Origin of the sequence: Oceanimonas sp. CAM02, from assembly GCF_032842915.1 — a bacterium.
Classification (GTDB): domain Bacteria; phylum Pseudomonadota; class Gammaproteobacteria; order Enterobacterales; family Aeromonadaceae; genus Oceanimonas; species Oceanimonas smirnovii.
This window is the reverse complement of the sequence record NZ_JAWJBK010000029.1, coordinates 1-55,785: the sequence shown is the minus strand read 5'-3', so window position 1 is coordinate 55,785 and position 55,785 is coordinate 1. Positions and strand designations below refer to the sequence as shown.

Below are 55,785 nucleotides of genomic sequence, written 5' to 3'. Positions count from 1 at the left end.
AATTGCTGCCATTATTCGGGGCCCTGCTATGCGGGGCCCTTGGCGTTTTAGCCTTCAGTCCTTTTGATATCTGGCCTCTGGCGCTGGTATCACTGACGGGCCTGTTTGCCTTCACTCATCACTGCGCCCCGGGCGCTGCTGCCCGCCGTGGCTTTGCCTGGAGCCTGGGCTTGTACCTGCCCGGCCTGTGGTGGATCCATAACAGCATGACACTGTTCGGCGGCCTGCCGCTGCCGGTGGCCTTTGTGCTGGTGGCCCTGCTGGCGGCCTATCTGTCGGCCTATACCGGCCTGGCGCTGTGGCTGGCCCATCGCTTTGTGGCCTCGCCCCGGGCGCGGTTACTGTGGGTGCTGCCGGTATTGCTGATAGGCGCCGACTGGCTGCGGGGCTGGGTACTGACCGGCTTTCCCTGGCTGTGGGCGGGCTACTCTCAGCTCGACGGCCCGGTGGCAGGGCTGGCCCCCATACTGGGAGTGCAGGGCATCAGCTGGTTGCTGACCTTTTCTGCCGCTGTGCTCTGGTGGGCAGGGGCAAACCGGCGCTGGCGTGCACTGGCCTTTACCGGTGTGCTCTGGGGGCTGGGGGTGGCCAGTCAGCAGCTGCAATGGGTGTCTCCCACACAACCGCTTAGAGTGGCTCTGGTGCAGGGCAATATAGAGCAATCCCTGAAGTGGATTCCGGGCCAGCTGGAGCTGAGCCTGCAACGTTATCTGGATCTGACCCGCCCGGCATTAAATGCCGATGTGGTGATCTGGCCCGAGTCAGCTCTGCCTGCCTCGGAGCAGCAACTGGCTCCCTGGCTGGAGCAGGTCGACAAACTGATGTTTGAACGGGGACAATCGCTGATCACCGGCCTGGTGTCCCGCCCCAACGACGACCATGTTTATAATGCCGTACTGGGCCTTGGCAGCGGTGATTATCAGCCCGGTCAGAGTAACCGCTATTACAAACAACAACTGGTGCCCATTGGTGAGTTTGTGCCCTTTGGTAATCTGCTGCGCCCGCTGGCTCCCTTTTTCAACCTGCCCATGTCGTCTTTTTCCCGGGGCACAAACGAGCAGGCGGATCTGAAGGCCGCCGGCAGGGACATGAGTGTGGCTATCTGCTATGAAGTGGCCTTTCCCGGCCTGGTACGCGATAACCTGAAGCCGGAAACCGACTTTCTGCTGACGGTATCGAACGACACCTGGTTTGGCCGCTCCATCGGCCCCTGGCAACATCAGCAAATTGCCCGCATGCGTGCCCTTGAGCTGGGCCGGCCCATGATCCGTGCTACCAATAATGGCGTCACGCTGGTGACCGATGAAAAAGGCCGCATGACCGCCAGTCTGCCTCAGTTTGAAAAAGGGGTGCTGACCGCCGACGTCATTGGTATGACTGGGCTGACACCCTACGCCCGATTTGGCAGCCTGCCGCTGCTGGGCATATTGGCATTCAGCCTGCTGATTGGCCTGCGTTGCCGCCAGCCGGCCAACAACCGGCTGGTCATGGCAGAGCGACAATTATTTAAATAATCAATGTTCTGGTAACGCCCTCAGGGCGTTAACGGATGGCGAATGAAGGTGTGGTGATTGCACTCCAGGCAGGTAGTCAGCACCTCGGGGTGAGTCACCTCGTGGCGGTGGGCGCACAGGGTGCAGTCATACAGACCCGGCCCCACCACTTCCCCGGCCTGATATTCACCGTGATGAGCCAAGTCTTCGCGCAGCTCCTGCCATTCCAGCTGGCTTCTGTCGGTAATGTCAGCCAGCCAGCTCCATACCGTCTCACTGATGCGACGATAAAACAGGCTGTCGCGAAAGCCGCCTTTCTCTTCGCCAAAAGCGGCCAGATCCCGTTTTACATATTCAGCGATGAGCGCAAGCTCGTCTTTGGTCAGATCGCTGGCCGCTTCCATATAGGCCTGGGTTTTTTCCACCGCCTCTTTCAAGGTGGTGGTTTCAGCCATTTCCCACTGACGCTGCAGCTCTTCCACAAAGGCGTCATACCCTTTTTTCTGCTTATCGTCTTGTTCGCTCATGACGTTATCCTCACAGTCAGTGCCGGGGCCGGTATTGTTGCCGGCTACCCCCTAAGGTATTCTATGCCGATTTATCGCTGGTGTTACCACTCATTTACGGAACCGGACGTCATAATGCAAGAGCAATATAACCCCCAGAATATCGAACCCCAGGTGCAACGCCATTGGGACGAGCAGCAGACCTTCAAGGCCACCGAACAAGCCGGCAAAGACAAATTTTATTGCCTTTCGATGTTCCCCTATCCTTCAGGTCGGCTACATATGGGGCACGTCCGTAACTACACCATAGGCGACGTTATCTCCCGCTATCAACGGTTGCAGGGCAAAAATGTGCTGCAGCCCATCGGCTGGGATGCCTTTGGTCTGCCCGCCGAAAACGCTGCCATCAACAACAAGACAGCGCCGGCCCCCTGGACCTACGAAAATATCGACTACATGAAAAACCAGCTCAAGCGACTGGGTTTTGGTTACGACTGGAACCGTGAGCTGGCCACCTGCACGCCGGAATATTACCGCTGGGAGCAGTGGTTCTTTACCAAGCTGTATGAAAAAGGCCTGGTATATAAAAAGACCTCTTCAGTGAACTGGTGCCCCAACGACGAAACCGTGCTCGCCAACGAGCAGGTCAACGACGGCTGCTGCTGGCGCTGCGACACGCCGGTAGAGCAAAAGGAAATTCCTCAGTGGTTTATCAAGATCACCGACTACGCCGATGAGCTGCTGCGCGATATCGACGAGCTGGAAGGCTGGCCCGATCAGGTGAAAACCATGCAGCGTAACTGGATTGGCCGCAGCGAGGGCGTGACCCTGCGCTTTGATGTGGCCGGAGCCGACGACAGCTTTGAGGTGTACACCACCCGCCCCGATACCCTGTTTGGTGTGACCTATGTGGGCATTGCCGCCGGTCACCCGCTGGCCGCCAAAGCCGCCGAAAACAATCCGGAGCTGGCTGCCTTTATCGACGACTGCAAACATAACAAGGTGGCCGAAGCCGAGATGGCCACCATGGAGAAAAAGGGCATGGCCACCGGCCTGATGGCTGTGCACCCGCTCACCGGCAAGCAGGTGCCGGTGTGGGTGGCCAACTTTGTGCTGATGGATTACGGCTCCGGTGCTGTTATGGCCGTGCCCGCCCACGATCAGCGTGACTATGAGTTTGCCGGCAAGTACGGCCTCGACATAGTACCGGTGATCAAGCCCGCCGACGGCAGCGAACTGGACGTAAGCACCGAGGCCTACACCGAAAAAGGTGTGCTGTTCGACTCCGGCGAGTTTGACGGTATGAACTTTGAGCAGGCCTTTGACGCCATCGCCAAGACCCTGGAAGAAAAAGGTCTGGGCCGCAAGACCGTGAACTTCCGCCTGCGCGACTGGGGCGTCAGCCGCCAGCGCTACTGGGGCGCGCCCATTCCCATGCTCAATCTGGAAGACGGCACAGTCGTGGGTGCGCCGGAAGACACACTGCCGGTGGTGCTGCCGGAAGACGTGGTGATGGACGGCATTCAGAGCCCGATCAAGGCGGATCCCGAGTGGGCCAAAACCACTTATAACGGCCAGCCGGCGCTGCGTGAAACCGACACCTTTGACACCTTTATGGAGTCGTCCTGGTACTATGCTCGCTACTGCAGCCCGAATTACGACGAAGGCATGCTGGACGTGGAAAAGGCCAACTACTGGCTGCCGGTGGATCAGTACATCGGCGGCATTGAGCACGCCTGTATGCACCTGCTCTACGCCCGCTTCTTTCACAAGCTGCTGCGTGACACTGGTCTGGTCGAGTCCGACGAGCCGTTCAAGCGCCTGCTGTGTCAGGGCATGGTACTGGCCGACGCCTTCTACTACACCGACGACAAGGGTGCCCGCGTCTGGGTAAGCCCGCTCGACGTGACCGTGGAGCGGGACGAAAAAGGCCGCATCAAGAAAGCCACCGACGCCGACGGCCGCGAGCTGGTGCACACCGGCATGACCAAGATGTCCAAGTCCAAGAACAACGGCATTGATCCCCAGGTCATGATCGACCGCTACGGTGCCGATACCGTGCGCCTGTTTATGATGTTCGCCTCTCCCGCCGACATGACCCTGGAGTGGTCCGACTCCGGGGTGGAAGGTGCCCAGCGCTTCCTCAAGCGAGTGTGGAAGCTGGTGTTTGAGCACCAGTCTCATGGCACTGCTCCGGCTCTGAACAAGGCTGCTCTTGATGGCAACCAGAAAACCCTGCGTCGGGAACTGCACAAAACCATTGCCAAGGTGAGCGACGATATCGGCCGCCGTCAGACCTTTAACACTGCCATTGCCGCCATTATGGAGCTGCTCAACCATCTGGCCAAAATGGACATGAATGACGGGCAGAACCGGGCCCTGCTGCAGGAAGCGCTGGAAGCCGTGGTGGTAATGCTGCACCCGATTGTGCCGCACACCTGCTTTGAGTTGTGGCGCGCCCTGGGCCAGAACGATATCGACCACGCCGCCTGGCCGGTGGTGGATGCCGATGCCCTGGTGGAAGATGAAAAACTGGTGGTGGTACAGGTGAACGGCAAGGTACGGGGCAAAATTACCGTGCCCGCCGATGCGGATAAAGACGCGGTAGAAGCTGCCGGCACCGCCGATGATAATGTAGCCCGTCACCTGGACGGCAAAACCATTCGCAAGGTGATCTACGTACCCGGCAAGCTGCTGAACATAGTGGCTAATTGATAGCTGGAAGCTAGAAGCTAGAAGCTAGAAGCTAGAAGCTAGAAGCTAGAAGCTAGAAGCTAGAAGAAAGCATGGCACAACAAGCTGGTGTGTCTGTGTTTTTCTTCAAGCTTCCGGCTTCCAGCTTCAGACTATGTTTTATAGGAGTAGTTATGCTCACTCGAATCAAGGCCATTGTGCTGCTGTCGCTGACCCTGGCACTGGCCGGTTGCGGCTTTCAGCTGCGCGGCGGGGATAACCTGCCGCCTCAGCTGCAGCGGCTGGTGCTGAATGGCGATGACAAAACCCAGTTCTACCGGCTGGTCTCGGCCCGGTTGCTGCGCGCCGGTGTGGTGCTGGTAGACAACGACGGTGATACCCCTGTTCTCTCTATTACCGGTGTCGGTCAGGGCAACACCACAGCGTCGGTCAAGCCTTCCGGTGACACCCTGGAATATGCCATGCGTTTTGGCACTCGCTTTACCCTGGATATGCCCGATGAGCCCCGTCAGGTGTTTAACGTGGCCTTTAACCGCAGCTTTCTCGACAAGTCGTCTCAGGCGCTGGCATCAAGCCGGGAACAACAGCAACTGCGGGAGCAGATGGAGCATGAAGCCGCAGAGCAAATTGTGCGGCAGCTGAGCCGTCTGTCATTCTGATGCGTCTGTATCCGGAGCAACTGAGTAAACATCTTCAGGCAGGGCTGGCCCCCTGCTATTTTATTTATGGTGATGAGCCACTGCTCAGGCAGGAGGCCCTGGATCAGTTGCGCCGGTCCGCCCGGGCACAGGGCTTTGATGAGCGTTACCGCTTCGATGCCGACAACGGCCCGGACTGGGATGCGATTTTTGATGCCAGTCAGAGCATGAGCCTGTTCAGCAGCCGGCAGATTATCGAGCTGGCACTCCCGGAGAAACTGGACAAAACCGCCTCAGACCGGCTCAGAGAGCTGCTTGCTCAAAGCCACTCCGATCTGTTGTTACTGATAAGCGGTCCCCGCCTTAACCAGCAGCAACAAAAAACCGCCTGGTACAAAGCCCTCGCTGCCGCCGGCCCGGTGATCCCGGTATTTACACCCGATGCCCGCCACCTGGCACGCTGGCTCGAGCTGCGCCTGCGCCAGCATCAGCTTGCTGCCGAGCCCGATGCCCTGCACTGGCTGACTCTGGCCTTTGAAGGTAACCTGCTGGCCGCTGCCGGCGAAATTGAAAAGCTGGCCCTGCTTAACCTGCCTCAGCCGCTGACCTTACCGGCGCTGCAGCAGCATGTGCAGCCCCATTACCATTTCAACCCGTTTCAGCTGCTGGATCCTTTGTTGCAGGGCAAGGTAAAGCGGGGCTGCCGTATTCTGCAGCAGCTTCGCCAGGAAGGTGTAGAAGCAGGCATGCTTTGTTACCTGCTGACCAAAGAGCTGAATACACTGCAAAGCCTGCACGCGGCACTGGCCGGCGGACAGTCTTTTCAGCAGGCCGCTGCCGCTTTGCATGTGTGGTCCAGTCGCCAGCCGCTGATGCAGGCCGCACTCAACCGGCTTAAAGGCCCTAAAATTACCGCCCTCTCCCGCATGCTGGCTGCGGCCGATGCTGCCGTGGCCGGGTTTGATGACGACAGTGCCTGGCGCTGGCTGCAGGCCCTGTGCGTGGGATTTTTCGACGACAAGGAGCCCGTCATACTGCCATGACTGCCCCCATCGGATTACTCGGAGGGACCTTTGATCCCGTCCACATTGCTCATCTGCGTACTGCCATTGTGGCCAAAGAACAACTGGGCCTGAATGAAGTACGGCTGCTGCCCAATCATATTCCTCCTCACAGAGCCACCCCCGACAGCGCACCGGCACACCGGCTGGCCATGGTGCGCCTGGCCGCTGCGGCTACCCCCGGACTGGTGGCAGACGAACGCGAACTGACCCGCAGCACACCCTCTTATACGGTCAACACCCTGGCAGCCCTTCGTGCCGAGCAGGGTGACCGGCCCTTGTGCTTTATTATGGGTATGGACTCGCTGTGCAGTCTTGATAAATGGCATCGCTGGCAGGAGCTGCTGGAATATGCGCATCTGGTGGTCAGTCACAGGCCCGGCTGGAAACCGAAGCTGAACACCAGGTTAACCGCCCTGCTTGAGCATCACGGCACTCAGGACAGAGAGCGACTGCATCAGACACCCGCCGGCCATATTTTTCTGCTGAACAACCCCGAGCTTGAAGTATCATCCACACAAATACGCAACAGCATCAAAGCGGGGAACAATCCGCAATATTTGTTGCCCGAGGCAGTGGCCAACTACATTCGACAGCAGGGACTCTATACCGGCACCATGGTATAATTCACGGTTGTATCATCAAGGAGAATGCACTTTTGCAAGACAAAGCACTGCACGATTTTATCGTCGATAAACTGGACGATCTCAAAGCCCGGGACATTCGTGTGCTGGATGTAACCGGTAAATCCACTATCACAGACTGCATGATCGTCTGTTCCGGTAATTCAAGCCGGCACGTTAACTCCATTGCAGACCACCTGGCTACCGAAGCCAAGCATGCCGGCCTTAATCTGCTGAGCATGGCGGGTCAGGATGCCGGTGAATGGGTGCTGGTCGATTTGGGTGATGCCATCGTCCATGTGATGCAGGAAGAAACCCGCGATTTTTATCAGCTGGAAAAACTCTGGGGTGGCAGCGCCGCCGGAGCCATGGCCGGATGAAACTCCAGCTGGTGGCGGTCGGTACCAAAATGCCGGCCTGGGTAACCACGGGCTTTCAGGAATATCAGCGTCGCTTTCCCCGGGATATGCCTCTGGAACTCACCGAGATCAGCGCCGGCAAGCGGGGAAAAAATGCCGATATTGACCGCATTCTGCATAAAGAAGGCGAACAGATGCTGGCTGCCATCAATAAATCAGCCCGCATCGTCACCCTGGATATTCCCGGCAGACCCTGGACCACAGAGCAGCTGGCCGAGCAACTTACCCGCTGGCAGCACGACGGCCGGGATGTGGCCATTCTGATCGGTGGCCCCGAAGGGCTGGCGCCGGCCTGCAAGGCAGCTGCCGAGCAAAGCTGGTCACTTTCACCGCTCACTTTGCCCCATCCGCTGGTTAGGGTGCTGGCCGCTGAAAGCCTTTATCGTGCCTGGAGCATCAACAATAACCATCCCTATCACCGGGAGTAAGTCGTGGCCAAATCCCGGGTAAAAATGCGCGATCATGTCGCCGAATCTTCTTTGCACTGGCGGCGCACCCTGGTGTCGTTTATTGCCATTGTGCTGATGATGGGCGGCCTGTTTGCCAACCTCTATCATCTGCAGATTGAAGAGCATCAGAGCTACCAGACCAGGTCCAACGACAACCGCATCAAGGTGGTGCCCATCGCACCTACCCGGGGGCTGATTTATGATCGTAACGGCGTGCTGCTGGCAGAAAACCGCCCCATTTACAGCCTGGAGATCACGCCGGAAAAGTCGAATGACCTCAATGATACCATCGAGCAGCTGATCACCCTGCTGGATCTGGATCCTGAGCTGAAAGAACGTTTTTTTCATGATGTACAGCGTCATCGCCGTTTTAACCCGGTGGTGCTGGTCAGCCGTCTGAATGAAGATCAGGTGGCCCGTTTCAGTATTAATCAGCACAAGTTCCCCGGCGCGTCCATTGAAGCCTACCTGAAGCGTTACTATCCCTACAAAGACACACTTACCCACGTACTGGGCTATATGGCCAAAATCAATGACAGAGACGTGGAGCGACTGAAACAGGACAACAAGCTGGCCAACTATGCCGCCACCCGGGATATCGGCAAACTGGGCGTTGAGCGCTATTACGAAGACCTGCTGCATGGTCATGTGGGCTACCAGGAAGTGGAGGTCAACAACCGGGGCCGGGTGATCCGCACGCTGAAATATGAGCCACCGGTGCCCGGCACCGACATTTATCTTAATCTTGATATTCGCCTGCAGCAGCAGGCCCAGGCATTGCTGGACGGCAAGCGCGGTGCCATTGTGATGATGACCCCGAAAGACGGTCAGGTACGGGCGCTGGTCTCCAACCCCAGCTATGATCCCAACCTGTTTGTGCACGGCATCAGTGGTCCGGATTATCGCGAGTTGCTGCAAAATCCCGATCGTCCTCTGATTAACCGCGCCAGCCAGGGTATTTATGCCCCCGCCTCGACGGTCAAGCCCATGCTGTCGGTTATGGCGCTGAATGAGGGAGCCATTACTCCGTCTACCCGTTTTTTTGGTGGTCCTTACTTTCAGATCCCCAATACCAAACGTAAATTCCGTGACTGGCGGCGCTGGGGGCATGGCTGGATGGACGTATACAGAGCCATTGAAATCTCGGCTGATACATTCTTTTACGATATAGCCTACCGGCTGGGCATAGATACCATGCACGATTACATGAGCCGTTTTGGCTTTGGCCAGAACTCGGGCATTGATCTGCACGAAGAAGCAAGCGGCACCATGCCATCCCGGGACTGGAAACAACGCCGGCATAAGCAGCCCTGGTATCAGGGCGACACCATTTCCGTGGGCATTGGTCAGGGTTACTGGACCGCCACCCCGCTGCAGCTGGCCCGGGCCACGTCCATTATGGTCGATCACGGCGATACCGTGCATCCGCGCCTGCTCAATGCCATTGTATTGAATGGTAAAAAAGTCAGCATGCCGATCAGTCATGGCGATCCTATCGAGCTCAAGCAGGATAATCACTGGAATGTGGCGCTCACCGGCATGTGGCGGGTCATTAACGGCAAGGAAGGCACTGCCCGCCGGGCCTTTGCCGATACTCCCTATATTGCCGGCGGCAAGTCAGGTACGGCTCAGGTGTTCAGTCTGGCGGAAAACCAACAGTATGATCATCAAAGTCTGAAGGAACACCTGCGGGATAATGCCCTGTTTGTGGCCTTTGCTCCCTTTGATGAACCTGAAGCCGTGGTCTCTGTGGTACTGGAAAATGTCGGTGGCGGCAGCTCTCATGCCGCTCCCGTGGCCAGGGCCATGCTGGACGCCTATCTGTTGCCTGATACGCCCGAGCTGAATGAAGAGGTCACCGCTCATGAATAAGCATCGCCGCTCTTTGGGTGAGCGCCTGCATCTGGACTGGCCGCTGCTGGGCGGCCTGCTGATCTTACTGACTGCCAGCCTGGTGATTCTCTATTCTGCCAGCGGGGAAAATACCGATACCTTAACCCGTCAGGGCATACATATTGCTGTATCACTCAGTGTGATGGTGATACTGGCCCAGTTCTCTCCGGGCTTTTATGCCCGCTGGGCTCCTCCTGTCTTTATCATTGGCGTTGTGCTGCTGATACTGGTGCTGCTAATCGGTGATGTTGGCAAGGGAGCCCAGCGCTGGCTGGAAATTGGCTCATTCCGGTTTCAGCCGTCGGAAGCACTGAAGCTGGCCATGCCCATTACCATTGCTGCCTATATCAGCCGCTATCCGCTGCCGCCCAGCCTGCTGCATGTGGCACTGGCCTTTGCCCTGGTGCTGGTCCCTACTCTGCTGATTGCCAAGCAGCCGGATCTGGGGACGTCTCTGCTGGTTGCCGCCTCTGGTCTGTTCGTTATTTTTCTTGCCGGTCTGCCCTGGCGCCTGATCATGCTGGCACTGGCGGGTCTGGCGGCCTTTTTGCCGGCGCTCTGGTATTTTCTGATGCACGACTATCAGAAACGACGAGTACTGACCCTGCTCAACCCGGAAAGTGATCCACTCGGTGCCGGCTATCATATTATTCAGTCTAAAATCGCCATAGGCTCAGGCGGGCTGTGGGGAAAAGGCTGGCTGCACGGCACTCAGTCTCAGCTGGAATTTCTGCCCGAACGCCATACCGACTTTATTTTTGCGGTGCTGGCAGAAGAGTTCGGGCTGGTGGGAGTCAGTGTGCTGATCCTGATGTATCTGTTTATTATTGGCCGGGGCCTGCAAATTTCAGTACAGGCTCAGGGAGCTTTTCCCAGGCTGCTGGCAGGTGCACTGACACTGACCTTTTTTGTTTATGTGTTCGTGAATATCGGTATGGTCAGCGGCCTGCTGCCGGTGGTGGGCGTCCCGCTGCCGCTGATCAGTTATGGTGGCACCTCCATGGTGACACTGATGGCCGGATTTGGCATTCTCATGTCCGTGCACACTCACAAACGCCTGTTGGCAAAATAACACACAAGGAATCACGCAATGCGCCTCGCTCTCCTTTCTGCGGCACTTTGGTTTTCAACCTCGGTTTCAGCCGCCCCCACTGTTACCGAGCAGCAGCAATGGCTGAATGAGCTGGCGGACAAATTTGAGTTGAGCCAGCAAGATCTGGATCAGGCCATTGCCGGCGCTACCTATCAGCAGTCCATTATTGATGCCATGACCCGTCCGGCCGAGGCCAAACCATGGCGTGATTATCGCCCCATTTTTCTGACCGACAAGCGTATTGAGCAGGGTGCCGTTTTCTGGAAAAAGCATGAGGCTCTGCTGACCCGCGCCGAGCAGGAACTGCAGGTGCCGGCCCAGATCATTACCGCCATTATTGGTGTGGAAACCTACTATGGTGCCCACATGGGCACTCACAGGGTACTGGATGCACTCTATACTCTTGGCTTTCATTACCCGCCCAGAGGCGCATTTTTCCGCTCCGAGCTGGGCCATTACCTGAAACTGGCCGAGCAGCAGCAGTGGGCACTGGATGAACAAAAAGGCTCCTATGCCGGTGCCATGGGCATGGGCCAGTTTATTTCCTCCAGCTACCGTCACTATGCGCTCGATTTTAATGATGACGGCCACATCAATCTGTTTGAGCCTGTGGACGCCATTGGCAGCGTGGCCAACTATTTCCACCAGCATAAATGGCAGCCGGGTGAGCCCGTGGTGCACAAGGCCAGCGTGACCGATACCGATGCTGCCGATGCCATGGTGTCTGCCGCTCTTGAGCTGGATTACAGCTGGGCCGAGCTGAACGCTGCCGGCATTACCACCGCCGTCAAACTGGCTCCGGATACGCCGGTCAAACTGCTCAAACTGGAAGGTGCAGATGGTCCGGAATATTGGGTGGCACAGCATAACTTTTATGTCATTACCCGTTATAATCGCAGCCCGCTCTATGCCATGGCGGTGTATCAACTGAGTGAAGAGATAAAACATGCGTTTGAACAACAGCGTTAAGCTTGTGCGCTCCGGGCTGCTGCTGCCACTGGCGGCACTGCTGCTGGCCGCCTGCAGCAGCCAGCCCGATGCTCCGGAGCAGACCAAAGATGACAGCTACGACCGCGAAACCGCCGGTGGCCGCTATTCCATGCGCCAGGATAAGGCACCGGGCGAAATGCCCGACATGTCTCATGTCAAGGATGCGGTGCCGCGCTTTGAGCCTTACAGCCGCCGGGGTAATAAAGATTACAACGTCTGGGGTCAGGACTATGAAGTCTGGCGCGAGGTAGAAAATTACCGGGATGAAGGCATGGCCTCATGGTATGGAGCCAAGTTTCATGGTCACGACACATCCAACGGTGAGGTGTACGACATGTATACCATGACGGCTGCTCACAAGAACCTGCCGCTGCCGTCGTTTGTCAAAGTGACCAATACTGCCAACGGCAGACAGGTCATAGTGCGAGTAAACGACCGCGGACCGTTTCACGACGGCCGTATTATCGATTTGTCTTATGCTGCAGCCTGGAAGCTGGGTATGCTCGATAAAGGCACAGCCCCGGTAAAGATCGAGCTGATTAAAATGTCTCCCGGCAAGCAGGACAGTCTTCTGGCCAATAAAGCCACAGGTCGTCATATTCAGCTGCTGGCTACCCGTTCCGGCGACAAGGCCAGAGCACTTGCTGCCCGCCTGAGCAAAGAGTATGGTTTTCCGGCCCGGGTAGAGCAGCGTTCTGATTGGTACCGATTGCAAATGGGTCCCATTCCGGCTACTCAAACAGATAAGATTCTTACCCGTTTGGTGGCTGAAGGCTTTGAACAGGCATATTTCCTGAACTAAATAACCTGATATCCATCATAAAACGGCAATTCACGCCATTCATTATTTAATAAAGGTCTGATTTACCTTATGCGTACGGTCAACATTCTGCCTACTCTCGCCATTGCCGGCCTGATGTCTTTTTCCGCTCAGGCACAAAATACCATTTCCATGATCCCCGAGCCGCCGGCCATTGCGGCCAAATCTTATGTGCTGATGGACTATGCCAGCGGCCAGGTGCTGGTGGCAGAAAATGCTGATCAGAAGCTGCCGCCGGCCAGCCTGACCAAAATGCTGACCTCCTATGTGCTGGGCCAGGCACTGGAAGAAGGCAAGGTCAAGCGTGACGACATGGTGACCATCAGTGAAGCGGCCTGGGCCCAGAACTTCCCCGGCTCTTCGGTGATGTTTCTGGAAGTCGGCAAGCAAGTGAGTATTGATGATCTGAACCGGGGCATCATTATTCAGTCGGGTAACGATGCCACCGTGGCCGTAGCCGAACACCTGGCGGGCAGCGTCAACTCCTTTGCGGACCTGATGAACTCCTGGGCCGCACGGCTGGGAATGAATGACAGCCACTTTGTCACGCCCCACGGCCTGCACAGTGATGAGATGTATACCACCGCCCGGGACATGGCCAAACTGGGTCAGGCGCTGATCCGCGATGTGCCCGAGGAATATGCCATCTATGCCGAGAAGTCGTTTAGCTTTAACGGCATTACTCAGCACAACCGCAACTCCCTGCTGTGGGATCAGTCCCTCAATGTAGACGGCATCAAAACCGGCCATGTCAGTGCTGTGGGCTACAACCTGGTATCTTCTGCCACCAAGGATGATATGCGTCTGATTGCGGTAGTGATGGGTGCCAGCAGCGAGCGTGCCCGGGCTGCCGAAAGTAAAAAACTGCTGACTTATGGCTTTCGCTTCTACCAGACCCTGACCCCGTATGAAGCGGGCAGCAAGCTGGTAGATCAGCAAATCTGGATGGGTGACAAAGACACTGTCGCCCTGGGCGTAGACAAGGCGGTGGCAGTGACCATTCCCCGTGGCCAGGCTCAGAATCTGCAAGCCGACTTCACCCTGGATCAGGCCCTGAAGGCACCGCTGGCGAAAGGCGAACAGGTAGGCACACTGCACCTGAAGCTGAATGACAGTGAAGTCGCTACCGTACCGCTGGTGGCGCTGGAAAATGTAGAGCAGGGTGGTCTGTTCAGCCGGTTTATTGACTATATTACGCTGCTGATTCAAGGTCTGTTTAAATAATATCTTATTGGGGCCGCACTCAAACGGCCCCGTTCCCGCTTCTCTCTTCACCAATAACCCTGCAAGTTGTCGGTTTCAGATTAACCGTTTTTATGTTAGAAATGCGACATGGGTTGTGAAAATTTACACCATTCCCGATTGAATACTGCTGTTTCAAAGGTTGCCATGAATACCAAATTTGATGAGTTGCTTGATTTTCCCTGCCACTTTCCCTTCAAGGTGCTGGGCCTGGCTGACGAGCGCCTGCCCGATCTGATCGTGGAAGTACTGCAGCAGCACGCTCCCGGCGACTACAGTCCCAAGGTGCGTCCCAGCAGCAAAGGCAATTATCACGCTGTCAGCGTCAATGTGACGGTGCACAGCAAAGAGCACATAGAGCTGCTTTATACCGAGCTTGGCAAAATCGAGCTGGTTAAATACGTACTCTGAGGCACTCACTCATGCAGCAGGACAAACTCACCATCAGAAACTGGGGGCTGGCGTCTTACGAGCACGTCTGGCACACCATGCAACACTTCACCGACCAGCGTGATCAAAACACCGGTGATGAGTTCTGGCTGGTGGAGCATATGCCGGTATTTACCCAGGGTCAGGCCGGTAAGGCTGAGCATGTGCTTAACGCCGGTGATATTCCGGTCATTCAGGCCGATCGTGGCGGTCAGGTTACCTATCACGGCCCTGGCCAGCTGGTGCTGTATCTGCTGCTGGATGTGCGCCGCAAAAAACTGGGGGTGCGTAACCTGGTTACCGCCATGGAAGAGTCAATTGTCGCCCTGCTGAAAGAATATAACGTGGAAGCCTACGCCAAGGCCGATGCTCCCGGCGTGTATGTCGCCGACAGCAAAATTGCCTCTCTGGGCCTGCGGGTACGTCGGGGCTGCTCTTTTCATGGGCTGGCGCTTAACGTCAACATGGATCTCAGTCCGTTTTTGCGTATTAACCCCTGCGGCTATGCCGGCATGGCCATGACCCAGTGCAGTACTCTGGGTGGTCCTCAGAACTTGGATGAAGCCCAGTCTCGCCTGGTCCCCCTGCTGGCCGGCCGGTTGGGCTATCAACATCTCTACTACACCACAGAGAAGTATCATTATGAGTAAACCTGTGCGCGTCGAACCCGGCGTAAAACTGCGCGACGCCGACAAAATGGCCCTTATTCCGGTCAAATTCATGCCCGAGCAAGAAGAAGAAGTGCTGCGCAAGCCGGAGTGGATGAAGATTAAACTTCCTCCCAGCAATCAGCGCATACAGGGTCTCAAAAACATTATGCGCGAGAACAACCTGCATTCTGTGTGCGAGGAAGCCTCCTGCCCCAATCTGGCCGAATGCTTTAACCACGGCACCGCCACCTTTATGATTCTGGGTGCCATCTGTACTCGCCGCTGCCCCTTCTGCGATGTGGCTCACGGCCGCCCGCTGCCGGTGGATCCGGAAGAGCCAGCCAAGCTGGCCAAGACCATCAAAGAGCTGGGTCTGAAATATGTGGTGATCACCTCGGTCGACCGGGACGACCTGCGCGATGGCGGTGCCCAGCACTTTGCCGACTGCATCAAGGCCATTCGCGAGCAAAGCCCCAATACCAAAATTGAAATTCTGACCCCGGACTTCCGTGGCCGCATGGACACGGCGCTGGAGATCCTCAAAGACACGCCGCCGGATGTGTTCAACCACAACCTGGAAACCGCCCCCCGCCTGTATCGGGTAGCCCGCCCCGGCGCCGACTATAAATGGTCACTGGAGCTGCTGCGCCGGTTCAAGGAAATGCATCCTCAGGTGGCCACCAAGTCTGGCCTGATGATGGGGCTGGGTGAAACCAATGAAGAGATCATGGAAGTGCTTAAGGATCTGCGTGAACATAACGTCACCATGCTGACCCTGGGCCAGTATCTGCAGCCCAGCCGTCACCACCTGCCGGTGAAGCGCTATGTGCCGCCCGCGGAGTTTGACGAACTGAAAGACTTTGCTGACGGCATTGGCTTTACTCATGCCGCCTGTGGCCCCTTTGTGCGCTCCTCTTATCATGCCGATCTGCAGGCGCAGGGTGTGGAAGTGAAATAACCCCGTGAGGGTGAGGGGTGAAGGGTGAAGAGAAAAGTCCAGCCCTTCCATCATCACCATCAGACACAAAAAAGGAGCCTAAAGGCTCCTTTTTTGTTCAGCTCAGAAGTCGGAGGTAGTTAACCCCCTCCCCCTCTGACTCCTCTCTCCTCACTTAGATTACGCCTGACGGCGGGCCGCCACGGCTTCTGCCAGCTGTGCCAGCATTTTCTCGGTATCTTCCCAGCCGATGCAGGCATCGGTAATGCTCTGACCCCAGGTCAGCTCACAGCCCTCTTTCAGATCCTGGCGGCCTTCCACCAGGTGACTTTCCACCATCACGCCCATAATGGCCTGCTGACCGGCAGCAATCTGGCCGCACACGTCTTCCGCCACCAGCATCTGCCGCTGATATTGCTTGCTGCTGTTGGCATGGCTGAAGTCGATCATCAGCTTTTGCGGTAAACCGGCTTTTTCCAGCCCTTCACACACCGCCGCAACATGCTCTGCGCTGTAGTTGGGCTCTTTGCCGCCCCGCAGAATAATATGGCAGTCCGGGTTGCCGGCAGTGGAAACAATGGCGGAATGGCCGTATTTGGTAACCGACAGAAAATGATGAGAGGCACTGGCGGCACCAATGGCATCTGCCGCCACCTTGATGGTGCCGTCGGTGCCGTTCTTGAAGCCCACCGGGCAGGACAGACCCGACGCCAGCTCGCGGTGCACCTGAGACTCGGTAGTACGGGCACCAATGGCGCCCCAGCTCATCAGATCTGCCAGATATTGCGGCGTGATCATGTCGAGAAATTCGCTGGCGGTGGGCAGGCCCATGTCGTTGAGATCCAGCAGCAGCTTGCGGCCGATGCGCAGCCCGTCGTTGATCTGAAAGCTGTTGTCGAGATAAGGATCGTTGATAAGTCCTTTCCAGCCAACGGTAGTACGCGGCTTTTCAAAGTAGACCCGCATCACCACTTCCAGCGTGTCGGCATAGCGCTCACGCAGCGCCTTCAGCTTCCGGCCATACTCAATGGCAGCGTCGGTGTTATGAATGGAGCAGGGCCCCACCACCACCAGCAGGCGATCGTCTTCACCGGCCAGAATGCGGTGAATGGCCTCCCGGGATTCAAACACGGTGGCCGAGGCGGTATCGGTGGCCGGATATTTCTCCAGCACCGCCACCGGCGGCAACAGCTCTTTGATTTCGTTAATGCGGATATCGTCGGTCTGAAAATGCATGAGCAACCCTGCTTTATATTTACTGATGAGCACCCTGGCTCGAATTCACTGTGTTTTTCCAATCTATCCCGAGCAGGGTCCGGCTGTAAACGCTCCATTAGCCTTACAGCCCATTTGTAACAGAGAAAATGCCGATGAAACCGATAACAAGGAACGATTGGACCTATTTACAATAATAATTATCATTTGAGATGTGAACCCCCTTTGCTCAAGGAGCCTGTTATGTACAAAACACTGACCTTCGCACTGGTGCATTTCACCGTCGCTTTCAGTGTGGCCTGGCTGCTTTCAGGCAGTCTGCTGGTAGGCGGGCTGATTGCACTGGTGGAGCCCTTGATCAATACAGTGGCCTACTTCTTTCATGAAAAGGCATGGCAACGCTTTCATGCACATAAGCTGGACAAAGCCACTGGTGTAGTGTGAACATGCCAGCTAATTCACCAGAGCGAGAACCGGTATGAGCTATACCCTCAATGAACAAGACAAGGCGCAGGTACTGAGCCTGAGCGATAACGAGCGTTTCAATCACCTGGTCAACCGGGTAAACGAACAACAGGAGCTCTGGATCCTCACCGATGAACACGGCTGCATGATGCTGACCACAGACGATGATGAAGACTGCATTCCGGTATGGCCCCACGCCGGCTATGCCCAGGACTGGGCCCAGGGCGACTGGCAGCACTGCAAACCGGAAGCCATCAGCCTGAATGTGTGGCTGAAGCGCTGGGTGCCGGGCATGACCGACGACGAGCTGCTGGTGGCCGTATTCCCTACCCTGAATGAAACCGGCATAGTGGTGGATCCTTACGAGCTGAAAGACGCGCTGGATCGCAAAAAGTCCTCAGGGCGGCACAACTGATGCAGGTTTGGGTAGATGCGGATGCCTGCCCCCGGGTTATTCGGGATATCTTGCTGCGCGCCGCCGAGCGCACCGGCACACCACTGATTCTGGTGGCCAATCATGTGTTGCCGGTGCCCGCCTCAAAACTGGTGCGCCAGCTGCAGGTGGCGAAAGGGTTTGACGTAGCTGATAACGAAATTGTGCAACGTATTGAGTCCGGTGATTTGCTCATTACCGCGGATATTCCACTGGCGGCAGAGGCCCTGGAACAGGGAGCTGGCGTGCTCAGCCCCCGTGGCGAGCGCTTTGACAAGGGCACCATTCGCGCCAAACTGACCATGCGTGATTTTATGGACACAATGCGCGCCAGCGGCGTACAAACCGGCGGCCCGCCCGCCCTGAGCCAGGCCGACCGTCAGGCCTTTGCCAACCAGCTCGACCGGCTTTTAAGCTCAAGGCCATAGGCTTTTCGCAGCGGCCAGCTTTAAGCTGTAAGACAAGATGGCTTGTACGCGCTGAAACATGAACAAAAAACTTACACTTTTTGCCGGGCTGCAGGCTTTTAAACCAAGGTTCGCAGTCATGCAGAAGTAGTTTTACTTATAGCTGACAGCTCCCGAAAGAGGTACACCATGTTCAGAACCCTTACCCTTGCTCTTGGTGCTCTGCTGCTGAGCGCCTGCGCCGGCGTCAGTCAATACAGCGTGTCTGAAAGCGAGCTGGAAAAAGCGCTTTATACTCAGCTGGAGCAGCAGGCCCCTACACTCACGCAGGGGCTGGTAGAAACACGCATTGACGATTTGAATCTCACCATAGGGCCGGATAACCGTCAGGTGGTGCGCCTCGATATTCGCGGCGAAACCGCCATCAATGCCATAGTGGCACGTTTTCCCGCCATGCTGGATCTGCAGATTGAAGGCCGTCCGGTCTACGATCGTCAGAAAAACGCCATCTTTATTCGGGATCTCAATCTGCTGAACAGCAAGGTTAATGCCTTTGGCTATCAGGGGGAAGTCGGGATCGCGTCAGCCGGCATGATGCAGCTGGTGCGAGCTGTGCTTGAAAACCAGCCGGTATACCGTCTTGATGATGGCCGTTATCGCTGGGTGAAAAATGTACCGCTGGCGCTGGATATTGTGCCCGGCCGGCTGGTACTCAGCCCCCGTTTCAGTGACTGACACAAACGCGCTAGGCTGGTCTGATAGATGGCATTTGGCCTACAATGGCGATGATTTTATTTAGTCCTAGCGCCACTGGCAGGCAGGTGATCTATTAACGCATCGGTTTTAATGGTGTTTGTGCCCACTTTTTTCTTTGTGTCCATCACCCCGGGCATGTGCATGACACTGGCGCTGTCACTGGGTATGACAGTGGGCGTTAAACGCACCCTGTGGATGATGCTGGGGGAGCTGGCGGGCGTGGGGCTGGTGGCCTGTCTGGCGGTAGTGGGAGTGGCTGCTCTGATGCTGCAATACCCGCAGCTGTTTCTGCTGCTTAAATACGGCGGCGGTCTTTATCTGGCCTGGCTCGGTATTCAGCTGTGGCGTTCCAGAGGCAAGCTGGCGTTAAGTCCGGTGGATGCAGGTCCGCGCCATATTCCGGCTGTTAACCTGATTAGTCAGGGCTTTATTACCGCCATTGCCAATCCCAAGGGCTGGGCTTTTTTTATTGCCCTGCTGCCTCCCTTTATCGATAACCGGGCACCGCTGCCCGGGCAGCTGGCCGGACTGATATCCATTATTCTGACGCTGGAGTTTATCTGTATGCTGCTCTATGCCAGCGGTGGCCGGACATTAAGCCGGATATTGCAGCAAAAAGGTAAGGTTCAGCTGATGAACCGCATTGCCGGCAGTCTGATGCTGGGTGTGGCGTTATGGCTGGCACTGGGCTGAGCCGGGGCCGGCTGGCCATTATGCTGGTGTTGCTGGTGGGCGTGCTTTGCCTGGGTCAGCGTATGGGCATAATGAACCCATGTGTGCAACAAACCCAGATAAGCCAGAGCGACGATGCCGCCGGCGCCGACAGCCATGAGCGCTGCTCGCTGTCGGAACAACTGCTGACCAAGTTCTGGGATCATCCCGACAGCCTGCTGCTTGGGCTGATTACCCTGTTATTCTGGTGGTGGCTGCCCCCCCGCCGTCATGGCCGCCGGCTGATACCTCCGCCAGAACCGGTGCCTGAATACCGGCGACACCTGTTACTGTGTGTATTCCGGGAATGACAGCCAAGGTAAGACTTTCTTATCTTTTGCGTTGATTACCGGAGACATTAATCGTGTATAGACTTTTTTACTTCTGTTTGCTGCTTGTCACCCTGAGCGCTCAGGCCACCGACACCGGCTGGCTGCAAGCTCCCGACCATCCGCCTGTGCAGGTGCGGCTGGTACAAAACGGCCCGTTGAACGAGGCCACCGGTCAATATGCCGCCCTGCTGCAGGTGCGTCTGGCTGACGACTGGAAAACCTACTGGCGTTCTCCCGGTGAGGGCGGCATAGCGCCCAAACTCGACTGGCAGACATCACAAAATGTTCAGGCCTTTGACTGGCGCTGGCCCCTGCCCGAGCGCTTTCATCTGCTGGGCATAGAAACTCAGGGTTATCAGCACGATGTGAACTTTCCGGTCTATATCACACCAGAAAAACGCCAGGCACCGGCTACCTTCAATGCCACTCTGACCCTGCCCAGCTGCACCACCATCTGTGTGCTCACCGAATATCAGCTGACGCTGCCGCTGCAGGCTGATGCTCCCCTGAATGAAACCGTTAACCATGATTTTCAGCAGGCGCTGTCGCAAGTGCCGCGTCCGGCAACGCTTGTGCAGGCCGGTGACTGGCGCTGGGACGCAGAAAAAGAACAGCTGGCCATTCGCTTGCTGCACGACGCTGGCTGGAGCAGCCCGAAGGTATTTGTAGACGATACCGACACCGCCGTATTCAGCCAGCCTCAACTCAGCACTACAGGCAACCAACTGGAAGCGCGCTTTACCGTCAGCAGCTGGGATCCGGAGCTCAACCTGCATGACCAACAGCTCACCGTTACCGTGGCCGATGACAGCCTGGCCGAAGAGCTGAGCGCTTCGGTGACCCAAGGCACACTGGCAGCTGCAGCCAGCAGTCAGCCCGGCCTGCTGCTGGTGCTCGGTTATGCCCTGCTCGGCGGTCTTATTCTCAACATCATGCCCTGTGTGCTGCCGGTGCTGGGGCTGAAGCTAAACACCCTGTTACTGGGCGAGCGCAGCCGTGCACAGGTACGCAGACCGCTGCTGCTGTCTGCTGCCGGCATCATGCTGTCGTTCTGGGGTCTGGCAGCCTTTATGCTGTTCCTCACCTGGTCCGGCGCTCAGCTTGGCTGGGGCATTCAGTTTCAGCAGCCGGGCTTTATCGGCTTTATGCTGGCGGTCACAGCCCTGTTTTCTCTTAACCTGTTCGGGTTATTTGAAATTCGTCTGCCCAGCGCTCTGAGTACCTGGCTGGCCACCCGTCCGGGCGGCGGCAACAGCAGCCATCTGCTGCAGGGCATGTTTGCCACTTTGCTGGCTACTCCCTGCAGTGCACCGTTTCTGGGCACCGCAGTGGCGGCGGCCCTGGCGTCATCACCACTGATCCTGATTGCCATCTTTACTGGTCTGGGGCTGGGCATGGCCCTGCCCTGGCTGGTGCTGGCGGCCTTTCCGGGCTTTGTGCGCTTTATGCCCAGGCCCGGCCCCTGGATGGTCAAAGTCAAATGGCTGTTTGGCCTGATGCTGCTGGCCACCAGCCTGTGGTTGCTGTCGCTGCTGTCAGCTACTCTGGGTGGCCCCATCAGCCTGTTACTGGCCGCTCTGTTGGTCATATTGCCGCTCTGGTCCCTGCTGCGCCGTCATGGCATGCGCGCGCTTGTCTTTGGTGCCGCCGGCATCAGCCTGGCCGGTGCGGTACTGGGCGGTGTGGCACTGCTTACCCAGGAGCACTGGGTCACGCCGGCCAAGCCAGAGCTGCCCTGGCAGCCCCTTGATGTAGCCCGCATCGAGCAGGAAGTGGCGGCGGGCAAGCGTGTATTTGTAGATATCACTGCTGACTGGTGCATTACCTGCAAGGCCAACAAGGTGGGCGTGATCCAGCGGGATCCGGTATACAGTGCACTGAGCAAGCATGATGTGGTGCTGATGCAGGGCGACTGGACCCGGCCCGATCCGGCCATCACCGACTACCTGCGGGCCCATGGCCGGGCCGGCATTCCCTTTAATCAGGTGTTTGGTCCCGGCTTGCCCGAAGGACGGGATCTGGAGGTGCTGCTGACCAGCGACAGGGTTATTTCAGCACTGGAAGCGGCACAATGAGCTGGCTTAAACGCTTGCTGGGCTATGCCCTGGTATTGCTGGTGGTGATGACGGCTGTAGATTTATGGCGCAGCCGCAGTCTGCCGGCTTCGGCTGACGCACTGGACGGTCTGGTCACCCTGCAGGGTGTGCCGGTGGATCTGGCCACTCAAAGCCAGCATGAACCGGTGCTGCTGTATGTGTGGGCCAGCTGGTGCGGCGTATGCCGGCTGGTGTCCCCCATGGTGGATCTGGTACCGGGCCGGGTGATGAGTATTGCCATTGCGTCAGGCAGCCGTGAAAAAGTACAGGCCTATATGAACGACAAGGGCTATGACTTTCCGGTGATTAACGATGAAAACAACCGGCTGGCACGTGCGCTGGGCATTGGCGTAACGCCCACCCTGATGATAGTGCACAAGGGTGAACTGAAACTGGCCACTACCGGCTTTACCACGCTGCCGGGCATGATACTCAGACGCTGGCTGGTTCAGTTCGGGGACTAAGGACTGGGGACTGGGGACTGGGGATTGGGGATTGGGGATTGGGGATGCTATTCTCTATTCCCCGCTCCCCATTCTCTGCCGTTAAAACAGCACCCGCCGGCCTTTAAGGCATGTCCGGCAGGTGGGATCCCCCATCAGCGAGCCCAGCTCTTCCGGCGCACAGCGTTTGCCGCAGTGGCTGCATTCATGAAATGACTTCAGCCGCAGGGCAATGCCTTCTTCAACCAGCGCCAGCAACTGCTCCAGGGTGCCGGTATTGCCGTCTACCACGCCCTGAGAGGTGGGCTTGGTCGTTTGCATATCATGATGCCGCCACTCCATGGCAGGCAATAACACTTCCGCCTGACCATGCTGAAACGACACGATAACCAGCACAGGATCGCCGATAAACAGACTTTGGGCTCCCTGCACCGGATAGTTCAGGTGATTAATCAGATGCTGACGCCAGGACTCCAGCGTGGGCGATAACGGCATCGCCAGCAACAGGGCATCCAGCAACTTGGATGGCATATCAGTCCTCTCCCCTCAATAAAGTTCCGGCCCCTGATACGGGGCCGGTGGTTACTCGCGAATAAGATAATCGGCCTGGCCTACCCATTTGTAGCTGGTCAGCTCTTCCAGCCCCATTGGCCCCCGGGCATGCAGCTTCTGGGTAGAGACCGCCACTTCGGCCCCCAGGCCAAACTGGGCACCATCGGTAAAGCGGGTAGATGCATTCACGTACACGGCCGCAGACGGCGCGCCATTAATAAAACGCTCGGCATTAACCAGACTATTGGTCAGAATGGCATCGGAGTGAGCCGCATTGTGTGCCCGCAAATGGGCCAGCGCCGCGTCAACATCGCTCACCAGCTTCACGCCCAGCGTCAGGCTCAGCCATTCGGTATCAAAGTCGCCGTCTTCAGCAGCGCGCACCGTGGCGGGGCCGTTTTGCAATAGTGCCAGTGCCGGCGGAGCAGCCACCAGGGTCACATTTTTTTCCGCCATGCGAACACTCAGGGCTGGCAGCAGGTCAGCGGCAACCCGTTCATGCACCAGCAGCGTGTCTATGGTGTTGCATACACTGGGACGCTGGGTCTTGGCATTATCAATGACCTCAACAGCACGCACCAGGTCGGCACTTTCGTCCACAAACATATGGCCAATACCAAAGCCACCGATAATGACCGGAATGGTAGACTGCTCCTTGCACAGCTGGTGCAGACCGGGGCCGCCACGCGGAATAATCATGTCTACATACTGATCCAGCTTGAGCAAACCGCTCACCCACTCCCGTCCAGGCTCACCGATATACTGCACACAGGATTCAGGCAAATCGCAGGCTGCCAGTGCCTGACGGATCACTTTTACCAGTTCCTGATTGGTATGAAAGGTTTCCCGGCCGCCGCGCAAAATGCTGGCATTTCCGGTTTTCAGGCACAGAGCAGCAATATCGATGGTGACATTCGGGCGAGCTTCATAAATAACGCCTACCACGCCCAGCGGTACCCGGCGGCGGGACAGCCGCATGCCATTTTCCAGCACCCGGGACTCAAGCTCGGCACCCACAGGATCCGGCAGCCGCACCACATTGCGTACATCGTCGGCAATGGCGGTAAGCCGTGCGCTGTTCAGCATCAAACGGTCGAGCATGGCATCACCAATGCCGTTTTCCCGGGCAATGGCCAGATCCTTTTCATTAGCCGCCAGAATGGCAGCCGCGTTTTGCTCAAGCGCACCGGCCATGGCAATGAGGGCCGCATTCTTGGTTTGGGTACTGGCTTGCGCCAGCACATAAGAGGCCTGTTGGGCAGCATCGCCCATTTGTTGCAAATCCATGATATCTCCTACAAAAGCACCAGATCGTCACGATGAATGGCAACACTGCCATAGCCATAGCCAAGCAGTGTTTCTATTTGATCAGAGTGCTGTCCTTTAATATGGTCCAGATCCTGTGCGTCGTAACGACAAATTCCCCGGGCCACTTCCCGGCCGTCGGCATTGACAATACGCACGGCCTCACCCCGGCGAAAACGCCCTTCCACCCGTACTATGCCCTTGGGCAGCAGGCTGGATCCCTTGTCTGTTACCGCCCGCACAGCGCCGGTATCAATATGAATCTCACCATGGGGAGGCGGGCCCGCCAGGATCCAGCGCTTGCGGCTTTCCAGCGGCGTGGCCAGTGCCGGAAAACGGGTACCCACCCGCTCGCCGGCAGCCAGCCGGCCTACCACTTCCGGAATCTGACCGGTAGCAATCACCACATCCACCCCGGCCCGGCGGGCGACGTCGGCAGCCTGCAGCTTGGTGGCCATACCACCGGTGCCCAGACCACTGACACTGCCCCCGGCCAGCTTGCGCAGGGTATCGTCTATGGTCTGCACTTCTTCAATCAGCTGGGCATCTGGGTTATTGCGCGGATCGGCAGTAAAGAGACCACGCTGATCGGTCAGCAGGATTAACAAGTCGGCCTCGGCCAGAATGGCGGCGCGGGCAGACAGATTATCGTTATCCCCCACCTTGATCTCATTGGTGGCCACGGCGTCGTTTTCGTTGATTACCGGAATAATACGGTGATCCAGCAGGGCACGCAGACTGTCCCGGGCGTTGAGATAGCGCTCTCTGTCTTCCAGATCGGCACGGGTCAGCAGCAACTGGCCCACATGCAGGCCATAGATATTGAATAACGACTGCCAGGTCTGGATCAGCTGGGTCTGGCCAACGGCTGCCAGCATCTGCTTGTTGGCCATGGTACCGGCCAGTTCAGGAAAGCCCAGGTGCTCACGGCCGGCAGCAATAGCGGCTGAGGTAACGACAATAATGCGGTGGCCAGCCCGGTGCAGGCTGGCGCACTGGCGCACCAGCTCCACCATGTGTGCCTTGTCGAGATGGCGGGTGCCGCCGGTGAGCACACTGGTACCCAGTTTTACAACAATGGTTTTGCCTTTCATGGAACGCCCTGCGGCTCCTTTACTACACAGCAATGCCGGCATGGTGCCGGCAATTGTTATTTAAAATTTGGTTTTGCGGCGGGCCGAAAAACGCTTAGGCGGGGCTCAGCAGGTGCTTGTCACCAAGCTCCGGTGCCGGGCCGGCACTGAGAGAAAGTTCGTCAAGACAGGCAGCCAGCTTGTCGTAGAAGTCACGCAGGGTACGGGCAACTTCCTCTTCATGCTTGCGGGGAATATCCCGCTCCTGCCACTCACCCCCTTCGCCACCAAAGTGACCAAGACGATAATGAAATTCAAAACTCTGGTCGCTTTTAGGCACAAGCTTCAGCCACCAGCCCCAGAATTCCCGTTTTTCCGGCTCCGCCTTGGCACTGACGCACACCGCCAGGCAATCAAAGAAGTAACCGTCCTGACTGGACTGCTCACTGCGCAGATAGGGGCCAATGGCCGCAAACAGACGCAACAGCTTGCCATGACTTACTGTTTCAGTACTCATAACCACCTCCCTGGTAACTGGCCTATATGTAACGCTTTTTCGCTCAAGAATAAAGGATACGCAGCACTGATGAGCAAAAAAGTCGCAACCATACCTTGCCCCGAATTTAAAGGTGGTCTAGCAACCAGTCACGGGCACGGGTCAAGGCAGTTTCATATACATCCAGCAAGGGCAGTTTATCCAGCACCTGCGCCTGGCCACTGCGGCTGATCCCCGCCAGCGCCTGAATTTCCTGCTCCGGGCATAAAAAGTCATGACGATGGCCAATACTGAGCAGGGGGACGGAGGTTTTTCGTGCCATCAGTCCCTGGGTTTTTAAAGACAGTCCCCGGCAATGATGAAACACGCTGTTCCAGTCGTTACTGATCATGCCCAGCCGGTTGGCCACACTGTCTCTCAGCATGGCCGGTGCCCGCATAAAGCGCTCCTGTTCGCTGAAAAACAAATTGGCGGCACCGGCAATGCTGACGGCAGCCCGCAGCCGGAATGGCTCCAGACTGGCCAGCCGGGCCGCCACATTGCCGCCCATGCGCACCCCCAGCATGGCGACCCGGCGTTCATCAACCCAGGGAATATTCGGCACATAATGCAGCACCGCCTGATGCAGCCGGCTGCTGTCCTGTACCAGAGGCCAGTGAGAAGAGTAACCGATACCGGGCATGTCAACGGTCAGCATGGCAATACCCGCCGGAGCCAGAAAACGATGATAAAAATGCCAGAAGTCGAGCTGCAGGCTGTCCAGGCTACCGCTTACTATCACTAAAGGCAGTGGTCTGTCGGCGGCGGGCAGATGCAGATAACCCTGCACTTCCTTGCCGTTAAAGGGAATACGCAGTTCTTTTAACGGCACCGGCAGCAACCGCCCGGCTTCCCGGTAAGCCTGATTGGCCAGTAACTGAGCCTGCAACGCAAGCCGGTCACCTTTCAGATGAGGATAACTGGCCAGCGAAAAGTAACGGGCCGCGGCCAGAAAGTGCTGCTGAGCCTGATGCTGACCACTGGCCTGACGCGCCTGTTGTTGTGCCGCCGCTCCCAGCTGACTCCACTCAAATACCCAGTGGCCGGGCCCATATTCCACCAGCGTATCCAGCCAGGCATCCACACTGCGCCTGCCGGTAGCCATGGCCATGCGCGCCAGTGTGGCTTCTATTTCGATACTGTCTATGCCCTGCCAGTGCCAGAGAGCCCGCTTTTGCAGCCGGTAAAAGGCGGGCAGATCGGCACCATCTACAAATGGAGCCGGCTCTTGTGGTACTGCCGTGCGCCGGCCGGCATAGCTGATGGTGGATGTTTCAGGAACATGGTGTACAGCTGAAAACAATTGCTCGGTCACGTTGCTTTGCAGGTCTGTCATCGGCACTCCGGCGTCTGAAAATAAAAAAGGCCCCGAAGAGCCTTTTTATCATGCCTGGTCCTGATCGCACAGAGGCGTTACAAAGGTCACGCTCATGTCCCAGGGTTGTTCAATCCAGGTATCCTGGCCAACACGCACTTCAAAGTCATCTACCAGCGGCTCGCCTTTGGGCTTGGCAAACACGGTAATGAACTTGGCCTTGGGATACAGCTCGCGGATCACCTTGGCGGTATTACCGGTATCAACCAGATCATCCACAATCAGGAAACCTTCGCCGTCGCCGTTTACCTGCTTGAGTACCTGCAGATCATCACGCTGCTGATTATGGTCGTAGCTGGAAATGCACAGGGTGTCTACGTGACGAATACCCAGCTCACGGGCCAGAATGGCGGCAGGTACCAGACCACCGCGGCTGACGGCAATAATGCCTTTCCACTGGCTGGCCGGCAGCTGGCGGGCAGCCAGCTTGCGCGCTTCGCGCTGAAAAGAGTCCCAGGTGACGACGAATTTGTTGGACATATAAAAGAACCTTTGGGTGTTGGCTTTAAAACAGAATGGCCACCCGGCAGCCTGCATTGACGGACTGGCGGGCAAACAATGGGCGCATTATAAAGATCGCGCTCATTCTTGACCAGCTAAACAGCTTTTTCGGCGAAGATCCTTCCCCACCATGTTAGACCAAAGTCTAAGACGACTTTATCTCATTTCCCTGAATACATACTTACTTTGTGGGAATTAGTACCTAGAATGAGTTCGGCACGGAATCTGACCACAATAAAAAGGAATTTAATGTGAACTGGCTTCGCTCTCTGACCATCGCAAAACGGCTCTACCTGAATCTGTTATTACTGTCTGCAGGCATTCTTGGTGTCACTCTGCTGATGTTATGGTTTTTTTATCAGAGCCTGGTAGAAGAAAAGCGCACTCAGGCCATGCATCAGGTACAGCAGGCCAGCAGTGTTATTCAACATTATTACGCTCAGCAATTAAGCGGCCAGCTTTCAGAAGCCCAGGCCCGCTCGCTGGCCAAGGTCGCGGTAGCCGGCCTGCGCTATGGCAACGATGACTATTTCTGGATCAATGACCATCACCCCCGCATGATACTGCATCCCATGAAGCCGGAGCTCAACGGTGAAGACCTGAGCGGCTTTCAGGATCCCAATGGCAAGCGGCTGTTTGTTGAAATGGTGCGGGAAATAGAAACCGGTGGCCGCGGCTTTGTACACTATCTCTGGCCCAAGCCCGGCCTGAGTGAACCGGTAGAAAAAGTCTCTTACGTCCAGCTGTTCGACCCCTGGGGCTGGATTATCGGCACCGGTATTTATATTGATGATGTAGAAACTCAGCTGTTTGAGCTGGCAGGCAAGGTCATGCTGCTGATGCTGGGCCTGGGTGCCGTGGCGGTGCTGGTAGCCGTGGTACTGATCCGCAGCATTCTTAATCCGGTAAGTCAGACAGTCAGTGCCCTGAGGGATATTTCTCACGGTGAGGGTGACTTGCGCCAGCGCCTGGATGAAAGCGGCAGGGATGAAATTACCCAGCTCAGCCAGAGCTTTAACCAGTTCTGTGCCCGCCTGGGCGACACCATTCGCCGGCTCTCGCCCATCAGCCAGGAAGTTACGCAGGCATCCGGCCGGCTGTCGGAAATCGTACGTCATAACCGCAGTGTGTCGGAGCAGCAGTCCGCTGAAACCGAGCAAGTGGCCACCGCCATGCAGGAAATGCTGGCCACCAGCAGTGAGGTTGCCCGCTCTGCCGGCCAGGCTGCCAACGCCAGCCGGGAGTCCTCCGTTGCTGCCCAGCAGGGCTCGCAACAGGTAGCAGAGACCTGCGAGCATTCCTCCGCGCTGGTCAATGAACTCAGTCAGGCTCAGCAACGGCTGGGAGCGCTGGCAGAACGTACCAAGGAAATTGGTACCGTGCTGGAGGTGATCCGCACCATTGCCGAGCAAACCAACCTGCTGGCACTGAATGCCGCCATTGAAGCAGCCCGGGCCGGTGAGCAGGGCCGCGGCTTTGCGGTGGTGGCCGACGAGGTACGGGAGCTGGCCACCCGCACCCAAAGTTCCACCAATGAGATTGAGCAAATTATTCATGGTCTTCAGCAGGAGTCGGATGATACTGTCACCCGCATGCAGACGCTGATGCAGCGCGCCGAGGAAACTCAGGGCAGCGCGGTACAGGCAGGTGAGGCTCTGGCAACCATTACCGAGCGCATGACGCTGATTAACGACATGAACAACCAGATTGCCACCGCCGCCGAGCAGCAGCGCCAGACCACGGAAGAAATGAGCCGCAACCTCAGCCGTCTGAGCGAACTGGCAGAAGAAGTGCGCAGCAAAACCCATGAAACCGACAGTGCCGGTACCGCCCTGCTCGGTCTGGGACAGCGGCTGTCAGCAGAAGTTGACGGTTTTAAAGCCTGAGCCTCTCAGATTTTGAGGCCGGTAATGGATAACGGCCGCAGAGGCAGGGTAAGCTGAATGCACTGTTTTATTTGCCGGTAACCGCATGACTTCCATACGTACTTTAGCCCCGGCCAGTGTCTGGGGCTTTTTTGACACCATCTGCAGCATTCCTCACCCTTCCGGCCATGAAGCCGAACTGCGTCGCTGGATCACTCTATGGGCCAACGATCTTGGCCTGGTGGTACAACAGGATGAGATTGGTAACTTGCTTATTAAAAAGCCCGCCAGTCCCGGCATGGAAAACCGCAAGGGAGTGGTGCTGCAGGCCCACCTTGATATGGTGCCTCAGGCCAATGCCGGCACGCAGCATGACTTTACCAGGGATCCCATTCGTCCGCGCATTGACGGTGACTGGGTCTGTGCCACCGGCACCACCCTGGGTGCCGACAATGGCATTGGCATGGCCGCCTGTCTGGCCGTGCTGGCCGACAACACACTCACACACGGTCCGCTGGAAGTGCTGCTGACCGTCGATGAAGAAAGCGGCATGACAGGCGCTTTTAATCTTCAGCCCGGCTGGCTTGAAGGCGAGATACTGCTCAATACCGACTCGGAGCAGGACGGTGACGTTTATATGGGCTGTGCCGGTGGTGTGGATGCCAACATTACCCTGCCCTATCAGGCCGAGCCGGTACCACCAGGCCTGGTGGCGCTGCAGCTGAACATCAAGGGCCTGCGTGGTGGCCATTCCGGCATCAATATTCATGAAGGCCGGGCCAGTGCCAACAAGCTGCTGGCAGAGCTGCTGCATGCCTTCAGCCGGTTTGAGCAAGTGCGGCTGAGCACGCTTGCCGGCGGTACCCTGCGCAATGCCATCGCCCGGGAAGCCAGTGCTGTGCTGGTATTGCCCGAGCAGGACCAGCCCGAACTGCACGCGCTGCTGGCGCAATATCAGCAGCAATACTGCAGTGAGTTTCAGGGTGTTGACGATTTTATTCAGCTAGAACTGCTTCCTTGCGCACTGCCCGGGCGAATAATGAACCGGCCCCTCCAGCAACAGCTGGTGCGGGCTCTGCTGGCCTGCCCTCACGGTGCCCTGGCCATGAGCCGTACCATGCCTGACGTTACACAGACGTCCAGTAACCTGGGAGTCATTGAAACCCGCGATGATCATATTCATGTGCAATGCCTGATCCGCTCGCTGGATAATGCCGGACGAGACAGGGTGGCCGCCATGACCACCGCTGTATTTGAGCTGGCCGGTGCCACCGTGATGCTGGACGGTGCCTATCCGGGCTGGCAGCCCAACCCGGACTCCCCCATCATGAAGCTGGTGCTGGATACGCACAAAGACGTATTTGGCGAGCTGCCGGCGGTTAAGGTTATTCATGCCGGCCTGGAATGCGGTTTGCTGGGCCATGTGTACCCGCACTGGGACATGGTGTCGTTCGGGCCGACCATTCAGGGTGCTCACTCTCCCGATGAGCGGGTCAGCATCAGTGCTGTGGAGCGCTTCTGGCAATTACTGGTGCGCGTACTGGAGCAAACACCCGAGCGCGTCAGTTAACGACAAAGACAAGGCCGAAGACATATTCAGCACAGGGATTTTCGCTTATGATTTGGGCAGTTTATTATGGAGGTGCCCGATGAAAGCAAAATCCCTGTTACTGCTTGGTGTGCTGGTGACCACACCGGCACTGGCCGACAACCTTCTCAGCCGGGCTGTTGATTTTGGCCGTGAACTGCTGGATGAAACCCGCAAGCTGGCCCCGGGTGTGCAGAATGACTACAGCAATGACGGCTACCAGCAAAACCAGGCCCATCCCGATGACGGCCGTGATGCGCCGGCACTGGAGCCGGGCACAGCCACGACAAGCTCAGCGCAGGCACAGAGCAGCGGTCCCGCCGCCGTGGTGGGCAGCGCACAAGCCGCACCGGCGGCCCCACAATCTAATCAGGGCTGGTTTGTGGAAGAAGATCACCTTAAATAACCCGGGAATGGGGAGTCGGGAATAGGGAACCCCTGCTCCCTAATCCCTATTCCCTGGTTTCAACCCCACTCAAACCCGAGCTGGACGCCGCTGTCTTCCCCAGCCAGCTCCGCGCTTATACCCACCAGCCGCACGCCGCGGCCTTCTGCCCGCTCCCAGATCTGTTCACACAGCTTAAGGGCTGACTCCAGCTCGGGCACTGTGGTGCGCCGTGATAGTGTGGTCTGTTCAAAATCGTCAAACTTGAGCTTGATGCACAGACCACTGATGGGCCGTTCAGCCAGCCGGCGCAGCAGTTCCGGCCAGAGCTGCTGTAATATTTCCCTGCCCTGCTCAGCAGCATAAATATCCGCAGCCAGTGTGGTTTCCACGCCCACCGATTTGCGTACTCTGTCGGTCTGCACCGGCCGTTCGTCAACGCCCTGAGCCCGCTGCCACAGCGCATAACCAAACTTGCCGAAATGGCGCACCAGAGTGTCTTCACCGGCAGCCACGGCCTGATCGCAGGTTTCCAGCCCCATGGCAGCGAGTTTTTCTGCGGTTTTCTGGCCTACACCGGGAATCTTGCTCAGTGCCAGGCCACGCACATACTCAGGCACCTTCCCCGGTGACAGCACAAAGAGACCATCGGGTTTGTTTTCATCAGAAGCAATTTTGGCCAGAAACTTGTTGGGTGCCACGCCTGCCGAAGCAGTCAGCTGCAGCTCGTCACGAATGGCCCGGCGTATATCCTCGGCAATTAAGGTGGCGCTGCCGTTAAACAGCGGGCTGCCGGTCACATCCAGGTAGGCTTCATCAAGGGAAAGGGGCTCAACCAGCTCGGTGTAGCGATAAAAGATGGCACGGATTTGCTGAGATACCCGCTTGTATTCCGCCATATTACCGCGAATAAGCAACAGATGAGGGCACAACCGCAGCGCCTGATGACTGGGCATGGCCGAGCGCACACCAAACTGACGCGCCGGGTAGTTGCAGGTGGCAATCACTCCCCGCCGGCTGGCACTGCCGCCAATGGCCAGAGGAATGTCCCGCCACTCAGGGTGAGCCCGCATCTCCACGGCGGCAAAGAAACAGTCCATGTCCACATGAATGATTTTACGCATAACGACAATGCGGGGATTAGGGAATAGGGATTTGGTTTTCTGTCACTCCGGCGCAGGCCGGAGTCCAGAGCGGATGACACAGTGGCCTGCAGGATGGATTCCGGCTCGAGGGCCGGAATGACCAAGTCCCTGGTCCCCAATCCCTAGTCCCTGCTTTTAGATGATGCGGTTTTCTTCCAGCATTTGGCGGCGGGCTTCTTCCTTGGCCATTTTCTTTTTGCGGTTGTCGCATGGATCCGGGCAGTCACAGGCTTTTTCTACACCAATGCCACCCAGGCCGCCGCAGGAGCCGGAAATGGTCTTGCGCTGAATAATATAGCCAATGGCCATGGCCGCCACCACCAGCGCAAAGACGCCAAAAGTAATCAGAAAATACAGCATATCAACCTCTTAGATACTTCTTGAAGGCGCTGGACATATCCACTTTAAAGCCATCGTCCGTTTTGGTCAGCAGATAGACCGCCAGCCCCCGCTGCTCGGCAAATGCCAGTGCTCGCTCGGTTCCCATCACCGTCAGCGCCGTGGCCAGACCGTCTGCCATCATACAGGACGGATGAATGACTGTCACCGACGCCAGCCGGTGAGTAATGGGCTTGCCGGTAGCCGGATCAATGGTATGGGAAACCCGCTCACCATCCAGCTCGTAGTAATTACGATAATCACCGGAAGTCGCCACACTGGTACCGGCAATGGTTACCACCTGCTGTACCATGCCCTCACCTGCACCGGGTTTTTCCACCGCTATACGCCAGTCCTGACCATGAGCATTCAGGCCCCGGGTTCTCACCTCACCACCAATTTCCACCAGATGATTGGTCAGCCCCTGCTCGGAGAGGTATTCCGACACCGCATCCACACCAAAGCCCTTGGCAATGGACGACAGGTCCACATAAAGCCCGGGCAGGGATTTTTGCAGATAGTCACCATCGGCACGGGTGATCACCGACAGGTGAGCCAGACCGGTCTCGGCCTTGGTCTCTGCCAGCTGTTCATCACTGGGAATATGCGTTGGCCGGGCGTCAGGGCCAAAGCCCCACAGGTTGACCAGCGGCCCGACGGTCACATCCAGAGCGTCGTTGCTGTCCCGCCCCAGCTGCAGCGCGGCAGTTACCACCTTGGCGGTGTCGCTGGATACCTTAAAGGGAGCCTGGTCCCGATACTGGTTAAACCGGCTCAGCTCGGAGTGTTCACGGTAAGTGGACATTTGATCATTGACCAACTCCAGCCGGCGGTCGATTTCAGCCTGCAATACCTCGGCCTGGCTGTCACCGGCACCCACTACTTTAACGGAATAGTAAGTACCCATGGTGTTGCCAGTCAGGTGCAGCTGAGTTGCAACATCATCTGCCGGCCGGCAGGCCGCCAATAAAAAGGCCAGCCCCAGTGGGGCCAGCCAGTTAATTACGCGAATCATCATTTGTGATTAACCACCAAAGTCATCCAGCATGATGTTCTCGTCTTCAACGCCCAGGTTCTTGAGCATGTTGATAACGGCGGCGTTCATCACGGGCGGTCCACACATGTAGAACTCACAATCTTCCGGCGCTTCGTGATCCTTCAGATAGTTTTCATACAGTACGTTGTGGATAAAGCCGGTGTAACCGTCCCAGTTGTCATCGGGTAGCGGATCACTCAGGGCCACATGCCACTGGAAGTTCTCGCACTGTTCCTGCAGACCGTCAAAATCTTCCACATAGAACATTTCACGCTTGGAACGGGCACCATACCAGAAGCTGATCTTGCGCTTGGAGTTCAGGCGCTTGAGCTGGTCAAAGATGTGCGAACGCATCGGCGCCATGCCGGCACCACCACCAATGAACACCATCTCGGCATCAGTATCTTTGGCGAAGAACTCACCGAAGGGACCGGAAATGGTGGCCTTGTCGCCGGGCTTCAGCGACCAGATGTAGGAAGACATCTTGCCGGGAGGCGCGGTCCAGTTGCTGGGCGGCGGCGTGGCAATCCGCACGTTCAGCATAATGATGCCTTCTTCTTCCGGATAGTTGGCCATGGAGTAGGCGCGAATGGTTTCTTCGTCTACTTTGGACTCCAGATCAAAGATCTTGAACTTGTCCCAGTCTTCGCGGAATTTCTCCGGTACATCAAAGTCTTTGTACTTGACGTGGTGAGGCGGCGCTTCAATCTGAATATAACCACCGGCGCGGAAAGGTACGCTTTCGCCGTTGGGAATCTTCAGCTTGAGTTCCTTGATAAAGGTCGCCTTGTTATCGTTGGAGATAACTTCACAGTCCCACTTCTTGATGCCGAACACTTCTTCCGGCAGCTCGATCTTCATGTCCTGCTTAACGTTCACCTGACAGGACAGACGCTCGCCTTCGCGAGCTTCACGCTTGGAGATGTGATCCAGCTCGGTAGGCAGAATTTCACCGCCACCGTCCAGTACCCGCACCCGGCACTGGCCACAGGAGCCACCGCCACCACAGGCAGAAGAGACGAAGATACCGTTGGCCGCCAGAGCACCCAGCAGCTTGACACCGGCACCGGATGTGATCGCCTTATCGGGATCGTCATTGATGCTGATAGTCACATCCCCTTCCGCGACGAGCTTGGACTTGGCAAACAAAATGATGCTTACCAAAGCCAGCACGATCACGGTGAACATGACCACACCTAAAATGATTTCCATCGTTTATTCCTTTTCCGTCACTGGGTTTACAGAGAAATGCCAGAGAAAGACATGAAGCCAAGGGCCATCAGACCGGCGGAAATAAAGGTGATACCCAGACCACGCAGGCCATCGGGCACATCCGCATACTTCATCTTCTCACGCAAACCGGCCAGCAGTACGATAGCCAGCATCCAGCCCACACCGGAACCAAAACCGTAGACGATAGACTCGCTAAAGTTGTAGTCCCGCTGCACCATGAACGACACGCCACCAAAGATGGCGCAGTTTACGGTGATCAGCGGCAGAAAGATGCCCAGGGCGTTGTAAAGTGCCGGAAAGAACTTATCCAGGGTCATTTCCAGGATCTGCACCAGCGCCGCAATTACCCCGATAAAGGTAATGAAGTTCAGGAAGCTCAGATCCACCCCTTCAGTCAGGGCACCGTCTTTCAGAATGAAGTTGTAGATGAGGTTGTTAACCGGCACTGAAATAGTCAGTACCACAATAACCGCCACACCCAGACCAAAAGAGGTCTTTACCTTTTTGGACACCGCCAGAAAGGTACACATCCCCAGGAAGAAAGCCAGGGCCAGGTTCTCGATGAACACGGAACGAACAAACAGACTCAGATAATGTTCCATCTTTTACTCCTTGGCCTCCACCTGCTCGGGGCGGAAGGTACGCAGTACCCAGATAAAGCCACCAATAATAAAGAAGGCGCTCGGCGGCAGCAGCAGCAGACCGTTGGCCTGATACCAGCCACCGTTTTTGATCAGCGGCAGAATTTCAATGCCAAACCAGGTGCCGGAGCCAAACAGTTCACGAATGGTCGCTACTACCAGCAGGATAAGACCATAACCCAGACCGTTACCGATACCGTCCAGGAACGACATCATGGGCGGGCTCTTCATGGCATAGGCTTCGGCGCGGCCCATTACGATACAGTTGGTGATGATCAGACCTACGAATACCGACAGCTGCTTGGAGATGTCATAGGCATAAGCTTTCAGGATCTGGTCCACCACGATTACCAGAGAGGCGATAATCGCCATCTGGGCAATAATCCGTACCGAGTTGGGGATCTGGTTGCGGATAAGTGAGATAAACAGGTTGGAGAACGCTGTTACCGCAATTACCGCCAGCGACATTACAAATGCCGTCTGCATCTGCGAGGTCACCGCCAGGGCAGAACAGATACCCAGCACCTGAAGGGCGATGGGGTTGTTGCCAATGATGGGACCGAACAGAACCTTTTTCATTTCAGCTTTATCAGCCATTGTTCAGTTCTCCTTCACGAACCTTGGCCAGGAAAGGACCAAAGCCTTTCTCACCGAGCCAGAATTCAAAGGTTTTTTGCACACCGTCGGAAGTCAGGGTTGCGCCAGACAGGCCATCAACACTGGAAGGAGCACCCTGAGGAGCACCGCCCTTCACCACTCTCAGTGCCGGCTTGCCATTTTCATCAAACAGCTTTTTGCCAACAAACTGAGCGCGCCAGTTAGGGTTTTCCACCTCACCGCCGAGTCCGGGAGTTTCACCCTGCTCGTAGTAAGTGATGCCCTTGATAGTGTTGCCATCGGGTGCCACAGCCACAAACGCATACATGGTAGACCACAGGCCCTGGCCATGTACCGGCAGAATGATGCTGTCCAGCTCGCCGTTTTCGTTCTTGGCCAGGTAAACCGGGGCCAGGTTGGCACGGCGGCGAATGCCGGCGGGATCTTCATCGGGGCTCAGCTTGATGCTGGTGGCCGGATCCTTGGCGGCATTGCGCTGGTTGTAGCCGGCAGCGGCTTCGTCAGTGAGCTGACCGGTGGTCAGGTCAAGCAGGCGTGCTTCAATGAAACGGTCATAGGTTTCCGCTACATCTTCACGGCCCAGACCGGCCACACTGACAATGTTGGTCTGCACGTCCAGCGCCTGATTACGCTGCTGAGTCGGCTTCAGCGAGACAGCAGCCCCGGATACAATAATGGAGCAGACCAGGCACAGGCCGCCAACAACGGCAAAGGTTCTGCCGATAGATTCTTTCTTAGCCACGGGCCAGCCTCCGTTTGATATTTGCCTGAACCACGAAGTGATCGAACAGGGGAGCGAACAGGTTGGCGAACAGAATGGCCAGCATCATGCCTTCAGGGAAGGCCGGGTTGACCACACGGATCAGCACCACCATCAGACCAATCAGGGCGCCGTACCACCATTTACCCTTGTTGGTAAAGGAGGCAGAAACCGGATCGGTGGCCATAAACATCATACCGAAAGCAAAACCACCCAGTACCAGGTGCCAGTACCATGGCATGGAGAACATGGCGTTGGTATCGGAGCCGATAAAGTTGAACAGGGTGGCAGTTACGACCATACCCACCATCACACCGGCCACAATGCGCCAGGAAGCAATGCCCATATAGATGATGAACAGACCACCAATCAGAATGGCAAGGGTAGAGACTTCACCGATAGAGCCCTGAATGTTACCGATAAAGGCATCCATCCAGCTGATGACAGCACCGGTGTTGGCGTCCATCAGCGCAGCCTGGCCGCCGGCAGCCCACTGTCCCAGCGCAGTCGCGCCAGAGAAGCCGTCTACGGCAGTCCAGACGGTGTCACCAGAGATCTCGGCCGGATAGGCAAAGAACAGGAAAGCACGGCCTGCCAGTGCCGGGTTAAGGAAGTTTTTGCCGGTACCGCCAAAGATTTCCTTGGCCATGACCACACCAAAGGTGATGCCCAGCGCCGCCTGCCACAGCGGCAGGGTTGCGGGTACGATCAGTGCGAACAGTACGGAAGTTACGAAGAAGCCTTCGTTTACTTCATGCTTGCGCACAGAGGCAAACAGCACTTCCCAGAAACCACCGACAATAAATACCGTCAGGTAGATGGGCAGGAAGTAGGTGGCACCCAGCAGCATTTTACTGCCCCAGCCGGCACCTTCGCCCAGGGTCGCCCCCAGACCACTGGCCAGACTGTAACGCCAGTTGCCATCAATCACACCAGCCAGATCGGCCGGGCTGTACATGCTGGTGAGGGCCGCAATGGCCTGGCCACCGGCGTTGTACATACCAAAGAACATGGCCGGGAAAGTGGCCATCCACACCATGATCATGATGCGCTTCAGATCGATGCTGTCACGTACATGGGAGGATTTACGGGTAACCATGCCCGGAGTGTAAAGTACGGTAGCAACCGCTTCGTACAGAGCGTAAAACTTCTCGTATTTACCGCCCTGCTCAAAGTGGTGCTCCATGTTTTCCAGAGTCTGCTTTAAGCTCACTTCTTAGCCCTCCAGCTCAATCTTGGTCAGGCACTCACGCAACACCTGGCCATAATCGTATTTGCCCGGGCAAACATAGGTGCACAGCGCCAGATCTTCTTCATCCAGCTCCAGGCAGCCCAGGCTTTGGGCGCTGTCGGTGTCACCGGACAGCAAATCACGCAGCAACAGGGTCGGCAGAACATCCAGCGGCATCACGCGCTCATAGTTACCAATTGGTACCATGGCACGGGCAGAGCCGTTGGTGGTCGTGGTCAGGTCAAACAGCTTGCCCTTGGCCAGATGGCCCAGGTAAGCACGGGTAACCGAGAACTTGTTGGAACCCGGAGCCAGCCAGCCGAACAGTTCCTTCTCGCGGCCTTCCTTCAGTGCGGAGACCTGCAAATGGTAGCGACCCAGATAAGCATGCGGACCATTAGCGTTGGTGCCGGCCAGTACCGAGCCGGAAATCACGCGGTTTTCACCCTCCTGCAGCTCGCCGGCAGTCAGCTCATCCAGAGATGCGCCGATACGGGTGCGCAGCAGGCGGGGCTTGTTCACCACGGGGCCGCCCAGAGCAACCACACGGTCGGTGCAGATTTCACCGCTGGTGAACAGCTTGCCAAAGGCAATCACGTCCTGATAGTTGATGTACCAGACCACCTTGCCGGGTACCACAGGATCAATGAAATGAATGTGGGTACCGGCCAGACCAGCAGGGTGCACACCGCTGAAAACGTGTTCTTTTACGTTCGCGGAGTTGGCCTGTGGCAGGCTGCCTTCACCTTTACATACATGCACCTGGCCGTCGGTCAGGCGGCTCAGCACCTGCAGACCATCGGTAAACGCCTGGGCGTTTTCCTTGATCACCAGCTCGGCATTGGCACTGAGCGGGTTGGTGTCCATGGCGGTCACAAAGATGGAGCGCGGAGCAGAGTCCAGCGCCGGCACCTTGCTGAAGGGGCGGGTACGAAGCGCAGTCCACATGCCGGATTCAACCAGCTGCTCCTGCACAGTTTCACGTTCCAGTTTGGCCAGTTCGGCAGAGCTATAGCTTTGAAAAGTAATCTGCTCTTCGCTGTCGTCTACGGCAATAACAACAGACTGCAAAACACGCTTGGCACCACGGTTGATTTCAACCACGGTACCTGCGGCGGGAGCTGTGAATTTAACGCCAGGATTCTTTTTATCTTCAAACAGAATCTGACCTTTCTTGACGCGATCCTCTACCTTGACGTGCATGGTAGGGCGCATACCCACATACTCCTCGCCCAGCGTAGCAACGCGCTTGATGGAGGGACCATCGTAGATTACTTGCTCTGGTGCCCCGGCAATTGGGAGGTCCAGTCCTTTTTTAATTGTAATCATACTCACTTGCACTACTTGTTAGGGGAAGACAGGTACTTGCCATGAAAAACATGACAACATGCTGATGAGTCGCTACCGGCATGTTGGCATCGCCCTGACAACAGCACGACTACACTCCGGTAACATCCAGCCCGATTTAAAAGGCGCGTAATTCTAGCACTTTTAAAGCGGCGGCTGCCACGGCAATTGCTAAAATTTACCGCCGCAGTCAGTAAAACCCGCTTGTTTCATTTTTCACCAAGCAAAAATAAGGCCATGATTTTCAAGGCAGAATCATGCTTTGGTCGCACAAGGCGGAAAAATGGAAGTGATTTCCAGTCACATCGGGCTGGTAACAAATCTGCTAACCACAAATAACAGATGTCTTAAACCGACACTCCCGCCTTGCCCATGCAGTTGGGGCTGTCGGGCACACCGCCACGGGCACGCCATTCGGCAGGCGTCAGGGTATGCAGTGCCAGCGCATGCACACCACCGGCCAGCTCCTCGGCCAGCAGGGTGTTCAGGGTACGATGACGGGCCAGCAGCCGCTGACCTTCAAAGGCATCGCTCACCACCACCAGCTTGAAGTGGGTTTCCGAGCCGGGTTCCACTCTGTGCATGTAGCTTTCATTTATCACGTCCAGATGCTCAGGTGACAGCGCAGCCATCACTTTTTGTTCAATGGTGTTCTGAATCGACATGTTAATCTCCGGTGATATTCACAACAAAGGACAGGTCCGACGCTCGGGCACTTTCACCCGGTGCCGGCAAACCGCCGAAATGTGAGGTTGATACGCAAATTTGAATCCCGGGCCATTTTGGGCAGGGCATGCTGCCAATGATGCTGCATTTGCCCCGCCATCACCAGCAGACTGCCGTGCTCCAGCCATAATTCACGCTGCTCCCCCTGATGATGACGCAGCAAAAAACGCCTGCCTGCTCCCAGGCTGACCGACGCTATCATGGGGTCCCGGCCCAGCTCGGGCTCATTGTCGGCATGCCAGCCCATGCTGTCCTGGCCGTTGCGGTAACAATTAAGCAGCACACCATCAAAGGGCTGACCGCAAATTCGCTCAAGACGGCCGGCTATTTCCTTTACCAAAGGATGCCAGGGCTCAGGCGCACGCTGCCGGCCGGAATAACGATAGGGCCAGTCGCCCATCCAGCAGGACAGCCGCGGCTCATTCAGCTCACGACCAAACATCATTAACCGGTGCTGCTGCCAGGGAATGCTTTGCTCAAGCTCGGCCTGCCAGGCACCGGCTTCGGCGGCAAAGGCGTCCGGCCACCATAAAAGACGGCCCTGCTTGAGCGTGAGCCACTCTGGCTCTGACCATAGCTGCATGCTGATTTTCCTCTTTAAACTGCTAAAATGCCGCTCTTTGCAAATAATCAGGCATCAACCCCATGAATCATCACTTTCCTCTTGCCGAGGGCGGCGAGCTGACGCTGCACCGCTACCCCCGCCAGGCCCGCCACGGTCTGCAGGCCTGGGAAGCGGCGGACGAATATATCATGAACGAACTGGCCACCCTGGAGTGGGACCGGACTGCTCCCCTGGTGATTCTTAACGATGGCTTTGGTGCCCTGACGCTGGGCCTGCACCAGTACCGGCCCTTTACCGTTACCGACTCCCGGGTAGCCGGGCTGGCGCTGGCTGCCAACGCCGCCGACAACGGGCTTGAGCCTGAGTGGCACTCGCTCACCAGCCTGGACGAGTTGCCCGCCGCGCCCGGCCTGGTGATCCTCAAGCTGCCCAAGACCAATGCCATGCTTGAACACCAGCTCGCCGCCATCAGCCGGGTAGCGGGGCCAAACACGCGAATAGTGGCCGGTGCCAAGGCCAAGGACGTGCATACATCTACTCTGACGCTGTTTGAGCAGTTGCTTGGCCCCACCCGCACCAGCCTGGCCTGGAAAAAGGCGAGGCTGATTTTTACCGAGCGGAATATGGCCATTGCCCCCTCTCCCGCGCCGGCCCCGCTGGCCTGGCCGCTGGAGGGCAGCGCCTTCACCATTTATAACCATGCCGCTGTGTTCTCCCGCGCCAGCCTGGATATTGGTGCCCGCTTTATGCTGGAGCAGCTGCCCGCCAACCGGCCGGGCAGAATCATCGACCTGGGCTGCGGCAACGGTGTGCTCGGGCTGATGGCCCTGGCCCGCAATCCGCAAGCCACCGTCACCTTTGTGGATGAATCCCATATGGCAGTGGCCAGTGCCCAGCTTAATGTGGAGCACAACCTGCCCGATGCCCTGCCCCGGGCGCGCTTTATGGTCAATAACTGTCTTGACGGCGTAGCCCCCGACAGTGCCGATCTGGTGCTGTGCAATCCGCCCTTTCATCAGCAGCAGGCCATTACCGATCATATTGCCTGGCAAATGATGACCGATGCCCGCCGGGTACTGCGCCGGGGCGGCGAGCTGTTACTGGTGGGTAACCGCCACCTCGACTATCACCAGAAACTTAAACGACTGTTCGGTAATCAGCGAGTAGTGGCATCCAACCGCAAATTCGTTATTCTGAGAGCCATTCATACCGCCTGAAGGACCTGTTCATGAATCGTATCAAATGGTTAACTATTCCCCTGCTGGCCCTGGGCCTGTCTGCCTGTGCCAGCTATTACCCTATAGCGGTAGATGTAAATCCCGCTACCGCCAACGTGAGCGGCGGTGTTTATCGTGGCCAGACCCTGGCGCTGTCCAGCAGTGACAACCGCAGCAGTGACTTCATCATTCAGATTGAACAAAAAGACAAATCACCGGTGGTGGTGGGAGCGGCCAATAATCTGCGGCTGCAGCTGGAGCAGGCGCTGGCGCAAGGGTTCAGCACGCAGGGAGCCTTTATTGAGCAGGGTGCCAACACCCGCGCTACCCTGGAGCTGCAGGAAGTACTGGCCCGGGTGATCCGCGGTCATATCAGCTATGACGTGGTACAGAAGGTAAGAGTACAGCTGGTGCTGGAGCGCAACGGCCAGCGCATTACCAAGCAATATCGCCGCAGCGCCCAGCAGGAATTTCCCGGCCGTCTGCATCCGGAGCTGGACAAGGTCACCGATGCCCTTAACCGTCAGCTGAGCCTGATGGTGCAGGACATACTGGCCGATCGTGACGTACAAAGCTTTATTAACGGTAACTAAATGAAAAACATATTAATCCTGCTGGCGGGCCTGCTGTCCGCCACCGCCCTGGCCGGCCCCCGCGTGGAGCTGGTCACCAGTCTGGGCACCCTGGAAGTGGAGCTGAACGAACAGGCCGCCCCCAAGACAGTGGCCAACTTTTTGAGCTATGTGGACGACGGCAGCTATGCCGGATCCATTTTTCACCGGCTGATCCCAGGGTTTGTGGTTCAGGGTGGCGGCTTTACTGCCGATTATGAGCGTCTGCCCACCCGTGATCCGGTGCAGAATGAGTCGGGTAATGGTCTGTCGAACAGCACCGGCACCATCGCCATGGCCCGCACTCAGGATCCACACAGCGCCACCCGCCAGTTTTATATCAACCTCGCTGATAACACCTCGCTGGACGGCGGCCGCCGTGCCGGTTACACCGTCTTTGGCAAAGTGGTAAAGGGTGAGGACGTATTGCAGCGCATGGCTGCCGTCCCCACCGGCATGAACCTGCAGCTGCGCTCCCGGGAAGTACCGGAAGAGCCCATTATTCTTGAGCAGGTTCGTCGCCTGCCCGGAGAATAACCATCAAAACCCGGGCACTGAAATGGCAGCAAAGTCTGTCGCTCTACACTGAGCGGCGCGTACTGATTATGCTGGCCCTGGGGTTTTCCTCCGGCCTGCCGCTGCTGCTGGTGTTTGGCACCCTGTCGTTCTGGCTGCGTGAAGCCGGCGTCAGCCGCACCAGCATTGGCTTTTTCAGCTGGGTGGCGCTGGCCTACGGGGTAAAATGGCTGTGGTCACCGCTGGTAGACAGGCTGCCGCTGCCACTGTTATCCCGTATGATGGGCCGGCGGCGCAGCTGGATGCTGTTTTCCCAGCTGATTATTATGGCGGCGCTGGCGGGCATGGCGTTTTCTGATCCCACCGTCAGCCTGGTGCAACTGGCACTGTTTGCGCTTGCCGTCGCGTTTGCTTCAGCCACGCAAGACATAGTGATAGACGCCTATCGCATAGAGTCAGCTCCGGAGCGGCTGCAGGGGGCGCTGGCTGCCGCCTACATGACCGGCTACCGGCTGGCGATGATCATGGCCGGGGCCGGTGCGCTGGCCATTGCCGCCTGGGCCGGCTCCGACATCAGCTACAGCATGTACGGCTGGCAGGTGGCCTATCTGACCATGGCCGGCTGCATGCTGGTGGGTGTACTGACCTGCCTGCTGCTGCACGAGCCGAAGGTAGACCTGGGTGAGCAGCAACGGTCTCAGCAGGAGCACAAGGCGCAGCTGGTAAACCGGGGCTGGCCGGCCTGGCTGGCCGGCTTTCTCGCATTTGGCAAAAGCGCCGTGGTCAACCCCTTTGCCGACTTTTTTCAGCGCTATGGCTGGCATGCTCTGTTGATCCTGAGTCTGATTGCCAGCTATCGGGTGGCAGATGTCGTCATGGGCGTGATGGCCAATCCCTTTTATGTGGATATGGGCTTTACCAAAACCGAAATTGCCACCGTGACCAAGGTGTATGGCGTGATAATGACGCTGCTGGGCGCCGCCCTGGGTGGTGTGCTGGTGGTGCGCTTTGGCACACTGCGCATTCTGATGCTGGGTGCCGTGCTGACTGCCGGCACCAATGTACTCTTTGCCCTGATGAGCCAGCTGGGCCCGGATGTGCGCCTGCTGACGGTGATTATCTCGCTGGATAACTTAAGCGCCGGCATTGCTACCGCTGCCTTTGTGACTTATCTCTCCAGCCTGACCAATGTGGCCTTCTCTGCCACTCAATATGCGCTGTTCAGCTCAGTGATGCTGCTGCTGCCCAAATTTATGGCCGGCTTCTCGGGAGTGGTGGTGGACGCCATGGGCTATGCGGTCTTCTTTACCGGCACCGCCGCCCTTGGCCTGCCGGTGCTGGTACTGATTGCGGTGGTCGCCCGGCGGGTCGGCAAGCTGGAAGCCGAAAGCTAGAAGCCATGCCGGGTACGAAACCCGGCCTTGGCTGCCTTAATCCCGAAAGTTATTAAACTGCAGCGGCTGCTCCTGCTCTTCGGCGCGCAGCAGGGCAATCACCTGCTGCAGATCGTCCCGCTTCTTGCCGGTAACCCGCAGCTGCTCGCCCTGAATGGACGCCTGCACCTTGATTTTGCTGTCTTTAATCTTCTTTACCAGCTTTTTTGCCAGTGCACTGTCAATGCCCTGCAGAAAGCTCATTTCCTGCACATGGCGTTTTCCGGTGCGATTAATGCTGCCGGCGTCTAGCACCCGTACATCAATGCCTCGCTTGATTAAGGCACCGCGTAATATGTCACGCATCTGCTGCAGCTGCATGTCGGCTTCTGCTTCCAGCTTTACCTTGTTGTCGTTCAGCTCAAAGCTGGCTTCCACACCACGAAAATCATAGCGGGTGGTCAGCTCGCGGCTGGCGTTTTCAACAGCGTTGCGTACTTCATTCATTTCCACTTCGGAAACAATATCAAAAGAAGGCATGAAAGCTCCTTGAGTAAGCGCCGAAACCGCTGGCAAGCCAAGCGGTTCACGGCTAACGTATGGGATCAATAACGCAGAATAATATCAAAAAACCGGAGAGAGAATGATGCGTGAGTGGACCATATTGGGAGCTGGCGCGCTGGGCTGCACCTTTGCTGCTTTGCTGACCGAACAAAAAAGGCCGGTATCGCTGATGCTGAGCGACCGTCGCCGCCGACATTTTCACCCGGCATTTGAGTTTATTGCCCTGAATGAGCGCCGCCGGCTGGTAAGCCCTCACTACCGTTTTGCCGAGCAGGCAGCCGATATTGAGTGTTTGCTGGTGATGACCAAAGCCTATCAGGTACTGCCCGCGCTGGGCAGTTTGCGGGGGCTGCCTCGTGAGGTGCCGGTAATATTGCTGCACAACGGCATGGGCATTGCCGAAGACGTAGCCAAACTGCTGCCCCACAACCCGCTGCTGGCCGGCGTAACCAGCCATGGTGCTCTGCGGGAAGGTAACTCACAGGTGCGCCACACCGGTAAGGGCGAAACCTGGCTGGGGCCGGTTAATGAGAAAGGCAAGGCCTTCTCACACCTGACAAAACCGCTGGCCTCAGCCCTGGGGCATGCCGGGTGGAGTGAAGACATACTCTCACTGCAGCGGCGCAAGCTCGCCATTAATGCCGTGATTAATCCGCTCACTGCCTGCCACAATATTTATAACGGTCAGCTCAGTGAGCCCCGCTTTGCCGATGTGGTGGAGCAACTGAGCCAGGAAGTGCACACTGTGCTGAGCGCGCTGGGTGAAACCGAAACCCTGGAGCAATATCGCCGCCGGCTGAACAGTGTAATTGAACTGACCGCCACCAACTATTCTTCCATGCACCAGGATCTGGCCCACGGCCGGCCCACGGAAATTGACTACATCACAGGGTATCTGCTCAAGCACGCCGGTGAACTGCCGGTGCCGGTGTGCCAGCAGCTGTATCAGGAAGTGAAAAAACACGAGGGGCAAGTGTAAAACGCCGTCATGCCGGGCAACGACCCGGCATCTTTCTGCAAACTACAGTGCAACTGCCCTGGACTCCGGGTCAGGCCCGGAGTGACGAATGGTTCATACCGGCTGGAGTTGTTGAGATTCGCATCGCTCATCCCAACCTACCATTCTATTCTCTAGGCTAACTCAGGGCTTATACACCTTTACATTTTCAAAGCCCTGCTCTTTCAGATGAATAGCCTGCAGCCGGCTCATCACGCCGCGGGCACAGTAAAGCAGGTAGGTTTTGTTCTGGTCCAGCTCGCCAAACTGGTTGGCCAGGCGGAAAAACGGCAGACGTATCACTCTGTGGCCGGCCACTTCCAGCGGAGACTGCTCTTCTTCTTCCGGCGCACGAATATCGAGGATCACCTCCTGCTCCGTTACCTGTTCGCTGATTTCCACTTCCGGCACCTCCCATACTCTGTCCAGATCGCGCACGTCTTCCACAAAAGAGGACTGCACGGCGGTGTCGAGCACACCAAAGTCAAAATTGGCTTCTTCTTCTTCCACCTTGCTCAGCACCGCTTTAATGGTGGGCTTTTGCGAAATCACACCGCAATATTCCGGCATTTTTTCCGCATAAGGCGCAGTACCGATGGCCCGCGCCTGATCGATAATGTCCTGCTTGTCGGTGGCGATCAAGGGCCGCAGTATCAGGGTGTCGGTCACTCTGTCGATCACATTGAGGTTGGTCACCGTCTGGCTGGATACCTGGCCCATGGACTCACCGGTAACCAGCGCATTAACCGCCAGGCGCCGGGCCACTTCGGCACCGGCGCGCATCATCATGCGCTTGAGCACCACCCCCATATGGCCCTTGTCGATTTTCTCCAGGATCTCGGCCACCACCCCTTCAAAGGGCACCGAAATAAACTTCACCCGGTGAGACGAGCCGTATTTCTTCCACAAAAAGTGCACCACCTCGCGCACGCCGGCTTCATGCTCGCGCCCGCCCAGGTTGAAGAAGCAGTAATGCACCCGGCTGCCGCGCTTGATGAACTGAAACGACGACACGCCCGAGTCGTAGCCACCGGACATCAGGCTGAGCACACTTTCCTGAGTGGCAATGGGATAACCGCCCATGCCGGCGTGCTGCTTGCTCACCAGATACAGCCGCTCGTCATCCAGTTCCAGATTAATCTGCACATCGGGCTGCTTGAGTTTCACACCGGCGGTGTTGCAACGCTGGTTCAGGCCGCCGCCCACATAGCGCTCCACATCCAGCGAGCTGAACGCCTGCTTGCCCCGGCGCTTGGCACGCACACAAAAGGTTTTGCCGGCAAGCTGGTCACCAAACATGGCCTGGGCGTGTTCCAGAATGTCATCCAGGGAGCTGACCTTGAATTCCACCACCTCCAGAAACGACTGAATGCCGGGAATGCAGCCGAGCGCCTCTGTCAGCTGCTGGCGGCTGGCCTCGTCATTGTTATTGCTGCGTACCACCATCTTGTCCCAGTCCACCCGCACTTTAACAGTTTCATCCAGTGGCCTGAGGGTATTGCGAATGTTGCCCGAGAGGATCTTGCTCATGCGCTGGCGCACCGACTTGCTCTTGATGGTCATTTCAGGATGAAGCTTGATAATAAATTTCATAATTTCGGTACGCTCGAACAACACATAAAAAAATAAGCCCGGCATTATACACGTGCCGGGCTTATGGTTAAAAGAAAAGCAGTTCAGGGGGTGTTGGGCGCAACCGCCTCTACCGGCTCTGTGTAGACCGGCTTGCCCTGAGAAATGGTAATTTCCACCCGCCGGTTAAGGCGGCGGTTTTCAGGTGTATCGTTGGGTGCCAGGGGCTTGGTGTCGGCCAGGCCCATGACCACCATGCGGCTGTCGTCAAAGCCTTCGGTGCGCCTGAGCTGATCCGCTACCGCCAGTGCCCGCTGAGTAGACAATTCCCAGTTGGAGCTGAACAGCTCATAGCCGCTGCCAATGTCGTCGGAATGGCCCGACACCAGAATTTCACCGGGCACATCTTTTACCAGCGCCCCTACCTGGCGAATAACCGGCCAGAACTTGGGCTGCAAAAATGCTGAGCCGGCGGGAAAAGACGCATTTTCCCGAATGCGGATCACCACCTGCTGGCCCAGCGCTTCAATCTCAATGGCGTCCTGTTCAATGGCGCTGCTCAGCTGCTCGGCCATGGCCTGAGCCAGACTGATGGCTTCGGCACTGGTCTGCTCCGGCTGCTGGCTGCCGCTCATGTTGCCATCTTCCCTGCTCTGGCCCGAGGCCCGGTCCGACTCGCCGGGCTGAAAGTCCAGCTCGGCCAGGGTAGAGTCGGTGGTATGCTGCATGATGGTATTAATGGGCGTAGGCTCGGGCCGGCCGGGGCGAAACTCCAGCGCAATCACGGAGGTACCCTTGGGAATTTCCGATACCTCAATCTGATTCTGCACCCCAAAGGCAAACTTCATGCTGCCGGCAATTTGCTTGAACTTGAGCACATCCATTTCGGCAAAGGCCAGCAGCAGCACAAAAAAGCTCATCAGAATGGTGGCCAGGTCTGCAAAGGTGGCCATCCAGGCGGGAGCACCTGCCGGTGCCGGCTTGTTCTTTTTGGCCACTATTCCTCCTTGGTGCGCTTATTCTCTGCCAGATAGTTTTCCAGCAGCGCCTGCAGCACCCGGGGGTTCTGGCCGTCCTGAATGCCCAGCACGGCGTCCATGATCAGCGTGCGGTTAAGACGCTCTTCTTCCGAACGCAAATCCAGCTTGTCGGCAATGGGCAGGGCTATCATATTGGCCAGCATGGCACCGTAAAGGGTCGTTAGCAGAGCAATGGCCATGGCCGGGCCAATGGCCTTGGGATCGTCCATGTTGGCCAGCATGGCCACCAGACCAATCAGGGTGCCAATCATGCCCATGGCGGGAGCTACATCCCCCAGCGAGCGGAAGATTTTGGCCCCCTGCTCCTGGCGCTCGGCATTCAGATCAATGTCTTTTTCCAGCGCGGCTTTCACTACCGCCTGATCGTGGCCGTCCACCAGCATGTTCACCGCCTTTTGCAGAAACGGATTGGTAATTTCTGCTTCTTCCAGCGCCAGAAAGCCGCCCTTACGGGCCGAGTCGGCCAGCTGTACCACCCGCTCAATCAGCTCTTCGGGCTTTTCCAGCTTGAACATAAACGCCTTGCCCGCCACCTTGGCCGCTCCCAGAAACTGGCCCAGGTTGAACTTCATCATCACCACGAACAGTGAACCCACAAACACAATAAAAATGGACGGCACATCCACATACATGGTGATGCTGCCACCCAAAACCATTGCCATGCCAACAAAGGCCAGTCCGCCAATCAGTCCTAGGAGTGTTGCCAAATCCAAAATGGGAGTCCTCTTTCTGTCAATGCGGGCAAAAAACGGCTCAATCTTACCCCTTTGCCCCGGCAGTTGTCGCCGTTGTTGTTATCGGCACAGCGCAAAAATGTTTAACAGCGAAGCAGTTCTGCAACTGAATGTTGCTAATCCTTCGCCAAATTCCGGACAGCGGTGTTACTATTGGCCCAATTTTGCACGTGATTGAACAGAGGATGCCCGTGGCTGCCAAAAAACCGGAAAACATGGACTTTGAAAGCGCCCTCGCCGAGCTGGAAGGCCTGGTGGATCAGCTGGAGCAGGGCGAGCTGAGCCTGGATCAGGCACTTAAATCATTTGAACGGGGCGTGCAGCTGGTGCGTGCCGGCCAGCAACGACTGAGCCAGGCTGAGCAACAGGTAAAAATTCTGATGAAAGACGGCGATACTCTGGCCGACTTTAACCCGGCGGAGAAACCGGCGTGATCACCCAATGGCACCAGCAATATGGTGAACGCATTAATGCTGTTCTGCAGCAGGCCCTTGGCCGGCTGGGTCCGCTCTCACCGCAACTGCGTGACGCCATGGAATATGGCCTGACCCAGGGCGGTAAACGGGTGCGCCCCATGCTGGTTTATGCCACTGCCGGTCTTGCCGAGGATGCGGATCCGGCGGCCGCCGATGCCGCCGCCGCCGCCATTGAATGCATCCATGCCTATTCGCTGATCCACGACGATTTGCCCGCCATGGACAACGACGACCTGCGCCGGGGCCAGCCTACGGTACACAAGGCGTTTGACGAAGCCACCGCCATTCTTGCCGGCGACGCCCTGCAAACTCTGGCCTTTGAGCTGCTGAGCGATGCCGGAGGCCGGCTGCCAGCCGAACGCCGGCTGCAGCTGGTGCAGGAGCTGGCCACCGCCAGCGGCTACGGCGGCATGTGCGGTGGTCAGGCACTGGATATTTATCATGAAGGCCGGCAAATAGAAGCTGCTACGCTTGAAACCATTCATCGGCATAAAACCGGTGCGCTTATTCGTGCGGCCGTGCGCATGGGTGCGCTCTGCTCGGTGTCGGTGCAGCCTGAAGAGCTGGATGCCCTGAGCCGCTACGCCGAAGCCATTGGCCTGGCGTTTCAGGTGCAGGACGATATTCTCGACATTACTGCCAGCACCGAAACCCTGGGCAAAACCCGGGGCAAGGATCTGGAACAGCAAAAAAGCACCTACCCTGCCCTGCTGGGGCTGGACGGTGCCCGAGCCCTGGCCGATCGCCTGCATAACGATGCCCTGGCCGCACTGGCCGGCCTTTCTTACAATACCGACACACTGGAAGCTTTCGCCCACTACATAGTGCAGCGCGAATACTAAATAACGATAAGCCTATGAGTCTGAATATTGCCGATTATCCCACACTGGCCCTGGCCAACCTGCCGGAAGAGCTGCGCAGCCTGCCGCAAGAGCGGCTGCCGGCCCTGTGTGAGGAGCTGAGATCCTATTTGCTGCACTCGGTAAGCCGCAGCAGCGGCCACCTGGCCTCGGGCCTGGGCGTCGTAGAGCTGACAGTGGCGCTGCACTATGTGTATAACACCCCCTTTGACCGGCTGGTATGGGATGTGGGCCATCAGGCCTATCCGCACAAAATTCTCACCGGACGGCGCGAGCGCATGAGCAGCATTCGCCAGCTGGACGGCCTGCATCCCTTTCCCTGGCGGGAAGAAAGCGAATATGACACTCTTTCCGTGGGTCACTCCAGCACCAGCATAGGCGCGGCGCTGGGCATGGCCATTGCCGCCGATGCCGAGCAGCAAAACCGCAAAGTAGTGGCGGTGATTGGTGACGGTGCCCTTACCGCCGGCATGGCCTTTGAAGCGCTCAACCACGCCGGTGATCTGCATAAAGATCTGCTGGTGGTGCTGAACGACAACGAAATGTCCATTTCCGAGAACGTGGGCGCGCTCAACAACCATCTGGCGCGCATTATGTCGGGCTCGCTTTACAGCACACTGCGCGAAGGCGGCAAAAAGGCGCTGGAAATTCTGCCGCCGCTGAAAGAGCTGGCCAGACGCACCGAAGAACATCTCAAGGGCATGGTGGTGCCCGGCACCCTGTTTGAAGAATTTGGCTTTAATTATGTGGGTCCGATAGACGGCCACGACATAGCTGCCCTGACCGATACTCTGCGCAATATGCGCAAGCTCAAGGGCCCGCAGCTGCTGCACGTCATGACCCGCAAGGGCAAAGGCTATTTGCCCGCCGAGCAGGATCCCATTGGTTATCATGGCGTGCCCAGGTTTGATCCCGCCACCAGCAGTCTGCCCAAAAGCACACCGGCCAGCCCCAGCTATTCCGCTATTTTTGGCAACTGGCTGTGCGACATGGCCGGCCAGTGCAACAAGCTGATGGCCATTACTCCCGCCATGCGCGAAGGCTCAGGGTTAGTGCGCTACTCCCGGGAGTTTCCCGACCGCTACTTTGATGTGGCCATTGCCGAGCAGCACGCCGTCACTCTGGCGGCAGGCATGGCCATAGAGGGCAAAAAGCCGATCGTTGCCATTTACTCCACCTTTTTGCAGCGAGCTTATGACCAGCTTATTCATGATGTGGCGCTGCAGAACCTGGATGTGCTCTTTGCCATTGACCGTGCCGGCATAGTGGGTGCCGACGGCCCCACTCATCAGGGTGCCTACGACTTAAGCTTTATGCGCACCGTGCCCAACATGGTGATCATGACGCCGGCGGACGAAAACGAATGCCGGCAAATGCTCTACACCGGCTATATGCACCCCGGCCCCGCCGCCGTGCGCTACCCGCGTGGCGGCGGCCCCGGTGCCGAAGTGAACAGCACCATGACGGCACTGGAAATTGGCAAGGGCCGGCGGCTGCGCCAGGGCAGCAAGATTGCCCTGCTGAACTTTGGTACTCTGCTGCCTGAGGCCGAAGCCGCCGCAGCAGCACTGAATGCCACCCTGGTAGATATGCGTTTTGTAAAACCCCTGGACGAAGCCCTGCTGCTGGAGCTGGCAGCCGATCACGAGCTGCTGGTCACACTGGAAGAAAACGCCATTATGGGCGGTGCCGGCTCGGCGGTAAACGAATGCCTGATGCGGCATAAAAAGCCCATGCCGGTGCTGAACCTGGGGTTACCCGACCGCTTTGTGGAGCAAGGCAGCCAGCAGCAAATCTGGGCCCGCCTGGGTCTGGATGCCGCCGGCATCATCCAGGCTGTGCAGCACTATCAACAGCGTTAACAAGGAGCAGTCAATGTCTGAACGTCCGGTTTTGCAGATTACCCAGCAAATTGATAACGAGCGCACCTGCGTTAATCACCTGCTGTTTCCTGCCGGTGGCGAAAGCCGGTGGCACCGTCATGAACGCGACTATGTCATTGTGCCCATGCAAAACTGTGTGCTGCACATTGATACCGGCGATGGCCCCAAACCAGCAGAAATGCGTGCCGGTGAGTGCTATTACCGGCCGGCCGGCACTGAGCACAATGTGCTGAATAACAGCAGTCAGGATATAGTGCTGATTGAGACGGAGCTGAAATAACCCTCAGGCTCCCGCCACCAGCGTGATTGCAATGGTAGTCATCATCACCCCCACCACAAACTCCAGCACCCGCCAGGCCTGGGGCCGCTGAAAGACCGGAGCCAGCACACGGGCTCCGTAACCCAGACTGAAAAAGAACACCAGTGACGCACAAATGGCACCAAAGGCAAACAGTCCCTGGGCCTGATATTGGGTAGAAATGGAGCCCAGCAGCACCATGGTATCCAGATAAACGTGCGGATTAAGCCAGGTAAAGGCCAGACACATGGCCACGGTTTTCAGCAGCGACTGCTGCGTATCTCCGGCTGCCGTCATGGCATGGCGGTTACTGAAGGCCGATTTAAAGCTTAACAGCGCATACACCGCCAAAAAAGCCGCCCCGCCATAACGGGCCACCGTTTCAATGGCCGGAAACTGCTTCACCATGGCACCAAAACCCGCCACCCCCAACGAGATAAGCACCGCATCAGACAGGGCACACACAGCACACACCACAAACACATGATGGCGCTTAATGCCCTGCTTCAGCACAAAGGCATTCTGGGAGCCAATGGCCAGAATAAGCGAAAAGCTCAAGGCAAAACCGGAAAAAAACGTGGACATGAGTGAACAGCGCCCTGTAAAGAGTAAACCGATAATGGTACAGGCAGACAGAGCCGGAATGTAGCCTTACGGCTGTTTATTCGGCAAGTCACTGAAAGCTGGCACTCCATCTGGCTGTTTACTCCAGTCCGCCTGATGGCAGGTAAAAATGCGCGCCGTGGGCAATAAAGAAATATCAGTGTCCAGACAGCCGGCCGGCACCACCAGCAAGCCGGCTATTTGTGTGTTGGGCAGGGCCGAGCCGCAATGCTTGCAAAAGCTTCTGCTGTGGCGAGTGCCTGGCAGCGTAAAAGACGTGACCGCCGTCGTTCCCGAGATCCACTCAATACTGGCCGATTGCGAGAACAGATTAGCCCCGTGGGCCGAACCGGTGTCTTTCTGGCAGCGCCGGCAATAACACAGATAAAAGCTGTCGAATTTGCCGTTTACCTCAAAACGCACAGTGCCGCACAGGCAGGAGCCGGAATGAATGGTCATCGGAATTCTCTTATGGCGTTAAACTGAAACACATGTCACGCACTGTCAGCTTACTTCCAGCCCATAACTATGCGCAGTTCTGTTTAATTCAGACCCGAAAGCTCCTTTTCAAGCTGATCAATTTCATCTTGCTCTTCTTCAATTTTTTGCTGGTATTTTCGAATATCATCCGCATCTCCATCTTCTTCAGCTTCCTTAAGATCAGCCCGATACGCTGCCAGATCTTTCCTGGCTTCTTCTATTTCTTCGGCCAGCTCCTTGCGAAGGCCTTCAGCCGTGCAATGCTGCTTTGCCTCGGCCAATGCTTTTGCTAACCCAGCCGCTTTTCGGTCATTGCCTCTTTCCTGAGCAATCTTAAGCTGACTCTCTATCTCACAGAACTTTCTGTCGCACCCTTTTAACTCTCCACAGTCCAAGGACGCCAGGGCCGGAGCAGCTGAAAAGAAAAAGAGCAATCCGGAAAGTACAGTAACTGTTACCGTTAACAAAGGGGGTAACGCTTTGATCATAACTCTTCTCCTGAAGCTGGTATAAAAATAAACCATTGTAAACCAGTTTATAGTATTAATGCTGCATGCTGGCAACCCCAGCGCCCGGGCATGCCCGGCGCTGGGGCTGATGGTAAAAAATTATTGTTTAACTAAAACACCGTCGTCTGTTTCATAGTCACTTAATGAAGGGTTAGCGCTGATATCAAGACTTTCCAACGGATTTCCGGTTGCCCACAGCGCCCTCAGTTTAGGGTTATGACTAATATCCAAAGTAGTAATATTGTTATCTGTCAGATTGATGTTCACCCGATAAAACGGACACGTTATTGTTAAGCGGCTTTTTCATACTGTATCGGAGATACATAGTCGAGACTACTGTGCAGCCGCACCCTGTTGTAAAAATACCGGATGTAATAATCCACCTGTTTTCTCAACGA

General features: G+C 56.9%; 62 protein-coding genes (1 of these 62 only partly in view). 35 read left to right on the top strand and 27 right to left on the bottom strand.

The window, feature by feature from the left end:
• Positions 1 to 1,514, top strand: partial view of an apolipoprotein N-acyltransferase gene (lnt, locus tag R0I78_RS09500; protein ID WP_317075165.1) — the 3' portion only. The gene continues 7 nt to the left of window position 1, outside the view; the window shows 1,514 of its 1,521 coding nt (coding positions 8–1,521); the start codon falls outside the window, past its left edge; the stop codon is at positions 1,512 to 1,514.
• A gap of 20 nt (positions 1,515 to 1,534) precedes the next feature.
• On the opposite strand, the gene R0I78_RS09495 is transcribed toward lnt, so the two are convergent.
• Entirely contained in the window at positions 1,535 to 2,020 is a 486-nt protein-coding gene (locus R0I78_RS09495; protein WP_019934356.1) for a zinc ribbon-containing protein, read from the bottom strand.
• Between the two features lie 114 nt (positions 2,021 to 2,134).
• Between R0I78_RS09495 and leuS the strand changes: the two genes are divergently transcribed.
• The 14 genes from leuS to lipA all read left to right on the top strand — a co-directional run bounded on the left by leuS (position 2,135) and on the right by lipA (position 15,958).
• Positions 2,135 to 4,714, top strand: a complete 2,580-nt coding sequence (leuS, locus tag R0I78_RS09490) for a leucine--tRNA ligase (protein ID WP_317075164.1) — start codon at positions 2,135 to 2,137, stop codon at positions 4,712 to 4,714.
• A gap of 152 nt (positions 4,715 to 4,866) precedes the next feature.
• On the top strand, positions 4,867 to 5,352 hold the full coding sequence (gene lptE, locus R0I78_RS09485) for an LPS assembly lipoprotein LptE (RefSeq protein ID WP_317075163.1): 486 nt from the start codon (positions 4,867 to 4,869) through the stop codon (positions 5,350 to 5,352).
• Positions 5,352 to 6,374 carry a DNA polymerase III subunit delta gene (gene holA / locus R0I78_RS09480; protein WP_317075162.1) on the top strand — a complete coding sequence of 341 codons (1,023 nt, stop codon included), beginning with the start codon at positions 5,352 to 5,354 and terminating at the stop codon, positions 6,372 to 6,374. Before lptE ends, holA begins: the two co-directional genes overlap by 1 nt.
• Positions 6,371 to 7,018 carry a nicotinate-nucleotide adenylyltransferase gene (nadD, locus tag R0I78_RS09475; protein WP_317075161.1) on the top strand — a complete coding sequence of 216 codons (648 nt, stop codon included), beginning with the start codon at positions 6,371 to 6,373 and terminating at the stop codon, positions 7,016 to 7,018. The genes holA and nadD overlap by 4 nt, the downstream gene beginning before the upstream one ends.
• Positions 7,019 to 7,050: 32 nt before the next feature.
• Complete coding sequence (gene rsfS / locus R0I78_RS09470) at positions 7,051 to 7,395, top strand: ribosome silencing factor (protein WP_019934361.1); 345 nt, start codon at positions 7,051 to 7,053, stop codon at positions 7,393 to 7,395.
• Entirely contained in the window at positions 7,392 to 7,862 is a 471-nt protein-coding gene (gene rlmH, locus R0I78_RS09465; RefSeq protein ID WP_019934362.1) for a 23S rRNA (pseudouridine(1915)-N(3))-methyltransferase RlmH, read from the top strand. The genes rsfS and rlmH overlap by 4 nt, the downstream gene beginning before the upstream one ends.
• Positions 7,863 to 7,865: 3 nt before the next feature.
• Positions 7,866 to 9,755, top strand: coding sequence for a penicillin-binding protein 2 (mrdA, locus tag R0I78_RS09460; RefSeq protein WP_019934363.1), 1,890 nt, complete (start codon positions 7,866 to 7,868; stop codon positions 9,753 to 9,755).
• Complete coding sequence (gene rodA / locus R0I78_RS09455; RefSeq protein WP_019934364.1) at positions 9,748 to 10,848, top strand: rod shape-determining protein RodA; 1,101 nt, start codon at positions 9,748 to 9,750, stop codon at positions 10,846 to 10,848. Before mrdA ends, rodA begins: the two co-directional genes overlap by 8 nt.
• Positions 10,849 to 10,866: 18 nt before the next feature.
• The gene (gene mltB, locus R0I78_RS09450) at positions 10,867 to 11,838 is read left to right on the top strand and encodes a lytic murein transglycosylase B (RefSeq protein WP_317075160.1); all 972 of its coding nucleotides are present in this window, start codon (positions 10,867 to 10,869) and stop codon (positions 11,836 to 11,838) included.
• On the top strand, positions 11,816 to 12,661 hold the full coding sequence (locus R0I78_RS09445; protein WP_019934366.1) for a septal ring lytic transglycosylase RlpA family protein: 846 nt from the start codon (positions 11,816 to 11,818) through the stop codon (positions 12,659 to 12,661). The genes mltB and R0I78_RS09445 overlap by 23 nt, the downstream gene beginning before the upstream one ends.
• A gap of 69 nt (positions 12,662 to 12,730) precedes the next feature.
• Positions 12,731 to 13,903 carry a serine hydrolase gene (locus tag R0I78_RS09440; RefSeq protein WP_019934367.1) on the top strand — a complete coding sequence of 391 codons (1,173 nt, stop codon included), beginning with the start codon at positions 12,731 to 12,733 and terminating at the stop codon, positions 13,901 to 13,903.
• A gap of 165 nt (positions 13,904 to 14,068) precedes the next feature.
• Positions 14,069 to 14,332 carry a DUF493 family protein YbeD gene (gene ybeD / locus R0I78_RS09435; RefSeq protein ID WP_019934368.1) on the top strand — a complete coding sequence of 88 codons (264 nt, stop codon included), beginning with the start codon at positions 14,069 to 14,071 and terminating at the stop codon, positions 14,330 to 14,332.
• Between the two features lie 11 nt (positions 14,333 to 14,343).
• Complete coding sequence (gene lipB / locus R0I78_RS09430) at positions 14,344 to 15,000, top strand: lipoyl(octanoyl) transferase LipB (RefSeq protein WP_019934369.1); 657 nt, start codon at positions 14,344 to 14,346, stop codon at positions 14,998 to 15,000.
• Positions 14,993 to 15,958: a lipoyl synthase gene (gene lipA / locus R0I78_RS09425; protein WP_019934370.1), complete on the top strand. Its 966-nt coding sequence runs from the start codon at positions 14,993 to 14,995 to the stop codon at positions 15,956 to 15,958. Before lipB ends, lipA begins: the two co-directional genes overlap by 8 nt.
• A 159-nt stretch (positions 15,959 to 16,117) precedes the next feature.
• Here the strand turns inward: lipA and aroG are convergent, their stop codons facing one another.
• Complete coding sequence (aroG, locus tag R0I78_RS09420; RefSeq protein ID WP_317075159.1) at positions 16,118 to 17,173, bottom strand: 3-deoxy-7-phosphoheptulonate synthase AroG; 1,056 nt, start codon at positions 17,171 to 17,173, stop codon at positions 16,118 to 16,120.
• Between the two features lie 222 nt (positions 17,174 to 17,395).
• On the opposite strand from aroG, the gene R0I78_RS09415 reads away from it, so the two are divergent.
• The 8 genes from R0I78_RS09415 (at position 17,396) to R0I78_RS09380 (ending at position 22,816) form a co-directional block, all read left to right on the top strand.
• Complete coding sequence (locus tag R0I78_RS09415; protein ID WP_317075158.1) at positions 17,396 to 17,596, top strand: DUF2061 domain-containing protein; 201 nt, start codon at positions 17,396 to 17,398, stop codon at positions 17,594 to 17,596.
• Positions 17,597 to 17,630: 34 nt separating this feature from the next.
• Positions 17,631 to 18,032, top strand: coding sequence for a DUF2750 domain-containing protein (locus tag R0I78_RS09410; RefSeq protein WP_019934373.1), 402 nt, complete (start codon positions 17,631 to 17,633; stop codon positions 18,030 to 18,032).
• On the top strand, positions 18,032 to 18,478 hold the full coding sequence (locus R0I78_RS09405; protein ID WP_317075157.1) for a YaiI/YqxD family protein: 447 nt from the start codon (positions 18,032 to 18,034) through the stop codon (positions 18,476 to 18,478). The genes R0I78_RS09410 and R0I78_RS09405 overlap by 1 nt, the downstream gene beginning before the upstream one ends.
• Before the next feature lie 168 nt (positions 18,479 to 18,646).
• A complete protein-coding gene (locus R0I78_RS09400) occupies positions 18,647 to 19,192 on the top strand; it encodes a DUF1439 domain-containing protein (RefSeq protein WP_317075156.1) in 546 nt (181 codons plus the stop codon).
• Between the two features lie 111 nt (positions 19,193 to 19,303).
• Entirely contained in the window at positions 19,304 to 19,906 is a 603-nt protein-coding gene (locus R0I78_RS09395; RefSeq protein ID WP_019934376.1) for a LysE family translocator, read from the top strand.
• A complete protein-coding gene (locus R0I78_RS09390; protein ID WP_317075155.1) occupies positions 19,888 to 20,235 on the top strand; it encodes a hypothetical protein in 348 nt (115 codons plus the stop codon). Before R0I78_RS09395 ends, R0I78_RS09390 begins: the two co-directional genes overlap by 19 nt.
• A gap of 53 nt (positions 20,236 to 20,288) precedes the next feature.
• A complete protein-coding gene (locus R0I78_RS09385; protein ID WP_317075154.1) occupies positions 20,289 to 22,331 on the top strand; it encodes a protein-disulfide reductase DsbD family protein in 2,043 nt (680 codons plus the stop codon).
• Positions 22,328 to 22,816 carry a protein disulfide oxidoreductase gene (locus tag R0I78_RS09380; protein WP_317075153.1) on the top strand — a complete coding sequence of 163 codons (489 nt, stop codon included), beginning with the start codon at positions 22,328 to 22,330 and terminating at the stop codon, positions 22,814 to 22,816. The genes R0I78_RS09385 and R0I78_RS09380 overlap by 4 nt, the downstream gene beginning before the upstream one ends.
• Before the next feature lie 81 nt (positions 22,817 to 22,897).
• On the opposite strand, the gene R0I78_RS09375 is transcribed toward R0I78_RS09380, so the two are convergent.
• The 6 genes from R0I78_RS09375 to gpt all read right to left on the bottom strand — a co-directional run bounded on the left by R0I78_RS09375 (position 22,898) and on the right by gpt (position 28,115).
• A complete protein-coding gene (locus R0I78_RS09375) occupies positions 22,898 to 23,326 on the bottom strand; it encodes a hypothetical protein (protein ID WP_019934380.1) in 429 nt (142 codons plus the stop codon).
• A gap of 51 nt (positions 23,327 to 23,377) precedes the next feature.
• Entirely contained in the window at positions 23,378 to 24,634 is a 1,257-nt protein-coding gene (locus R0I78_RS09370) for a glutamate-5-semialdehyde dehydrogenase (RefSeq protein ID WP_317075152.1), read from the bottom strand.
• A gap of 8 nt (positions 24,635 to 24,642) precedes the next feature.
• The gene (proB, locus tag R0I78_RS09365; protein WP_317075151.1) at positions 24,643 to 25,746 is read right to left on the bottom strand and encodes a glutamate 5-kinase; all 1,104 of its coding nucleotides are present in this window, start codon (positions 25,744 to 25,746) and stop codon (positions 24,643 to 24,645) included.
• Positions 25,747 to 25,840: 94 nt separating this feature from the next.
• On the bottom strand, positions 25,841 to 26,242 hold the full coding sequence (crl, locus tag R0I78_RS09360; RefSeq protein WP_317075150.1) for a sigma factor-binding protein Crl: 402 nt from the start codon (positions 26,240 to 26,242) through the stop codon (positions 25,841 to 25,843).
• Between the two features lie 106 nt (positions 26,243 to 26,348).
• A complete protein-coding gene (gene frsA / locus R0I78_RS09355; protein ID WP_317075149.1) occupies positions 26,349 to 27,596 on the bottom strand; it encodes an esterase FrsA in 1,248 nt (415 codons plus the stop codon).
• A gap of 48 nt (positions 27,597 to 27,644) precedes the next feature.
• Positions 27,645 to 28,115 (bottom strand): xanthine phosphoribosyltransferase, encoded by a 471-nt coding sequence (gene gpt, locus R0I78_RS09350; RefSeq protein ID WP_019934385.1) that lies wholly within the window; start codon positions 28,113 to 28,115, stop codon positions 27,645 to 27,647.
• A 272-nt stretch (positions 28,116 to 28,387) separates the two neighbouring features.
• Between gpt and R0I78_RS09345 the strand changes: the two genes are divergently transcribed.
• From R0I78_RS09345 to R0I78_RS09335, 3 genes are all read left to right on the top strand, one after another.
• Complete coding sequence (locus tag R0I78_RS09345; RefSeq protein WP_019934386.1) at positions 28,388 to 30,022, top strand: methyl-accepting chemotaxis protein; 1,635 nt, start codon at positions 28,388 to 28,390, stop codon at positions 30,020 to 30,022.
• Positions 30,023 to 30,107: 85 nt separating this feature from the next.
• Entirely contained in the window at positions 30,108 to 31,571 is a 1,464-nt protein-coding gene (locus tag R0I78_RS09340; RefSeq protein WP_019934387.1) for an aminoacyl-histidine dipeptidase, read from the top strand.
• Positions 31,572 to 31,650: 79 nt separating this feature from the next.
• Complete coding sequence (locus tag R0I78_RS09335) at positions 31,651 to 31,995, top strand: hypothetical protein (RefSeq protein WP_317075148.1); 345 nt, start codon at positions 31,651 to 31,653, stop codon at positions 31,993 to 31,995.
• Between the two features lie 59 nt (positions 31,996 to 32,054).
• Here R0I78_RS09335 and dinB read toward each other — a convergent pair whose 3' ends face one another.
• From dinB to R0I78_RS09280, 11 genes are all read right to left on the bottom strand, one after another.
• Positions 32,055 to 33,098: a DNA polymerase IV gene (gene dinB / locus R0I78_RS09330; RefSeq protein ID WP_317075147.1), complete on the bottom strand. Its 1,044-nt coding sequence runs from the start codon at positions 33,096 to 33,098 to the stop codon at positions 32,055 to 32,057.
• Positions 33,099 to 33,254: 156 nt separating this feature from the next.
• A complete protein-coding gene (nqrM, locus tag R0I78_RS09325) occupies positions 33,255 to 33,479 on the bottom strand; it encodes a (Na+)-NQR maturation NqrM (protein ID WP_019934390.1) in 225 nt (74 codons plus the stop codon).
• 1 nt (position 33,480) lies between these two features.
• Positions 33,481 to 34,515, bottom strand: a complete 1,035-nt coding sequence (locus R0I78_RS09320) for an FAD:protein FMN transferase (RefSeq protein WP_317075146.1) — start codon at positions 34,513 to 34,515, stop codon at positions 33,481 to 33,483.
• A gap of 6 nt (positions 34,516 to 34,521) precedes the next feature.
• Positions 34,522 to 35,745 carry an NADH:ubiquinone reductase (Na(+)-transporting) subunit F gene (gene nqrF, locus R0I78_RS09315; RefSeq protein ID WP_317075145.1) on the bottom strand — a complete coding sequence of 408 codons (1,224 nt, stop codon included), beginning with the start codon at positions 35,743 to 35,745 and terminating at the stop codon, positions 34,522 to 34,524.
• A gap of 26 nt (positions 35,746 to 35,771) precedes the next feature.
• Positions 35,772 to 36,368, bottom strand: a complete 597-nt coding sequence (gene nqrE, locus R0I78_RS09310; protein WP_019934393.1) for an NADH:ubiquinone reductase (Na(+)-transporting) subunit E — start codon at positions 36,366 to 36,368, stop codon at positions 35,772 to 35,774.
• Between the two features lie 3 nt (positions 36,369 to 36,371).
• The gene (locus R0I78_RS09305) at positions 36,372 to 37,004 is read right to left on the bottom strand and encodes an NADH:ubiquinone reductase (Na(+)-transporting) subunit D (protein WP_014291675.1); all 633 of its coding nucleotides are present in this window, start codon (positions 37,002 to 37,004) and stop codon (positions 36,372 to 36,374) included.
• On the bottom strand, positions 36,997 to 37,767 hold the full coding sequence (locus tag R0I78_RS09300) for a Na(+)-translocating NADH-quinone reductase subunit C (protein ID WP_317075144.1): 771 nt from the start codon (positions 37,765 to 37,767) through the stop codon (positions 36,997 to 36,999). The genes R0I78_RS09305 and R0I78_RS09300 overlap by 8 nt, the downstream gene beginning before the upstream one ends.
• Positions 37,760 to 38,998, bottom strand: coding sequence for an NADH:ubiquinone reductase (Na(+)-transporting) subunit B (locus tag R0I78_RS09295; RefSeq protein ID WP_317075143.1), 1,239 nt, complete (start codon positions 38,996 to 38,998; stop codon positions 37,760 to 37,762). The genes R0I78_RS09300 and R0I78_RS09295 overlap by 8 nt, the downstream gene beginning before the upstream one ends.
• A 3-nt stretch (positions 38,999 to 39,001) precedes the next feature.
• Complete coding sequence (locus tag R0I78_RS09290) at positions 39,002 to 40,345, bottom strand: Na(+)-translocating NADH-quinone reductase subunit A (RefSeq protein WP_317075142.1); 1,344 nt, start codon at positions 40,343 to 40,345, stop codon at positions 39,002 to 39,004.
• A gap of 365 nt (positions 40,346 to 40,710) precedes the next feature.
• Positions 40,711 to 41,028, bottom strand: coding sequence for a BolA family protein (locus R0I78_RS09285; protein WP_019934397.1), 318 nt, complete (start codon positions 41,026 to 41,028; stop codon positions 40,711 to 40,713).
• 53 nt (positions 41,029 to 41,081) lie between these two features.
• Complete coding sequence (locus R0I78_RS09280) at positions 41,082 to 41,672, bottom strand: alpha-ketoglutarate-dependent dioxygenase AlkB (protein WP_317075141.1); 591 nt, start codon at positions 41,670 to 41,672, stop codon at positions 41,082 to 41,084.
• A 62-nt stretch (positions 41,673 to 41,734) separates the two neighbouring features.
• Here R0I78_RS09280 and R0I78_RS09275 point away from each other — a divergent pair, with 62 nt between their 5' ends.
• From R0I78_RS09275 to R0I78_RS09260, 4 genes are read left to right on the top strand one after another with little or no spacing between them, the layout of a single operon-like run.
• Positions 41,735 to 42,871: a methyltransferase gene (locus tag R0I78_RS09275; RefSeq protein ID WP_317075140.1), complete on the top strand. Its 1,137-nt coding sequence runs from the start codon at positions 41,735 to 41,737 to the stop codon at positions 42,869 to 42,871.
• Positions 42,872 to 42,882: 11 nt separating this feature from the next.
• On the top strand, positions 42,883 to 43,464 hold the full coding sequence (locus R0I78_RS09270; RefSeq protein ID WP_317075139.1) for a YajG family lipoprotein: 582 nt from the start codon (positions 42,883 to 42,885) through the stop codon (positions 43,462 to 43,464).
• Positions 43,465 to 44,019: a peptidylprolyl isomerase gene (locus tag R0I78_RS09265; RefSeq protein ID WP_317075138.1), complete on the top strand. Its 555-nt coding sequence runs from the start codon at positions 43,465 to 43,467 to the stop codon at positions 44,017 to 44,019. It abuts the gene before it with no gap.
• 2 nt (positions 44,020 to 44,021) lie between these two features.
• Complete coding sequence (locus R0I78_RS09260) at positions 44,022 to 45,392, top strand: AmpG family muropeptide MFS transporter (RefSeq protein ID WP_395545436.1); 1,371 nt, start codon at positions 44,022 to 44,024, stop codon at positions 45,390 to 45,392.
• 36 nt (positions 45,393 to 45,428) lie between these two features.
• Here R0I78_RS09260 and R0I78_RS09255 read toward each other — a convergent pair whose 3' ends face one another.
• Positions 45,429 to 45,911, bottom strand: a complete 483-nt coding sequence (locus tag R0I78_RS09255; protein ID WP_317075136.1) for a YajQ family cyclic di-GMP-binding protein — start codon at positions 45,909 to 45,911, stop codon at positions 45,429 to 45,431.
• A gap of 103 nt (positions 45,912 to 46,014) precedes the next feature.
• Here R0I78_RS09255 and R0I78_RS09250 point away from each other — a divergent pair, with 103 nt between their 5' ends.
• Positions 46,015 to 46,914 (top strand): 2-dehydropantoate 2-reductase, encoded by a 900-nt coding sequence (locus R0I78_RS09250; protein ID WP_317075135.1) that lies wholly within the window; start codon positions 46,015 to 46,017, stop codon positions 46,912 to 46,914.
• A gap of 162 nt (positions 46,915 to 47,076) precedes the next feature.
• Here R0I78_RS09250 and thiI read toward each other — a convergent pair whose 3' ends face one another.
• From thiI to pomA, 3 genes are all read right to left on the bottom strand, one after another.
• Positions 47,077 to 48,525 carry a tRNA uracil 4-sulfurtransferase ThiI gene (gene thiI / locus R0I78_RS09245; protein ID WP_026344748.1) on the bottom strand — a complete coding sequence of 483 codons (1,449 nt, stop codon included), beginning with the start codon at positions 48,523 to 48,525 and terminating at the stop codon, positions 47,077 to 47,079.
• An 83-nt stretch (positions 48,526 to 48,608) separates the two neighbouring features.
• On the bottom strand, positions 48,609 to 49,457 hold the full coding sequence (locus tag R0I78_RS09240) for a flagellar motor protein MotB (protein WP_051089266.1): 849 nt from the start codon (positions 49,455 to 49,457) through the stop codon (positions 48,609 to 48,611).
• A 44-nt stretch (positions 49,458 to 49,501) separates the two neighbouring features.
• Positions 49,502 to 50,257 (bottom strand): flagellar motor protein PomA, encoded by a 756-nt coding sequence (gene pomA, locus R0I78_RS09235; RefSeq protein WP_026344749.1) that lies wholly within the window; start codon positions 50,255 to 50,257, stop codon positions 49,502 to 49,504.
• A gap of 212 nt (positions 50,258 to 50,469) precedes the next feature.
• Between pomA and xseB the strand changes: the two genes are divergently transcribed.
• The 4 genes from xseB to R0I78_RS09215 are packed head-to-tail and all read left to right on the top strand — an operon-like array spanning position 50,470 to position 53,777.
• Positions 50,470 to 50,712: an exodeoxyribonuclease VII small subunit gene (gene xseB, locus R0I78_RS09230; RefSeq protein WP_317075134.1), complete on the top strand. Its 243-nt coding sequence runs from the start codon at positions 50,470 to 50,472 to the stop codon at positions 50,710 to 50,712.
• Positions 50,709 to 51,596 carry a (2E,6E)-farnesyl diphosphate synthase gene (gene ispA, locus R0I78_RS09225; RefSeq protein WP_410506578.1) on the top strand — a complete coding sequence of 296 codons (888 nt, stop codon included), beginning with the start codon at positions 50,709 to 50,711 and terminating at the stop codon, positions 51,594 to 51,596. Before xseB ends, ispA begins: the two co-directional genes overlap by 4 nt.
• 14 nt (positions 51,597 to 51,610) lie before the next feature.
• A complete protein-coding gene (dxs, locus tag R0I78_RS09220; protein WP_317075133.1) occupies positions 51,611 to 53,476 on the top strand; it encodes a 1-deoxy-D-xylulose-5-phosphate synthase in 1,866 nt (621 codons plus the stop codon).
• Between the two features lie 13 nt (positions 53,477 to 53,489).
• A complete protein-coding gene (locus R0I78_RS09215) occupies positions 53,490 to 53,777 on the top strand; it encodes a cupin domain-containing protein (RefSeq protein WP_019934411.1) in 288 nt (95 codons plus the stop codon).
• Between the two features lie 3 nt (positions 53,778 to 53,780).
• Here the strand turns inward: R0I78_RS09215 and R0I78_RS09210 are convergent, their stop codons facing one another.
• The 4 genes from R0I78_RS09210 to R0I78_RS09195 all read right to left on the bottom strand — a co-directional run bounded on the left by R0I78_RS09210 (position 53,781) and on the right by R0I78_RS09195 (position 55,770).
• Positions 53,781 to 54,380, bottom strand: coding sequence for a LysE/ArgO family amino acid transporter (locus R0I78_RS09210; protein WP_019934412.1), 600 nt, complete (start codon positions 54,378 to 54,380; stop codon positions 53,781 to 53,783).
• 66 nt (positions 54,381 to 54,446) lie between these two features.
• Entirely contained in the window at positions 54,447 to 54,857 is a 411-nt protein-coding gene (locus R0I78_RS09205; protein WP_019934413.1) for a GFA family protein, read from the bottom strand.
• 83 nt (positions 54,858 to 54,940) lie between these two features.
• Complete coding sequence (locus tag R0I78_RS09200) at positions 54,941 to 55,366, bottom strand: DUF1090 domain-containing protein (RefSeq protein ID WP_317075132.1); 426 nt, start codon at positions 55,364 to 55,366, stop codon at positions 54,941 to 54,943.
• A 311-nt stretch (positions 55,367 to 55,677) separates the two neighbouring features.
• Positions 55,678 to 55,770, bottom strand: a complete 93-nt coding sequence (locus tag R0I78_RS09195; RefSeq protein WP_410506580.1) for an IS3 family transposase — start codon at positions 55,768 to 55,770, stop codon at positions 55,678 to 55,680.
• Positions 55,771 to 55,785 lie beyond the last annotated feature (15 nt).

Bases quoted from the DNA above. Each gene is read 5' to 3' on its own strand.
- R0I78_RS09370 (WP_317075152.1), bottom strand. From the start codon at position 24,634: ATGGATTTGCAACAAATGGGCGATGCTGCCCAACAGGCCTCTTATGTG.
- nqrM (WP_019934390.1), bottom strand. From the start codon at position 33,479: ATGCTGTATTTTCTGATTACTTTTGGCGTCTTTGCGCTGGTGGTGGCG.
- ybeD (WP_019934368.1), top strand. From the start codon at position 14,069: ATGAATACCAAATTTGATGAGTTGCTTGATTTTCCCTGCCACTTTCCC.
- lipA (WP_019934370.1), top strand. From the start codon at position 14,993: ATGAGTAAACCTGTGCGCGTCGAACCCGGCGTAAAACTGCGCGACGCC.
- frsA (WP_317075149.1), bottom strand. From the start codon at position 27,596: ATGACAGACCTGCAAAGCAACGTGACCGAGCAATTGTTTTCAGCTGTA.
- R0I78_RS09285 (WP_019934397.1), bottom strand. From the start codon at position 41,028: ATGTCGATTCAGAACACCATTGAACAAAAAGTGATGGCTGCGCTGTCA.
- R0I78_RS09335 (WP_317075148.1), top strand. From the start codon at position 31,651: ATGAAAGCAAAATCCCTGTTACTGCTTGGTGTGCTGGTGACCACACCG.
- R0I78_RS09405 (WP_317075157.1), top strand. From the start codon at position 18,032: ATGCAGGTTTGGGTAGATGCGGATGCCTGCCCCCGGGTTATTCGGGAT.
- R0I78_RS09265 (WP_317075138.1), top strand. From the start codon at position 43,465: ATGAAAAACATATTAATCCTGCTGGCGGGCCTGCTGTCCGCCACCGCC.
- rodA (WP_019934364.1), top strand. From the start codon at position 9,748: ATGAATAAGCATCGCCGCTCTTTGGGTGAGCGCCTGCATCTGGACTGG.
- R0I78_RS09390 (WP_317075155.1), top strand. From the start codon at position 19,888: ATGGCTGGCACTGGGCTGAGCCGGGGCCGGCTGGCCATTATGCTGGTG.
- R0I78_RS09445 (WP_019934366.1), top strand. From the start codon at position 11,816: ATGCGTTTGAACAACAGCGTTAAGCTTGTGCGCTCCGGGCTGCTGCTG.
- nqrF (WP_317075145.1), bottom strand. From the start codon at position 35,745: ATGGAAATCATTTTAGGTGTGGTCATGTTCACCGTGATCGTGCTGGCT.
- rlmH (WP_019934362.1), top strand. From the start codon at position 7,392: ATGAAACTCCAGCTGGTGGCGGTCGGTACCAAAATGCCGGCCTGGGTA.
- R0I78_RS09255 (WP_317075136.1), bottom strand. From the start codon at position 45,911: ATGCCTTCTTTTGATATTGTTTCCGAAGTGGAAATGAATGAAGTACGC.
- mltB (WP_317075160.1), top strand. From the start codon at position 10,867: ATGCGCCTCGCTCTCCTTTCTGCGGCACTTTGGTTTTCAACCTCGGTT.
- R0I78_RS09215 (WP_019934411.1), top strand. From the start codon at position 53,490: ATGTCTGAACGTCCGGTTTTGCAGATTACCCAGCAAATTGATAACGAG.
- R0I78_RS09395 (WP_019934376.1), top strand. From the start codon at position 19,304: ATGGTGTTTGTGCCCACTTTTTTCTTTGTGTCCATCACCCCGGGCATG.
- R0I78_RS09320 (WP_317075146.1), bottom strand. From the start codon at position 34,515: ATGATGATTCGCGTAATTAACTGGCTGGCCCCACTGGGGCTGGCCTTT.
- R0I78_RS09200 (WP_317075132.1), bottom strand. From the start codon at position 55,366: ATGATCAAAGCGTTACCCCCTTTGTTAACGGTAACAGTTACTGTACTT.
- lptE (WP_317075163.1), top strand. From the start codon at position 4,867: ATGCTCACTCGAATCAAGGCCATTGTGCTGCTGTCGCTGACCCTGGCA.
- aroG (WP_317075159.1), bottom strand. From the start codon at position 17,173: ATGCATTTTCAGACCGACGATATCCGCATTAACGAAATCAAAGAGCTG.
- R0I78_RS09250 (WP_317075135.1), top strand. From the start codon at position 46,015: ATGATGCGTGAGTGGACCATATTGGGAGCTGGCGCGCTGGGCTGCACC.
- R0I78_RS09415 (WP_317075158.1), top strand. From the start codon at position 17,396: ATGTACAAAACACTGACCTTCGCACTGGTGCATTTCACCGTCGCTTTC.
- crl (WP_317075150.1), bottom strand. From the start codon at position 26,242: ATGAGTACTGAAACAGTAAGTCATGGCAAGCTGTTGCGTCTGTTTGCG.
- leuS (WP_317075164.1), top strand. From the start codon at position 2,135: ATGCAAGAGCAATATAACCCCCAGAATATCGAACCCCAGGTGCAACGC.
- R0I78_RS09410 (WP_019934373.1), top strand. From the start codon at position 17,631: ATGAGCTATACCCTCAATGAACAAGACAAGGCGCAGGTACTGAGCCTG.
- nqrE (WP_019934393.1), bottom strand. From the start codon at position 36,368: ATGGAACATTATCTGAGTCTGTTTGTTCGTTCCGTGTTCATCGAGAAC.
- R0I78_RS09210 (WP_019934412.1), bottom strand. From the start codon at position 54,380: ATGTCCACGTTTTTTTCCGGTTTTGCCTTGAGCTTTTCGCTTATTCTG.
- dinB (WP_317075147.1), bottom strand. From the start codon at position 33,098: ATGCGTAAAATCATTCATGTGGACATGGACTGTTTCTTTGCCGCCGTG.
- R0I78_RS09280 (WP_317075141.1), bottom strand. From the start codon at position 41,672: ATGCAGCTATGGTCAGAGCCAGAGTGGCTCACGCTCAAGCAGGGCCGT.
- R0I78_RS09290 (WP_317075142.1), bottom strand. From the start codon at position 40,345: ATGATTACAATTAAAAAAGGACTGGACCTCCCAATTGCCGGGGCACCA.
- thiI (WP_026344748.1), bottom strand. From the start codon at position 48,525: ATGAAATTTATTATCAAGCTTCATCCTGAAATGACCATCAAGAGCAAG.
- holA (WP_317075162.1), top strand. From the start codon at position 5,352: ATGCGTCTGTATCCGGAGCAACTGAGTAAACATCTTCAGGCAGGGCTG.
- gpt (WP_019934385.1), bottom strand. From the start codon at position 28,115: ATGTCCAACAAATTCGTCGTCACCTGGGACTCTTTTCAGCGCGAAGCG.
- R0I78_RS09270 (WP_317075139.1), top strand. From the start codon at position 42,883: ATGAATCGTATCAAATGGTTAACTATTCCCCTGCTGGCCCTGGGCCTG.
- proB (WP_317075151.1), bottom strand. From the start codon at position 25,746: ATGAAAGGCAAAACCATTGTTGTAAAACTGGGTACCAGTGTGCTCACC.
- R0I78_RS09275 (WP_317075140.1), top strand. From the start codon at position 41,735: ATGAATCATCACTTTCCTCTTGCCGAGGGCGGCGAGCTGACGCTGCAC.
- R0I78_RS09400 (WP_317075156.1), top strand. From the start codon at position 18,647: ATGTTCAGAACCCTTACCCTTGCTCTTGGTGCTCTGCTGCTGAGCGCC.
- R0I78_RS09240 (WP_051089266.1), bottom strand. From the start codon at position 49,457: ATGGCCACCTTTGCAGACCTGGCCACCATTCTGATGAGCTTTTTTGTG.
- R0I78_RS09205 (WP_019934413.1), bottom strand. From the start codon at position 54,857: ATGACCATTCATTCCGGCTCCTGCCTGTGCGGCACTGTGCGTTTTGAG.
- R0I78_RS09305 (WP_014291675.1), bottom strand. From the start codon at position 37,004: ATGGCTGATAAAGCTGAAATGAAAAAGGTTCTGTTCGGTCCCATCATT.
- R0I78_RS09440 (WP_019934367.1), top strand. From the start codon at position 12,731: ATGCGTACGGTCAACATTCTGCCTACTCTCGCCATTGCCGGCCTGATG.
- nadD (WP_317075161.1), top strand. From the start codon at position 6,371: ATGACTGCCCCCATCGGATTACTCGGAGGGACCTTTGATCCCGTCCAC.
- R0I78_RS09340 (WP_019934387.1), top strand. From the start codon at position 30,108: ATGACTTCCATACGTACTTTAGCCCCGGCCAGTGTCTGGGGCTTTTTT.
- dxs (WP_317075133.1), top strand. From the start codon at position 51,611: ATGAGTCTGAATATTGCCGATTATCCCACACTGGCCCTGGCCAACCTG.
- R0I78_RS09380 (WP_317075153.1), top strand. From the start codon at position 22,328: ATGAGCTGGCTTAAACGCTTGCTGGGCTATGCCCTGGTATTGCTGGTG.
- lipB (WP_019934369.1), top strand. From the start codon at position 14,344: ATGCAGCAGGACAAACTCACCATCAGAAACTGGGGGCTGGCGTCTTAC.
- R0I78_RS09375 (WP_019934380.1), bottom strand. From the start codon at position 23,326: ATGCCATCCAAGTTGCTGGATGCCCTGTTGCTGGCGATGCCGTTATCG.
- R0I78_RS09495 (WP_019934356.1), bottom strand. From the start codon at position 2,020: ATGAGCGAACAAGACGATAAGCAGAAAAAAGGGTATGACGCCTTTGTG.